Raw genomic sequence first — 40,878 nt, forward strand, 5'->3', positions numbered from 1 at the left:
TTTACAATAGCTACATCCAGAAAGTGGATGTACGTTACCGCATCACCTCAGAAAGCGGGGAGCCTTATTATTACATTTATTTCGATCTCTCGGAATCTCCGTCCATTGCGGCATTCACGGGAAACGAAAAGGCGGAACCAGGGATCTATACGGTGTATTACGGCATGTCTAACGCTGACAGCGAATTCCTGGTGCATAATAACAGCAGGGCACATGGTTTACAAATACTGATCAAACAGGAAGCATTTGACCAATATTTTACACATTCACACGACAGTGCGGAAAACCTGGCAAAGCTCAGGGAAACGCTTAATCCTGAAAAGTTCAAAGGTCATATGCCCATGAGCTCGAAGCTGATCCTTTCGCTGATGAAGCTGCCCCGGCATGTGAACACCGAGGAACTGGATATCTATTATATCCGCGGTTACATTTACAATATCCTCTCGCAGTTCCTGGGTTCTCTGCTGAACCCCTCTCCCGCCGAACATTCCCAGCATCTTGCGGGCATCTGCCGCCTCATTGAAGTGAACGAGGAAATAGCGGACCGGCCGGAGGACGAACAGCCTTCGCTGGACGAGGCCGCGAAACGTTCCTGCATGTGCTCCACCAAATTCAAAAAACTGTTCCGGATCGCTTATAACACCACCTACCACAAGTACCACCAGCGTATCAGGCTGCTGCGCGCAAAGGAACTGTTCCAGTTCTCCAACGCCAGTATTACAACGGTGGTGCGCGAGCTGGGGTATAAGAACGCCGGTCATTTCGCCCGTTTATTCAAAGAACAGTTCAGTATATCGCCGAAAGAATACCAGCGCCAGTTTGACGCTATTGTTTAATGCATTCCTGAAAACCTTGACCGCTTATGCATCCTGTCTACCCCAACGACGTGGTCGAACTGAATATCACCTGCCGCATCGATAACGCGTGGTTATCAGAATTCGGTGAAAATCTGCGAGACGCCTTTGGTACGCATGTGAACATTCAGGATAATACGATGGAACTGCCGCCCGAAGCCGGCCAGGGCATCATCAAACATTTTCACATCCAGGAAGGGATAACGCTCATTTACCTTGCATTCACCCCTGCCTTGAACCTGCTGCTGAAAAAGGTTCCCACCGAAGCCCCGGACTATTATACCATCGGCTACGACGTAAGCCCGGCCGGGCACCAGTTTGTAGTGGGCGGTGAGCTGAGCCGGCTGGATTACCTGCGTAAATATTCCGCCTACTTCCGCACCTCCGATGCACCTATCGAAGTGCTGCTGCCTGCCAGTGAACCCGTGCAGATCGTAACGCTGATGATATCCGGCCAGCGCGTGGGCACGTTGTTCCCGCAGGAATTGCGGCATGTACTGAAGCCGCGGAATAAATCCACGCACGGGTTTTTCCAGGTGAACGAGGAGATACACGAAAGTATCCTGGACATCGGTGAGAACCTGCATAACAACAGCGCGGATTATTTTTTTGTAAGGGGCAGCGTGAACAAACTCCTGGCCCTGTCTCTCCCCATCATTGCGGGGCAGCAGCAAAGCCGCCAGAAACCGGAAGTGGAAAAACTCGTGGCCCTCGTGGAAAAACTGACGGCGGATTATTCGCTCACCGCCCCCATGCTCCGCGACGCCGCCAGGATGACGGGTGTAAGCCCCTCAAAGTTCAAGACCATTTTCAGGAAAATATACAAGACGAGTTATTACCAATACCTGCTCCAGCATAAAATGGAAAAGGCCAAAGAACTGCTCCGGGACGAGCAGCAGACCATCACATCCGTGGCGTACATGCTCGGTTATTCATCCTGTAGTCACTTTACACGGCTGTTCAGGAAAAGTTTTTCCCTTTCCCCGCAGGAATATAAAAACCAGCTGCGCAGCATGGCGTAAAAGAAAATCCATGAGTAGTAGGACATAACACAAAGCCGGCACTGATAAACAATGCCGGCTTTCGTTAATCTGTAGTTCCTACTCATCAGGGAAACCAGTCCCCATACTTTATTATCGACCTGTTACAAAGCTCGGCTTAAAGCTGTATGGCCTGTTGCAGGAAAGGACTTATTCCTGGCGCTGTTCGCTCCTTTTTTACACCCGATCGTGCCAGTAATAAAGCGGATGATGAAAAAATCAGAACAGCGGATTGTCCAAATTTGATATAAAAGGAACCCATTATGAAACATCCCATTTTTGTACTCCTGCTGCTGTGCAGCCTGCCCGTCTTTGCGCAGGACAACTGGCCCAGGCAGATGCCTGTGGCGGGCGGCGGGAAGATCATCATTTACCAGCCACAGCCGGAAAGCCTGGAGGGTGACAAAGTACACGCCCGCGCGGCGGTGTCCGTTACCCAAAACGCTTCCGCGGAACCCGTATTCGGTGTTATCTGGTGCGATGCCTGGCTGGAGACAGATAAAAATTCCCGCACCGCCGCCTTAACCAATATCAAAGTAACCGACGCAAAGTTCCCCGAAGACAAAGCCGATGACGCGCAGATCGCGAAGCTGAAAGCGCTCCTTGAAAAAGAAGTGCCCGGCTGGCATATCGTAATTTCCCTGGATGAGCTTACCACCACGCTGCAGCAGGAAGTGCAGGACAAAGACGCCCCGCTGAACAACGCCCCGCCGGACATCATATACCGCGACGGCCCCAGCCTGCTGGTAGTGCTGGATGGCAGCCCCGTGATCAAAGACGATAAACAGGTAAAAATGAAACGGGTGATGAACAGCCCTTTCCTGATCGTGGAAGACGGGAAAAAATATTATCTCTACGCCGGCAAATACTGGTACGCCTCTTCCGAAGTGCTCAGCGGCTGGACGTACGTATCCTCCCTCCCATCTAAGATCCGGCAGCTGGATGAACAGATGAAAAAACAACAGGCTTCCGCGCAGCAGGGCACCACGGATAAAGATCAGGGCTTCAGCTCCCCGCCCGCCATCATCGTGGCCACTAAACCCACGGAACTGATCCAATCCAAAGGCGCGGCCACTTATGCCGTGGTGCAGGGCACGGACCTCCTGTATTGTAATAATTCCAACGACGATATTTTCCGTGATGTGAACTCCCAGAAAGTGTATGTACTCCTGGGCGGCAGATGGTTCAGCGCCGCATCGCTGAACGGACCCTGGGAATATGTAGCCGCGGACAAGCTGCCCGCGGAGTTTGCAAAGATACCGGAAGGTTCCCCCAAAGACGGGGTGCTCAGCAGCGTGGCCGGCACCGATGCCGCAAAAGAAGCCGTGATGGATGCGCAGATACCGCAAACCGCCAAAGTGGACCGCAAAAAAGCGACCACCACCGTTACGTACGACGGCGCGCCGAAGTTTGAGCCCATAGAAGGCACCAGTCTTTCCGTGGCGGTAAACACCAGCACCACCGTATTAAAGGATGCAACGGGATATTATGCCGTGGAAAACGGCGTGTGGTTCCAGTCCGCGAACCCCACCGGCCCCTGGGCGCCCGCCACGGAGCGCCCGAAGGACGTATCGAAAATACCGCCCAGCAACCAGGCCTATAACGTGAAATACGTATACATCTACGACAGCACGCCGGAATACGTGTATATGGGTTACACGCCCGGTTATACCGGCTGTTATGTATACGGTCCCACGCTGGTGTACGGCACAGGTTATCCCTACGTTCCCTGGATCGGCACGATGTATTATCCCCGCCCTGTAACCTGGGGCTTTGGTATGCATTACAATCCCTGGACAGGTTTTAGTTTCAGTATCGGGTTCAGTACGGGCATTTTCAGCTTCGGTATGACGTTCGGCGGCTTCGGCGGATGGTGGGGGCCGGCATATTACCGCCCGCCTTACAGGCCCTTCTACGGCCCCATGTATGGCCGCGGGCCGGTGGTGATAGACAACCGGCATATCAATAACATCAACATCAATAATAACCTGTATAACCGCCAGAACAATGTAGTGACGCGTGATGTGAACAGGGGCGCCCTTGGAAACCGCGGTGGCGGCGTGCAGAACCCCAACCTGGCCAACCGGCCCGGTGCGGGCGGCGGAGGGATACAGAACCGTCCGGGCGCAGGCGGTGGTGGTGTGCGTAACCCCAACCTCACACGCGAAGCACCCAGGGCCAATGTACCCAACAATGTATTCGGCGATCGTGACGGGAACGTGTTCCAGCGGGATAACAACGGCGGCTGGAACCAGCGGCAGAACCACAGCTGGCAGCCGGCCAGCCAGAACCACCAGGCGCAGATGAACCGGGACTGGCAATCGAGGAATAGATCATTTAACCGCTCACAGACCAGCCGGCAGTTCAACCGCGGCGGCGGTGGCGGCGGAAGGTTCAGGAGATGAGCCTTCCGTGATCCGGATGACCACATTCCCGGTTTTCTGACCCGTTTCAACAAAGCGGTATGCATCCACGATGTTGTCAAAGGGATATTCCCGGTCGATAAGCGGCTTAAATTCTCCGGATTCCGCAAGCCTTTGCAGGAATAATACATCCTCCTTCCGGATCACCGGAAGGGGGAATAACACTCTTTTTTTACCGGTTATTGGGGTGGTAAGTGCAAGAAAGATATTTTCAGACCGTTTACCGAGTTCAGTAGAAATATAGATCCCCTTTTGCTTCAGCAGCGGTTTACATTCCCCGAACGAACGTTTACCCACAGCATCAAAGATGAAGTCGAAACGGTGCGCCGTTTGCGTAAAGTCCTGCGTTTGATAGTCTATAACCTCGTCCGCGCCCAGCGAACTTACGAGGGACAAGTGGGATGTGCCGGCCACGGCTACCACATAAGCGCCGAAATGTTTCAGCAGCTGCACGGCGGCTGAGCCAATGGCGCCCGTCGCGCCATAGACCATTACCTTATCTCCTTTTTTCACACCGGCCGCGCGGATATTGAACAATGCATAGTGGCTGCCTTCGGTCAGCGGGGCGGCACCGGCATAACTCATGCCGGCCGGGATCACGGCCATGGCGCCTGTCTGCGGAATGATCTTATATTCAGCGTGACTGCCAAAAGCGGCATCGTCATACCCGAAAACACGGTCGCCTGCCTTAAAAGCGGACACGGAGGCTCCTGTCTCCATCACTTCCCCGGCAAATTCACAACCCAGGACTTTATTCCGTGGAGCGAACAAACCGCTGAATAATCTTGACACAAAATATTGCGCACTTCTGAAACCGCAGTCCGTACGGTTGACGGTCGTGGCATGGACCTTTACCAATATTTCATTGTGCCGGGGAGAAGGTTTATTGATATTCCGGATAGTCACTACCTCCGGGGGGCCGTAACGGGTATAGATGGCAGCTTTCATGGTATATATTTGGAATTAACCGCTTTCACGTATACACTCCCTGTGAAAATACGGAATCATTTCCGGAAACATACGTTATCATCCTGGTAAAAAAAAACCGGGGAGTTGGTTGACACCACTCCCCGTACATTTAAACCAACTATTCCACGTTGCGTTATTATAGCGTTTATTTTTCCTTTTTGAACTCACCGTCCGTTCCGAACAGCAGGCGTTTTGAATCCTTGCCCTTGGCAATGGTCACCTCCCACTCGGCATTGATAGAATTCGGTTCTATCAGGCGTTTTACCTTATCTTTTTTCACGAGGTAACCTTTGTAGTTTTTTACGATGTACTGCATGGTATTGGTCGGTAATGCCACGTTCTTTGCCACTTCATTGGCGCGGATGAGGTTGCCGTTGCGGTCGTAAAGGGCTTCCAGCTGGATGTTGTCCCCGCTGAGGAAAAGATTGTAATATTCTTCGTCTCCCGTAGGCTGTTGAGACTCTTCAATCTCCCAGTCTTTTTTATACACCTTGGTGGGCAGTTTTACGATGTCTTTGAGGTTTGCGTTGGGGAATTTCTTTTTATAAGCATCCAGCACTTCAGGCGGCAGTTTGTCCGCTTTGATGCGTTCCGCCTTTAACAGCGTTTCTTCCTGGGCTTTAACCTGTGGGGTAAAAAATGCACCTGAGACGAGTAATGCGAAAGCGATTTGTAAGATTTTCATACGGCTAAGATTTAAGGAATTTCAGATGTTACAAATTTGCCGATACTGGCGCGGAAGGGTGATTATAAAAGGGCATTTTTTTGATCGGATCAGGCACAAAAAGAAGTTCCCTGGTAAACACCAGGGAACTGTCAGTCCACATAATAACAGTGATTAAAAGGATATAGTGAAAAATGCTTGTATTGCAGGTTCAAAGTTACCCTGAACCGCTTCAGCATCTTTTCAAAAAAGGATTATTTATTGGATCAATCGGTTGCAAATACAGGATGCCTCATTCCGCGTATTTGCTCAGTCCTTTCCCGAACCGCTCCACAACATCTTTCATTTTGTCTATCGGGATATTGATCTTCTTTACTTTATGTTTCTCCACCACGTACGTCCGGCCGGAAGTGAAGGCGGGGGCCATGGGTACGTACACCACGTTCCATCCGTTGTCTCCCTCCTCTATCAGCAGGCAGGGTTGCCAGCCGCCCTGGATATACACCACGGCGCTGGTATCGGCCGCATCGTCGCCCAGTTTTTCCTGGAACATGGTCTTGATGAAATAATACCCGGGCATGAACCGCAGTACATTGTTCTCGAGCCAGGCCTTTGTTTTGCTAACGGCCGCCACATTTGCGATGAAGCCCGCCAGCAAACAAACGATCAGGAACACCAGCGTAGTAATGGCAATCGCTATCAGGTAACCGCCGGGCCGGTTTATACCCAATGGATGCGAAAACTTCAGGACTATGCCATGCACCAGCATCCACAATTTCCCGATCAGGAACACAACCAGTATCACCGGCAGCAGCAGCAGGAAACCTTTGACGATAGCGGTGCGGATATACAGCCAGGTATTTTTCATGCGTATTTATTTACGGAGCGCCAGCACGTCTTTGTCTTTCCGCTGCCTGGCCGCCCACTGCTCCTGCGTCATTACGCACCTGAAGCCGGTATGGTTCTCGCCGGTATAAGCGTCTGTACGCATACGCGCGGAGGGGCGGTAGCTGCTGCAATAACTTTCATCGCAGAGGAAAGAGCCGCCGCGCACCACTTTTTTGGGTACGTAAGGATCGCCGGGGTCATAGCTTTTTTTAGCGCCGGTGGGATTGATGCACTGGGTGGTCTCCGCATTGGCGGTATAGGAATCGTTCCTGTACCAGTCCGCCGTCCATTCCCAAACGTTGCCGATCATATCCGACAGGCCGTATCCGTTCGGCGGGAAAGAACTGACGGGCGAAGTGCCGTAGTAGCCGTCCAGCACTTTGTTCTCGTAAGGGAAGCCGCCTTGCCAGAGATTGGCCATAAAGCGGTTGCCGGCCGTGACCTCGTCGCCCCAGGCATATTCTTTTTCAGACAGGCCGCCGCGGCAGGCGTATTCCCATTCAGCCTCAGTAGGCAGGCGTTTGCCCGCCCATTCGCAGTAAGCCACCGCATCGTACCAGCTTACCTGTACCACGGGATGATCGTCGTATTCATGGTTATTGGAGATATCCTGTGAAGGCCCCACGGGATGCCGCCAGTCCGCCCCGGGTACGTAACGCCACCACTGGCTCCAGTCGTCCAGCTTTACGGGGCCGGGCGTGGGCGTAAATACCAGTGCGCCGGCCACCAGCAGTGCGTCATCCGGTCGTGGCGTGCCGGGCGGCACCTGTTCTTTCAGCTGTTCCCATTCCGGCTTTTTTTCCGCGGTGGTCACATAACCGGTGCTGCTCACGAATTCGCGGAACTGTGCATTGGTGATCTCCGTGGCGTCTATCCAGAATCCGCCGAGCTGTACTTTGTGCGCGGGGAATTCGTCCTTTCGTGCTTTGTGGCCTACACCACCCATTTTAAAATCTCCGGCGGCCACCCAATGCATGCCCTGCGGCCAGGGTTTGGCGGGCCAGTTGCGCGTGTCCGGCGTGGCGGTGAACTTGTTCCGCCTGTTGGAAACGGGCATGGCCGTGCCATTGGACGTCTGTACTTTTTCGTAAGGAGAAGAAGGGTTGATGCATTGCATTTCATTGCCTGCATCGGTGGAAGCCTGTTTGGAGCTGTTCTGCTGGCACGCGGCGAGCAGCAGCAGGCATGCTGTTTTTAGCGAGGTTTTCATCTTGCTTGCGGATTTCCCTGTAAAGGTGAGCGATTGACGTGGAAGGACCTTGCAGATTGGGTTTGAATAATGTCACATTAGGACATTTAGCACAAAATAGATAAGCGCGCCCATCAGTGCCCAATAGCCTATGTCCGTTATACGTTCCTGTATGATCCGGTTTCTCATGTCTTAAACGGTTTTTAAAGTTGCCGAAAGCGGAAAGGTTAAAAGGTACCCGGTAGAAACCGGGATACTATTCCATACTCGCTAATGCATTATCTTTATAAAACAACCCACATTATATCCATCATTCACGAAAATGCGCTGTAAACAAGCTTCTGTATGAAATTTCCCGATACAAATCTTCATCAATACCTATGATATCTGTTTCATAAAGAGACATTTTTATGTTGTATTAAGTCGAAGTTTTATGAAATAAAAAAACGCGTGAAAGCAGCTTCCACGCGTTTCCTGTATTTCTTTAGCGGTTTGTCAGTTTTTGGAATAGAAACTTACGGTCAGGATGAATGTCGTACTTAATGGTACGCCGTTCCGCATGGCGGGTTTCCAGTCGGGCATGGCGCTTACCAGCCGGATAGCTTCCGCCTGGAATTCCGGTTCGGCAGCGGTGTCCATGACTCTTACGTCTTTTATTTTCCCCTCACCGGTGATCACAAAAGACACCCGCAGGTTTCTCCTGAAGTTTTGCACCCGTGATGCTGTCGGGTATTGTATGTTCCTGTTAAGATAACTCTGCAATGCGCCTTCACCGCCCGGAAACGAGGGCCGTGTAACAGTTTCCTGCGTGGGAACGGTTTCCGGGTTCCTGGCAGCCGTTGTCGTCATTGAATCGAGACGAATGACCGTGGGCGCTATATAAGTACCGGCGGCTTTTTCGATATCAGCCGGGGTATAACCCGCAAATACGGGCTGCGGCCAGCTCTGCATGTATTCCCCTTCCGGCGTGCATTCATAAAATTCAAAGAAAAGGTTGTAATTGGAGGAATACACCCCCAGTACGCCGTCCATGAAATAATAGTCACCACCGCCCGGGTCGCTTACGGTCACTACTTTATTGCCTTTCAGCTGGCCGCGGATCACTTCCTGTGGTTTTTCGTGGTTGCGCACCGACTTGTTTTTTTCCGAACCATAGAGCCTCATTTCAATATCGTTGCCGGTAAGGGTAACAATATAATACCACATGGTGGTAGTGTCCCGGAATTTTTTAACGCCGTAGGTAAAACCCGCCGGGTAACGAGGGTTGATCTTTCCGCCGGTTGTTTTCCGGGTAAACTGGTACATGGCGTATTCCGTCAGTTCTTCCGCTTCCGCGGGTGATACAAAGTTGGAGAGATACATGCGTTCGGCTTCCCTGCTCCCATTCAACCGGAAAGTAGCGTCCAGCATCGCGGCGAAAGCTTTCGGGTCTTTACCGGCCTGTTCCAGCGTTTGCTCCAGGTTGAGGTCTTTCCCCGGCTCCTGTAGCAGGATCGCCAGCTTTTCCCTGGTTTCGGGGGTTTGCCGCACTTTGAGCATGCCCCGGGAAAATCTCGACATTAAAGCGGGTTTGGGCTGCAGCGGCTGGGCCTGGGCATGGATGGCGGCCAATATGGAGAACAAGAGCAGTATCTGCTTCATAGATATAAGAATTCAGCGCTAAACTAAGGAAAAAAACAAAAAGGGCCGGCCTGAACGATCAGGCCGGCCCGGAATGTAATGGGTTGTAATCATTACTTCAGCGAATTCATATCGATCACGAAGCGGTAACGTACGTCGCCTTTCAGCATTCTTTCATACGCCTCGTTCACATAACTGATGTCGATCACTTCCACATCGCTCACGATGTTATGCTCCGCACAGTAATCCAGCATTTCCTGTGTTTCAGGGATGCCGCCGATCATGGAGCCGGCAATGCTCCTGCGGTTGCCGATCAGGCTGAAGCCGTACAGTTCAAGCGGTGTGGGGGGTACGCCTACGCAGATCTGGATACCGTTTGTACGCAACATACCCTGTACCATGTTGTAATCATGCGGGGCAGATACGGTGTCGATGATAAAATCGAAGGTGTTGCTGACGCTTTTTACCTGTTCCGGATCAGAGGTGAGTACAAATTTATGCGCGCCAAGCGCTTTCGCGTCGGTTTCTTTTTTGGGAGAAGTGCTCAGCATGGTCACTTCCGCGCCAAAAGACGCGGCGAACTTCACCGCCATATGGCCCAGCCCGCCAAGACCGATCACGGCTACTTTATGCCCCTTGCCTACTTTCCAGTGGCGCAGCGGGGAGTAAGTGGTGATGCCTGCGCAGAGCAGCGGCGCTACATTGGCGAGCGGCAGCTTGTCGGACACTTTCAGCACATACTTTTCGTCTGTTACGATCATGCTGGAATATCCGCCCTGGGTCACTGTTTTTTTATCCTGTTCGTAGGAATTATACGTGCCTGAAGAACCATTTTCACAGTATTGCTCCTGCCCGTCCTTACAGTTGTCGCAATGGCGGCAGCTGTCTACCAGGCATCCTACGGCGGCAAGGTCACCGACTTTGAACTTCGTAACCTTATCGCCCACTTTGGTCACCCTGCCCACGATCTCGTGGCCGGGCACCATGGGGTAAATGGAATTGCCCCATTCGTCGCGGATCTGGTGAAGATCGCTGTGGCAAACGCCGCAGAAAAGGATATCAAACTGTACGTCAAACGGCCCGGGGTCCCTTCTTTCGAAGGTCCAGGGAGCCACCGGTGCGGTGGGGTTCTGAGCGGCATATGCTTTTACGCTGGTCATACGCAATATTTAAGAAATTAACAAAGCGGTAAAATTATCCGTGAATCTTATATAAATTTTGAAGTAACTATTTATTCATCTTCGAACATCAGCGGGGCGTTTTCTACCGCCGGTTTTTTACGGCGTTTGTCCAGCGTGTAATAAAAGAACAGCCGGATGGTGTGGTTCCTGTTGTAACTCTGCCCGCCCGCATTCTGCTGGAACACCAGCATGTACCCGCAATCGTAGCTCCATCCTTTACCGATATTCTGGCGGATGCCGCCAAAAAGCCTCACCTGGTCAAAGGTATTATAGACGATCGATTTCCCGAACTGTATGAGCACTTCATTGGCAAAACTCAACTGCGGTACCCGGGGTTTGCTGCTCAGCGGCACCCCGATGCTGATCAGGTAACGCAGCCTGTCCGAAAAGGCAAATTTGCCGGTGCTCTGGTCGTTCTCTATCACTTCCCGCCAGCGGTGCTCGTTGCGGAAGCGGTTCAGTATGCCCACTTTCCCGATGGCGGAACTGTAGATCACCTGCTCGTAGAGGCGGTTCTCGTCCGCGAATGTGCTCCAGCCCTCGCGGGTGGGCGCCAGCCACATATGCGCGTAACCCGCTACCAGCGAGAGATTGTCCGTCACCCAATAACTCGCTCCGCCCCTCACGAAATAAAAGCTCGGGTCCGCAAGGTAGTTGTTGCGCCGCACATGTACATCGGCAATGCTTCCCCAGCGGTCGCTCAAACGCATGGTGCTGTTTACGGACACCCATACCTGCTGCTGGTCATTGACCTGCTTTTGAGCGGCCACCCGCAGGCAGCAAATCAATAAAGGAATGAATAAACAATAACGCATAAGCGGAATTCCGGCCACTGGATTAACAACTATAGGGGGTAAATGGTTGTGGCGATCCTTCCACAATAACTATTTCAGTTTGATGATGAGGGTCTTGTTTTCCCCGTTCACTTCAAAGGCCGCTTCCTTAAAATCAGCCGGCCGCATAGCAGGCGTTACGTTGTTGGAGAAGCCGTATTTTTCTTTGGGTTTGCCTACGACGGAAAGGTCCAGGTCTTCGTTCCCGTTCTCGTCCAGGAAAGTGGAAATGGCGTAGGTGCCGCTGGGCACTTTGTCAAAATCCACGGTGATCTCGCTCTGGTCCTTTACCGGCACAATCTTTACCAGCGCCGTTTTCCGTGGTTTCATAAAAGTCTCCTGGTCCGTATACCAGCCGATATACAGTTTGCCTGCTTTATTATCCAGGTTAGTGACTTTTATTTTGTATTGAGCCTGCGCAAAGGCGGATGAGGCTGTGAAAAATAAACAGGCAAAGCTGAGGGTAAAGAGTTTCCGGGTCATGGTTTCTTTTATGGATATACGTCGAAAATATTGTACCAGTTTGTATGGTCTGCGTTTTGTGGGAGGTTCTGTAACTAAAAACCCATTTTATGGCAAAGTATTCAGAAAAAGCGGGTGACAAGGTGGAGCGCGCGATGCATGAAATGAAGGAAGGAAAGTTGAAGATGGGCCGGAGCGGCAAAAAAGTGACCAGCCGTAAACAGGCGATCGCCATCGGCCTCAGCGAAGCCCGTGAAGAAGGCGCCAAGGTGCCCAAAAAAGCGGCTGCCCGGAAAGGAGGTGCTAAAAAGGCGGCGGCAAAAGGAGGAACCAGGAAAAAGACTGCTGGTAAAAAAGCCGCTACCCGCAAAGGCGCCGCAAAAAAAGCGGCCACAAAAGGCAGAACAAGAACAACAGCATTAAAGGCCGCTACCAAAAGCGCCACCCGTAAAACCGCTACCAAAAAAGCAGGTGCTAAAAAGTCAACAGCCAAACGCGCTACGCGTAAAAGAGCGGCACATGCCTGATAAGCCGCCAGGCGATCCATTGCCGGAATACGGCTTATGCCCGGAAATCATCTCCGGCAGTAAAATATACCGCCGCGTACCGCTGAGCAATGTCTGATATCCCGGGCGGCTGTAACGCCCGCCCGGGATATTGACTGTAAAAGGTATCATCCCTTCGGGATAAAACAGATCAGCGGAATGGTGACGATAAACAGGTATACAAACCAGTGATAGGTCTTATCATCATCCTTCGGCGACTTGTACAGCCACAGCCGCAGCGCCACCCACCAATGCCAGAGCACCTCCCCGATCACGATACCGGTGAGCAGTTTGTTGCTGAAGATCTCCTGCACGCCCGTCTGCGTCAGCAAAATGCAGAAATATACCAGCGGTGAGAACAGGAAAAAGTAAACGCTCAGCAGTATTCTCGCAGTGGTGTCACCCACGGCAAGCGGCAGCGTTTTACGGCCCATAATGGCATCGCCCACCTGGTCGCGCATATCCTGCAAAGGCAGGCCCAGACCGGCCCACAGGCTGATCACGATAATGTAGGCCCATACATTCCCGTTCACCGGTTCCACGATATTCCATTCCGCCGCCAGCAGGGTGACCGTACCCAGCGAAATACACACCACGTTTTTGGTGAACCAGTGATTGCTGAAACCCCATTTGCACAGCATCTGCGTGACGATCATCCAGGCGATGGCCAGCCAGAGCAATTGCAGGCATACCGCCACGATGAGGAACAGGATGCTGTATACCACAAACCGTTTCCTGGTTTCGGCTTCCGTCACCAAACCCTGTACCAGCGGCCTGTCTGGCTTGTTGATGCGGTCCTCTTCGATAGAGTTCACCTGGTTGGCGATGCAGAAGGTGAGGATGTACAGGATGGTGTAAAGCAGGGAAAAGACGAAATACAGCGGGAAATCGTCTACCGGTTTGTTGTGGTAAACCCAGGCGCTGGTGAAGGTGATGAGGCAGGGGATCACCGTATCCCAGATGTCGTTGTTGATGAAGCGCCAAATGATGTAGAGCTCCCTTACAGAAGCGGTTACTGCCGATTTACATAGGTAGATCATAAAACTGTTAACTCAGGTGGAGAATAAAAGACTGTCCTCCTCTAAAATTAATCAATTTTAGCAGCAAAAGGGGGTGATTATTGCGCGGGTTGGGCTTATCCGGCTACCTGTTTAAAACGGGCGGGCAGGTATTTTTCCAGCAGTTTGTGAAGATCGGCGTAGAGGAAGGGTTTCACGAGATAGTCATTTGCACCGGCCTGTATCATTTCTTCGCGTGCTTCGTTGAAAGCGTCTCCGGACGCGATGATCACGGGTATATGCCGGAACGCTGGCATGGCGCGCACGCGGGTGAGTACGTCTTTGCCCTGTATACCGGGCAGGTGGGAATCTGTTATCACCAGGTCCGGATGAGTGCCTTCCAGCAGCGTGAGGCCTTCTTCCCCACTGTCTGCCAGGATCGTTTCCGCACCTGCTTCCGACAGGAATTTGCGGATCACATGGCCGCTGAACAGGTCGTCTTCGATGATGAGCACTTTATAACCGCTGAACTCTCCGGCTCTCGGCATAATGCTGCCGGTCTCGGTAAGCTGCGCCACGGCTGGCTTCAGCGGGATGTGGAACCTGAACTGGATCTGCTCTCCCTTGTTTTCCACGACGATCTTGCCGCCCAGCAGCTCCACGAGGTGCCGGGTGATCTGCAACCCAAGGCCGGTGCCTTCCACCTGGCTGTTGCGCTCCGCCTCAAAAGGCTGGAACACTTTGTCCAGCTGCTCGGCCCGCAGATGCCCTTCGTTTTTCACATAACAGTACAGCTGTTGGTCTTTCTGCTGGAAACGCACTTCCACGCTGGATCCGGGCGTGGCGAACTTCACGGCGTTGCTCAGCAGGTTGTTGATGATCTTGGTGATGAAAATATGATCGGTCTGGATGTATTCGGGAATAGTAGGGTCTATGGCCAATTGTATGCGCACCTTGCGGGTGGCGGCCACATACCGGTTGAGGGCCACGCAGCTTTCCACGCTTTCCCGCAGGCTGATGCCTTCCAGTACCGGCTCACCGTATTTGCCTGATTCGATCTTCGCCATGTCCAGCACATTGTTGATGATCTCACGGGAAAGGAAACTGGCGGCGTAGAGATAATTGATGTCCTGCTGCAGCTCCGGATCGTCTATCTGCTGTTTGCGGCTATGCAGCAGTTGCGCGATGCCGAACACGGCGTTCAGCGGGGTCCTGATCTCATGGCTGGTTTCGCGGAGGAACTTGGATTTGGCGGCGTTTGCTTCCTTCAGGGCGCTCAGCAACTGCTGGTTTTCTTTCAGGAACATATCATTCTGCCGGATGATAAAAAACGTTACGTAAGCCATCAGCGCAAGCATACCTATCCAGCAGCCCATCTTCACGATCGGTACGATGCCGGGCACCATGTACATGGGTTGTACTATGTTAAAATAGTCATTGGCCTGAACGGCTACGATCAGGAAAATGGCGCAGGCCATGGAGATCAGCCTTACTTTCAGGTTCTTGAATACGAGGAACGAAGCCCCGATCAGGAAGGTGAACAGGAATGCGGTGATCAGTTCGATAGGCATCGCATTGCCCAGGATGGAGCCGAAATATATACCAAAAGTGCAGTGGATCAGTAATGTGGCCACGCTGGCGGCGTTGTGACGGCGGTAATGGTTGAGGGTGATTACGCCGGCAAAGCAGCACATCTCCAGGATGGAGGGGATCAGTATCAGCAGGCTGTGGGTGTACCAGTAAAGGAACGCACTAACGAGGCCCACCATAAAGGCGGTCAATAAAGATAGCGTGTTGATGATAACGATGGAACGCCTCGCCCTGGAATCTCCCACTTCTGCTGTACCTGCGTTCAGTATCCTTTGTATAAGTTTTTTCATCTTGAGCCGGTTATTCGGGATTGCGGTTTTCACGTCTGGAATACGGGTTACTGGAATCTGGTCCTTTTTGTCAAGCTAATAAAACAGTTGTAGTGGCAATCCGTTACAAGATACGAAACAGGGTTAAAATCATGAAATTAATATCAGAACCGCCCTTCCCCACCCCGGAAATACTATTTTACCCCGGATCAACTCCGCCTCAAGTCCGCATCATCTCCGCTTATCCTTCGACTATCCTTTACTTTCCGCTTATCTTCCCTTCAAACGTGCGATAAGGTAATATTACATCATGAATGAATATTGTTATACCGTAACTAATTAAATATCAATAAATAATGCTTTGTTCTGTTGGCGCGTAAAAATGGATTATTGCATTATTAACAGGTTATTTATCCCAGCCCTCTTTAAAACCTGCCTATTCATTTCCGGAGCAAGCCCTGTTTTAGATCCTTAAAAAAATCCTTTCCCTCTTATGGAATTTTCACCGGGCGTACATCCTTCCCCAAACCGGTATGTATGATCCGACTTTTATTCCTGTCCCTCTTTTTACCCTCCTGCCTTTTTGCCCAGGAATCCAAAGACTACCTTGCCCTGATCCGTGAAGACGCCGCCGTCCATCCCGCTGTGGATTCGGCAAGAGACATGCGGCTGGCCACCCTCCGGCTTTTTAAAAGACATAGCCTCTACTCCGAAGTAAAAGCCGTGCGTATCCGCAACGGCAAACTGGAATTTGTGCGCAACGAGATGCTGCGCCTCACCCTGGGGGGCACCTACAGCGCCGGTTATACCTTCAAACGCGCCGGTGCTTTACCAACCCTCCAGCAGGATTATGCACAAGGCCGCGGCGGACCGGGCGGGCTCACCTGGCGCGGTGCGGAGACCGGCGAGATGTTCAGCTACGGCCCTGCCCTTTCATCGCTCGAATATGATGGAAGTGTCTATCCCTATGATGCGGACGGACGGCTGGTGCCCTCCGGCTCAGGCAACGGCAGACCCGCCAAAGCGTATGGCAACAACCTGCTGCGCAACGGCTCGTTGTTCAACCAGTCCTTCAGCCTCAGCGGCGATCTGAACTCCGTGACCGGGAACATCCTGACCTTCAACGTACGGCTGGGCCACAGCAACGAACAGCTGATCCTGCCGGAAAACCGCAACACCAGCAGGCAGCTGGACGTCAAACTGAACGCGCACATCCGGAGACTGGAGCTGCGCACGGCTTACCTGCTGCACGAAGACAATTTTACCAATTCCTCCCGGAACGGTTTCCTGCAAAGGGTATACAGGAACGCCCTGCTCACCCCCGCCAGCTTTGACAATAACTATGGCAGCATGGCACCCGCTTATGGCGGCAATGCGGACAATCCCCGTTTCCTGCTGGAAAACAACGGGCATTATTTCCGCCGCCAGCAGCAGGGCACGCTGGGATTGCTGCTGCGCACGGGCAGTTTTAACCTCAAAGCGGTACAGTCCTACGAAGACGTCAACGAAAAAGCCAATGAGAGTTACATGCCCGGCACGGCAGGTTTTCCCGCCGGGGCCATTACGCTCCGCGATAAACACGACAGGGCTTATTTCCTGCAAACGGAAGCGAGGTATTACCTACCGCGCAACAACTCTGATTTTAACATGGAAGCCAGCGCCACGTATGTATTTACGGACAACCACAGCACAACAGGCTACCGCCTTGCCGCCATGGAATATGATTACCGGCGCAGTGCGGGAAACCTCACGCTGCAATACGACATCAAATACAACGACGGCAATAAAATACGCGCGGGCCTTGAGTTAGGCGCGTTTTCCTATTTCTCCAATACCACGAAGGACAACAACCTGTTCACCCCTATGCTGAACGGGTATTTTATTTTCAACGACTACAACGAAAGCCGCCTGGAGCTGAAAGCAAACCTCTCCTACCGCCAGACCGCCACGGAACTGCCGGTGAACAATTCCCTCGCGTATGCAAACCTCCTGCGGTATCCCGTGGAGCAGGTCAACCGTTATCTTCCCAATACCGAAGTGGATGGATTTGACGGGCTGAACCTCACCAAAATACGCTCCTGGAGCGCGGGCGCTTCGGTTATGTATAAAAATTACGTACGGTTCACCGCTGACATATTCCGCCAGCAGACCCTGCATGACGTATTCCCCCTGGCGGTGGGCGACCGGCTGGAGCTAAGGAATGCCGGCAGCCATCTCCGCAAAGGCATAGAACTGGAGCTGGAAAAAATGAGTTCGTACCGGAACAATGCATTTAACACCAGTTTCTCCGCTTCCTTCACCACCTGGAAACATACGGTCACGGCCGTTGAAAACGGGTATGACTACACGCCGCTGGCGGGGTTCAGCGATGTGTACAAGGTGATGGCCAAAGACCAGCCATTTGGCGCCATCATGGGCAGCGCCTGGCTGCGCGATGGCTCCGGCCGCGTGGTGATAGACACTGATGGTTTCCCTACGGTGGCTCCCGGGCCGAAAATAATCGGCAATCCCATCCCCGACTTTATCGTCAAACTTGAGGATCATTTCAGTTATAAGAAGATCAGCCTGCGCAGCACCTTCGAATGGCGTAAAGGCGGTGATGTGTGGAACGGCACCGCCGCTGTACTGGATTATTATGGGCGCTCCGCCCAAACAGGCGAACAACGGAATACCAGCGGCTACATTTTCCCCGGCGTGACGGCGGACGGGCATCCGAACACAATCCCGGTAGAATTCTACAACCCGCTGCGGCCGCTGGATCAGAACCGCTGGGTACGTTACGGCTTTGGCGGCGTGGCGGAAGATTATATCGAAAAAGGCGATTGTATCCGGTTGCGGACCGCGGAACTGTCCTACTACTGGAACCTGAAAAAGATCATCAGGAAAATAACACTCAGCGCGTCTGTGGGCAATATCATCCTCTGGAAAACATATTCAGGCTCCGATCCGGACCTCCTGCTGTTCGACCAGCCGAATACCGCCGGGCTGGACTTCTTCCAGCTGCCTTCTCTTCAAACCTATGGTATGCATCTTTCCCTTCAATTCTGAACTTATGAAACACTGCTTATTTTTAATCCTGCTCGCCATTTTTATACAACGCCCGGCTCATGCACAATTGTCGGAGTACAGGGGAATGAAGGAAAAAGTATATGTGCACACCAGCCATGTGTATTACAAACCCGGCGAAACGATGTTCTTTAAAGTATACGTGGTGAAAGCCAATACGCACCGGCCTTCCGGTGTGAGCGGCGTGGTGCATGTGGATATACTGGCGCCATCCGGCAACGTGGTGCAACAGCTGAAACTGGGTGTAAAAGACGGTTACGCTGAAGGTTCCTATGATTTCACGACCACCGCGCCCGGCGGTGTGTACAGGCTGCGGGCCTATACCGCCTGGATGCAGAATGAAAAAGAAAGCCGCTGGTTCACCAAAGAGATCACCCTGCACCGGGTGGTGGCGCCCCGCGTGCTAATGCAGCTGGAGTTTCCGGGAAAAGGATATGGCCCCGGCAGTGAAGTGACGGCGGACTTTACCATGCGTAACCTGGCCGGCAAACCCATCACACAACATCCCACCAAATATACGGTGATGCTGGACGGAACATCCGCCGGCAGCGGAAACTTCAATACAGACAAAGACGGCAAAGCAAAAATAAAGTTCCGCCTGCCTGAAACGCTGGCGTCCGGTAATGGTTTACTGAATGTGACCGTACAATATGACGCATATACCGAATCCATCTCCCGGAGCATTCCCATTGTGCTGAATAAGATAGACCTGCAGTTTATGCCCGAAGGCGGCACCTTTGTGGAAGGTATTACAGGCGTTGTAGCTTTCAGGGCCGTGAATGAATTTGGCAAAGCAGCGGATGTAAAAGGCGTCATTACAGACTCCGGGGTTAATATGGTGGCGGAGTTCAGCAGTTATCACTTTGGGATGGGGAAATTTTCCTTTACACCGCAGCCCGGCCACCAGTATGTGGCGCACATTACTTCCCCCAAAGGGATCGACCAGCGGTATCCCCTGCCGGTGGCCGCAAAAGAAGGGCTGGCCATGCATTTCAGCCGGGACGCTAAAGGCTTGCTGCTTACTTTACATTCCACCCACAGGCAGCGTGTCCGCATAGCGGGTTTCAGCAAGGATGTCTTACATTTTGAACAAACCGTCGATGTGGATGCGGGCAAAACGGATATGCTGGTGGATACTACCGGTTTCCCCGCGGGCATCGCGCGGTTTACGGCATTGAATGCTGCCGGGCTGCCGCTGGCGGAAAGAGTAGTGTTCCTGCAGATGAACAAAAAACTGCGCGTTACGCTTACGCCGGATAAAACATCTTATCTCCCCCGCGAAAAAGTGACCCTGAAAATAAAGACTGAAAATGCCGGTAAACAGCCCATTCCGGCGAACCTCTCCCTCTCCGTGATAGATGACAAACTCTGGACCTTCGCGGACGATAAACAGGATCATATCCTGTCGTGGCTGCTCATGAGCTCCGAGCTGAGCGGCAAGGTGGAGGAACCGCTTTTTTATTTCAAAGACGATGAGCCCAAAGCCCTGCCCGCCCTTGACCTGGTGATGCTCACGCATGGTTACCGTTATTTTGAATACACCAGGGAAGTGGAAGACAGCGGCCGGCTGCGCTACCTGCCGGAACAGTCGAATGTGCTCAACGGTGTGTTGCAGAACACGCTCAAAGAGCCTGTAGCGGGCGGCGTATATCTCGTGAATGCAAGGAATTCCGGCAGGAACGATAAAGTGGCGTATATGGAAACGGGGAAAGACGGCACATTTTATTTCTCCGGTCTTGAGCCGCAACAAACCTACTTTGTGGTGGCGGGCTCTTTTAAAAAAGGGGAAAAGGTACAGGTGAATATCACCAGCAACGGTATCGGAGCCGTGCCTTTGCGAAAGCCCGTTCCGGAAATAACAGCGATCCCTTCCCGAGCCGATACAATAGGCCCCCTGGAGGCAATTGCGGCAGGCACAGCTGTGGTAGAGCCGCCTTCCCCCTTAAACCGGCTGGACGGCCGTTCGCAAAACCTGGAAGAAGTAGTGGTAGTAGCGATGGGCATGCAGCAATCTAAAAGAACGCTGAGCGGCTGCGTATCGATCGTAACAACCACGGACCTGACCACACAATCCACGGTGACGCAGCAACTGGCGGGCCTTATGCCGGGTGTGCAGGTGGTTCAGCAGGCCAATCCCGGCGCTGGAGATAAAATATTGCTCAGGGGGCAGTCCACGTTCTCCGGCAACAACAGCCCGCTGGTGATCCTGGATGGCGTGCCCGTGTCTATGGACAATATGCGGATGGACCCGAATGAAATCAACAACATCACCGTGATGAAGGACCAGGCCGCGGTAGCAATATATGGCTCCCGTGCGGTGAACGGCGTCATCATTATCGAATCTAAAAGATGGATACAGAAATATATCCGGCTGAACCTATACAAGCCTTCGTATTACACCACGCAGGAAATATGGCAGAACCTCCCGGTGTTTGCCCTGGCCAAAAAATTCTATACGCCGGTGTACACTTCCACGGAAGCTGCCGTGAGAGATGATTTCAGGGAAACTATTTACTGGAACCCGGTGTTGCAAACGGACCGGAATGGCGAGGCCACCGTCAGCTTTTATAACTCCGATGCCACCACTACATTCAGGGCTATTGCCGAAGGCATTGGTTATACCGGTGCGCCGGGCCGTGCGGAGCTGACTTACAACGCAGCGCATGCGCTGGCAATGGACGCGAAAATGCCGCCGGCCTTTACCGTGGGCGATAAGGTACTGATGCCGCTGAACCTGAAAAACAACGGCCCTTCGCCGATGACGCTGCATGCGGTGATAATAGCGCCGGCAACGGTACAGGTGACCGGCACCGGGCAGGCGGCCGTGTTAAGGATAGATGACAAATATGGGCTGAACCAGCAGGAGTTTGATCTTACGCTGGAAGCGGGCGGCAGTAAACAGGTATATATCGGCGTGGAGGCATTAAAGGCCCGTAAAGAAACTATGCTCATCCGGGTATCCGGGAATGATATCACTGAGCAGCTGGAAGTGCCGCTGGAAGCGGTGAATAAGGGCTTTCCCATGCACGAAGTATTTGCAGGCAATAAACCTGCGCGGCATACTTTCACCACTTCCAAAGTAATTCCCGGCAGCCTTCAATACAACCTGCGATTGTTCGCGGGCCTCGAAGACCAGCTGCTGGACGGTATTACGTCCATGCTGCGTGAGCCGCATGGTTGTTTTGAACAAACCTCCGCCACCACCTGGCCGAATGTGCTGATCCTGCGCCTGCTCCGCCAGCGCGGTAAAAATAACCGGGAAGTGGAGGATCAGGCATTGAAATACATCAAGGCGGGTTACGAACGCCTGGTATCCTTTGAAACGAAGGAGAACGGTTTTGAATGGTTTGGCCGCACACCGCCGCATGAAGGCCTCACCGCGATGGGCCTGATGGAGTTCACAGATATGAGGGAATTTACGGAGGTGGATCCCCGGATGATGGAGCGCACGCAAAAATGGCTGCTCAGCCGCCGCGACGGTAAAGGCGGGTTTAAGCGCAGCGAGGGAGGAATGGACCAGTTCTCCGGTATGTCCCGGGCGGTAGCTAATTGTTATATCGTGTACGCGCTCACACAGGCCGGTATAGGAGCCGGGATTGAAAAGGAATACCAGTACGCCCTTGCGCAGGCCCTTGAGAACAAAGACGGGTATTTAATTGGCCTGATGGCCATTGCGGCGGACAACATGAAACGGGAGGCAGACTTCCACCAATTGCTGGCCCTGCTGAACGAGGGAAAACTTACCGCAAAAACCTCCGTTGTCAGTTCCCGTTATGCCTCGCTTGAGGTGGAAGTTACCGCGCTGCATATCCTTGCGCTGGCCCGCGAAAAAGCCCCGCGGCTTGACAAAATGGCTATCCTGCTGGGAAAGGTCATCAAAAATAAATCTCATTACGGCTACGGCTCTACGCAAGGCACCGTATTGGCTTTGCAGGCCATGGCAGCATACTCCGCGAGATCCGGGGAGGTTGCGGCCAATGTACACACTTCCTTTATGCTGAACGGGAAAACCATACAACCCGGCGTGATAAAACCGGAACAGGCGACCGAAACGCCGCAGGCTTTTGATGTGAGTTACAGCAACGGCAAAGAGGGGGTGTATTATTCCATGGAAGTGGCTTATAACACCTTCACTCCTCCTGACAGCCCTAAAGCGGAACTGGAGCTGGAAACGCGTTTGCAGCAAAACGTGGTGAAAATGGGTGAAACGGTCAGGCTGAATATTTCCCTGGCGAACAAACGCCCGGCACTGCAACCAATGGCCGTGGCCAAGATCGGTATACCTGCCGGCCTGTCCATACAGCCATGGCAGCTGAAACAATTATCGGAGGAAAAGAAAATAGCCTATTACGAGCTTTTTGACAATTACCTGGTGATCTACTGGATGGGCTTTGCGCCGGGTGAAACCAAAACTCTCGAGCTGGATCTGAAGGCGGACATACCCGGGCAGTACCGTGGTAAAGCCGCCACGGCTTATCTCTACTATATGCCCGAACATAAACACTGGAATGAAGGGCTGGAAGTACGGGTAGATGTACCGTAAAACGCTGTGACATTTTTTTACCAGGTAGATAATAAGGGGCTGGAATATTTCAGCCCTTTTCTTTTACGGGCCAAGGTCTCTATTTCGTCGATTTCAGTTTCCTCACCACCCAGGGCAAGGTAAGCCCCTGTCCTACTATTGTGAACAATACGGCGACGGTGGCAATAAAGATGATCTCGCTCCTCATCGGGAAGGGCTCTCCCGTTTTGATGTTTTTGGGAAGACCGATCGCGATTGCCAGCGATACGATACCCCGCATGCCGGACCAGCTGATGATCATACATTCCTCGAAGGTCAGCAGCGCGGCTTCGGATATCTTTCCTTTTTTGGCGGAGAACGCTCGTTGCAGGTTGATCTTTTGCAGGAATACCCTTGCCATACGGAGGAGCAATGCCGCGATCGTGATCAGGAAAGCGTAGAGGACATAATTCCATACCTGGCTTTTGTCGATCGCTTTTATCACGATGGGAAATTCCAGCCCGATCAGGATGAAGATAAGACCATTGAGGATGAAGATGATCATATCCCAGATGGTTTTGGACTCGTAACGGATATGTTCGGGGAAACGCTGGCTGCTCAGCCTGGAGATGCTAAGGCCCAGTATTACCACCGCTATTACGCCGGATACATGTAATTCCTCCGCCAGCAGGTAGGTCACAAATGGCGCCAGTACCATAAAACTCAGCACTGCCAGGTTGTTGTTCCTCACCGCGCGTAATATAAATGCCAGTACCTTGCCCATTATCAGCCCTACCAAAGCGCCGCCGGCCAGCAGCGCGAGAAATATCAGCGAGGCTTTCCACAGTACAAACGCAGTGCCTGTGACGGCAGCTATCGCAAAGCGGTAAGCTACCAGCGCGGAAGCGTCATTCACGAGGCTTTCCCCTTCGATGATGGTAACGGTGTTGTGCGAGAGCCCCAGCCCTTTTGTGATACTGATGGCGGCAACGGCATCCGTAGCCGAAAGAATGGCGCCCAGCACAAAGGCAAGCGGCCAGGTCATGCCCGGTATAAAATAATACGCGAATACCGCGATGCCGCAAGCCGTTACAAACACAAGGCCGATGGCCAGGGTAGAGATGGTGTTGATGTTTGTTTTGAATGTCTTGAAGTTGATATTAAACGCCGCATCGTACAGCAAGGGAGGAAGAAAGATCAGCAGGATGATCTCGGGATTCAGTTCAATAAGCGGTAACCCGGGCACGAACCCGATCGCGATACCGGCAACGATCAGCAGGATGGGCGCGGCCATTTTTATCCTGTCCGCTACTACGGAAAGGCCGATCATCATTGCAAGGATAAATAATACGATACTGTAATTATTCATATCGCCGCGTTTTAATGAAAAAACCCGCCAAACTTTTGTCTGGCGGGCTTATGTTCTTTTGTGACCTTGTCAGGATTCAAACCTGAAACCTTCTGATCCGTAGTCAGATGCTCTATTCAGTTGAGCTACAAAGCCATTGTTTTGAACGGGTAGCAAAAGTATGAATATTTTTTAAAAAACAATGAACCTGCTGAAAATTATTTTCATCATCCGCTGTAATACATCGTCATGAACTATCCCATCTTGATCACCCTGTCCGAGATCACGGGCGTGGTGGCGTATCCTTTCCAGTCTTCCAGTTCCGCGGCGCTCAGCTGCGTCATGTGTTCGGACTGCCGGCCTTTGATGTGCATCGTGCCTTTGCTGTCCAGGCTTACGAGGGCATACAGCGCGTCTTTCGGCTGATTGAAGGAATAACCGTCTTTCAGGTGATTGAACTGGTAAGACATGCTGTTGATCTGCACGTAATGGATATTGTTGTACGTGTTCATATAGTCTTCGTGGTGATGCCCGCTGAATACGGCGCGTACTTTTTGCCAGCCGGCTTTTTTGTTGGCGTTTTCGAACAGCAGGCGGAGATAAATACCCTCTTTTACGCCGTCCGAATCATTGTCGATGCCCTGGTGGCAGAAGATCAATACGGGATTGCCGGTGGTGTCTATTTCTTTTTCCAGCCAGTCGCATTGCGCGCGCAGTACGGAACGCGGATAACCTTTGCTGTTGTCGCCCGGCGGCCTTTCATTGCCGTTCAGCACAATGCAGCGGTAGCCGTTGACGTCAAACGAATAATACTTTCCTTTGGCATTCCAGAATTCGATCACCTGCTCGTGGGTGAACCCGCCATCGTTGTCATGATTGCCGATCACGTGGTATTTCGGGCCTTCAAAGCGGTTCCAGGTATCCATCAGCGGGCGGTTTACGGGTTTGGGAAAACAAAAATCACCCATCTGGATGATGAAGTCCGGCTTTTGGCGGTTCATTTCATCGATGAATGATTCCAGGCGCTGCGCGCCGTCTTTGATCAGATCGTGATGAAGGTCTGCCATGATGCCGAATCTCAGTACCTGCCGGGGTTTTTCCGCTGCTTCCGCCGCCGCGGGAATACTATTGATGCTAAGGCCCGCACCGCCTAAAAGAACGGCCATTTGCCGGATAAATCTTCTGCGCATGGTTGTTTTGAATTTGAAGGTCAAATTAGGGAATATTGTTTATATATTCTAAACAAAAGATAGAGTTAACTAAACAGTAATATGAGTGGAAAAGGCGGATACCGGCATAAAAGAGCCGTTTTGTTGCCGGGGGCGGATATAAAACAAAAAACCCGGCAAACGATTCGTATGCCGGGTTGCTCATTCGTAGAAGACTTGCTTTGTGACTCTGTCAGGATTCAAACCTGAAACCTTCTGATCCGTAGTCAGATGCTCTATTCAGTTGAGCTACAGAGCCGTTGTTCTTATGTTGAACGGGATGCAAATGTATGGAGAATTTTTATTTCCGCAAACCTTTCACTGCTTTTTTTCTGCATCCGCATTTTTCCATTTACTTTTGAAGTAACATTTAAAACGCTGAAACCCGTGAAAATACAGCTCTGGAGCATCGGAAAAGAGAATGATGCGTATATCAACGAAGGCATAAAAATATTTCAGAAAAGATTACAGCATTATACTGATTTTGATATAAAACTGATCCCTACCGTGAAGCAGGCGGCCAGTCTTTCCATACCCGAGCTGAAGAAGGCGGAAGGTAAGCTGATCCTGGATTTGCTGCAGCCGGCGGATTATCTCCTGGCGCTGGATGAAAGAGGCAAAAGCATGACCACCCTGCAGCTCTCAGACTTCCTGCAGCAGCGCGAAAACGCAGGCACCCGCCAGCTGATCGTGCTCATCGGCGGAGCCTTCGGGATAGACCCCGCTGTGCTGCAGCGGGCGCAGACCACCCTGTCCCTTTCCGCGCTTACTTTTCCGCACCAGATCGTGCGCCTGATCGTTACTGAGCAACTTTACCGGGCCTATACCGTGCTCAACAACAAAAAATATCACCACCAATGATTATTTTTACAACTTAACAGAAGAATTTTATGACCCTTACTATAGCGATTATTATTGTCACCTGCCTGGTATCCATCACCTCCTTCAATAAACCCGATCAAATAGACAAGCTGAGTTTCTGGCCTTACAGGGTGTCTCACAACAACCAGTATTACCGGTATATCACTTCCGGGTTCGTACATGCGGACTGGAACCACCTGTTCTTCAACATGCTGACGCTGTATTTTTTCGGCAGTGTGGCGGAAAGTAATATGCAGATGTTCCTGGGCGGCAAGGTGTATTACGTCATATTATACGTGCTCGGCCTGGTGCTGCCGGACGTTTCCACTTATTTCAAATACAAGGACATTTACGGCTACCGTTCTATCGGGGCCAGTGGCGCGGTGTCCGCCATATTGTTCTCTTCCATATTTTTTGAACCCTGGAACACGATCCTGGTCTTTTTTATTCCCATCTGGGCGATCGTATACGGCGGGTTGTTCCTCGGGTATTCCGTGTATATGTCCAAACGCGGCGGGGATGGCATCAACCATGACGCGCACTTCTGGGGCGCCGTGCTGGGGCTTGTTTTCCCGATCGTGATGCGGCCGGAGCTCGCCAAACTGTTCCTGGAGCAGTTGCTCAGGCCTTTTAACTAAACTTTTTCCGTCATCGTAATGCGCAGTACCTGCCGTGTTTTTTCCGTTACACGGAAGCGGTTGTCTATCCGCATGCCCGCCACCCACACGATCTTTTTGCCGGATTCCAATACCCATACCTTTTCTTTCTGCGGCAGGGACAGTTTCTGATCAATAAAAAAGCGGCTGAGTTTCTTTTTGCGGATCATGCCGAGCGGGTAAAAATAATCGCCCTGTTTCCATTTCCGCAGCATCAGCGGGTATTGCAGCGTAGCCGCGTCTATGCAGGCCGTTGCGGGATCGGCGCTGATGGCATGTTCATTGTTCTCCGTCTGCCTGAAGCGGAATTCAGCGCCGGGTAATTGCAGCAGTTCCTGTTCTTTTTCTATGATAAAATAGCTGGCTTCTTCCGTATTCAGCGGGGTGATGATGAACCACTTCCGGTCGCGCACAATCCGGTGTGTGGCGGTGGTGATGTATTTGCCGGGCTCCGCGTCCAGCAGGCCGGTCACCTGCAATGCCTGCGCGGGGCTGCAATGGAAGGGTTTCAGCAGTTCGTATGCGATGGTGGCCAGTGGCGTTGCCTGGCTGAAGCGGATCAGCGGGATAAAGAACTCCTGCCCTTTCTGTATGAGCAGTTTCTTTTTATATACATCCAGCGCCTGTTGATAGAGCTCTTCCGCTTCGCGGAAACGTTGGATGGAAGCGCCTGTCTGCCTTACCACATCGGGAAAAATTTCCTGAAGCGGCGGAAGGACGTTGTGACGGAAAAAATTTCGTGTATACTTGTCAGTTGTATTGGAGCTGTCTTCTACAAACGTAAGCCCTTCCACGGCCGCGTACGCCGCGACATCTTCCCGCGTGGCGAACAGCAAAGGCCTTGCAATATGGCCCTGCAACGGCAGGATGCCATGCAGGCCGGCCATGCCGGTACCTTTGGAGAGGTTCATCCAGAGTGTTTCCACATTGTCCTGCATATGATGCGCGGTGACGATAACAGCCAGTCTCCGCGCGGTCCTTTGTTCTTCCAGCCAGGCATACCGCAGTTCACGGGCGGCTACCTGGGTGGAGAGTTTGTGTTCAGCAGCGTATGCGGCGGTATCAAAGGATGTGACATGCACGGGGATATTATATTTTTCACCGAGCGAACGCACAAAAGTTTCGTCGCGGTCGCTCTCCGCTCCTCTCAGTTTAAAATTACAATGCGCTATTTCAAGCCTCCAGCCCGCTTTTACGAGCAAATCGCAAAGCACGCTGGAATCCAGCCCGCCGCTGACGGCCAGCAGCAGCCCGTCTCCTTCGTTAAAAATCCTTTCCTGCCTGATAAATTCCTGTAATTGTTGGATCATCTTATTGTATTGTATTTACAGGTCTTCGCGCGCGGCCTGCAATTCGTTGTATGCATGCATCTCTTTTACTTCGCGGGCCACGTCCATTCCCTTTTCATAGGCGGCAATGGCGGCATCCTGGTCTCCCAGCCTTTCCAGCAGTTTGCCCAGGTGATAATAGGAACCTACGTATGCAGGATCGTTGGCCAGCAGCGTTTCAAATACCTCGCGGGCGCTTTGGTCGTCGTTGATCTTGATATATTCCAGCGCCAGCGCGTGCCGCAGGAAACTATCCGCGGGGCTGTCCGCCAGGTATGCCTTCAATTGGGTAATTCTGTCCATTTTGCAAAGATGCTATTTTTAAAAGCCATCGCGCGTTACTGATTGCCGGAACCCTAAATCCCATATATTTGTAAACACTGTATTTTTTAATAAAAAACCAGTATACGGATATGAAGATATTAGTATGTATCAGTAAAACGCCCGACACCACTGCAAAAATAGCTTTCACAGACAACAACACGAAATTCAGTGAAGCGGGTGTACAGTTCATCATTAACCCATACGACGAATGGTATGCGCTGGTGAGAGCCCTGGAGCTGAAAGAGACGTTGAATGCAACCGTGCACCTGATCACCGTGGGCGGGGCTGATACCGAGCCGGTGATCCGCAAGGCGCTGGCGCTGGGCGGCGATGAAGCTTTCAGGGTGGATGCGGATAGCCATGACAGTTATTTTATCGCATCACAGATCGCGGCGCATGCAAAACAGGAGAATTACGACATCATTTTTACCGGTAAAGAGACCATTGATTATAACGGATCGTCCATAGGCGGCATGGTGGCCGAACTGGTGGGCATTCCCTTTGTGTCCATCGCGTCAAAGCTGGATGTGAACGGCACTACCGCCACGCTCGTACGCGAGATCGAAGGCGGCGAGGAAACCGTTGAAGTAAACCTTCCCGTGGCGGTATCCGCCCAGAAAGGCATGGCCGAAGCCCGCATTCCGAATATGCGTGGCATCATGGCGGCCCGTACCAAACCATTGAAAGTAATAACACCCGCGGCTACGGACACGCTCACCAGCGTGGTATCTTTCGAGCTGCCGCCCGCAAAGGCAGGCGTGAAGCTGATTTCGCCGGACAACGTGGAGGAGCTGGTAAAGCTGCTGCATGAAGAAGCCAAAGTGATCTAACTCTTTCATTCCTTAAATCCGAACTAATGTCTGTTTTAATATTTGCTGATCAATTCCAGGGAACTATCAAAAAATCTGCGCTGGAGGCCGTTCAATACGGTTCCAAAGTAGCGGAGCAGCTGGGTACGCAGGCTACCGCCGTGGTACTTGGCGAAGTAAGCGCCGACGAACTGGCTTCCCTGGGCCGTTATGGCGCAGCCAAGGTGCTGCATGTGGCCGATGCCCGTCTGAATGAGCTGGAAACCGGCGCAGCCGTTAAGATCGTTGCCGAAGCGGCGGCGAAGGAAAACGCGGATGTGATCGTGTTTTCACACAACTTCTCCGGTAAAGCCATTGCGCCGCAGCTCTCCGCCCGCCTCAAGGCAGGCCTGGTAGCGGGCGCCATCTCCCTGCCTGATACTTCAGCGGGTTTCGTGGTGAAAAAGAACGTATTCTCTGGCAAGGCATTTGCCAATGTGAATATCACTTCCGCTAAAAAGATCGTGTCTGTACTGCCCAATACATTTAACGTGGAAGAAGGCAGTGGAACCGCTACAGTAGAGGATTTTGCGCCTGCTCTCAGTGATGCGGACTTTAAAGTGAAAGTGGTAAAGGTGGAAACCGTAAGCGGCGAAGTGCCCCTTACCGAAGCGGAAATTGTAGTAAGCGGCGGCCGTGGCCTGAAAGGCCCGGAACACTGGGGTATCCTGGAAGACCTGGCGCATGCGTTGGGCGCGGCTACAGCCTGTAGCCGTCCTGTGGCGGATGCACACTGGCGCCCGCATCATGAGCACGTTGGGCAGACGGGTTTTACCGTAAGGCCGAACCTCTATATCGCCATCGGTATTTCAGGAGCTATCCAGCACCTGGCCGGCGTGAACGGCAGTAAGGTGATCGTGGTGATCAACAAGGATGCGGAAGCGCCCTTCTTTAAGGCGGCGGACTACGGGATCGTGGGAGATGCCTTTGAAGTGGTGCCAAAGCTGACCGAAGCTGTAAAGAAATATAAAGGGAAATAATTATAATGGGTTGGCTGCCGGGGGATAACGGCCGGAGTTTTGTGGTAATAAACTACCGGACAGCGTTAATCTTCGGCAGCCAACGCTTTTTAGATATCGAATATTTTTCTAACTTCACGTCTTACACAGTATAAACGTGAGCGCTTACGCGTTAATGACAGTATGAGAAAAATAGAATTGGAAATAGTTGCTTTGTCGCATAGCATTACACAAACCCATTCGTATGCCGTGGTGTTGGGCGAGGTGAACGGATTAAGGCGTCTGCCGATCGTGATTGGCGGGTTTGAAGCGCAGGCCATAGCAGTGGCGCTGGAAAAAATGCAGCCCAGCAGGCCGTTGACCCACGATCTCATGAAGAATTTCATGAATGCATTCAATGTTGAGTTACACGAAGTAATTATCAGTAATTTACAGGAGGGCATTTTTTATTCCAAGCTCATTTGTTCCAATAACGACGATACGATCGAGATAGACTCCCGTACATCCGATGCTTTGGCGCTGGCGGTACGGTTTGGCTGCCCTATTTACACGTACGAGAATATCCTTAACAGTGCGGGCATCCTGCTGGATGACCCGGCCGGTAAAAAGACGACCAAAGCCTCTGGCACCCCTAGTATTTCAGAGCATGAGAAGGGCGCCGAAGACGATCTCAAGGCCCTCAACCTGGAGGAGCTGAACACACTTTTGCAGGAAGTGCTGGAGCAGGAAGATTATATCCGTGCCATCGCCATCCGTGACGAGATCAACAGCCGTAAAAGTAAATAGTACATAGTGATCCTTTTCCCCAACTGTAAAATCAATCTTGGTTTACATATCCTGCACAAGCGGGAAGACGGTTTTCATGACCTGGAAACGGTATTTTACCCCCTGCCCCTGCAGGATGCGCTGGAAGTGATCACGGCGGAGGAAAGCATTTTTTCGCACAGCGGCATCGAAATTCCCGGAGACGTTACCGACAATCTTTGTAACAAGGCTTATTCCCTGCTGAAGGCGGACTATCCTCAACTGCCGCCGGTACATATTCACCTGCATAAAAATATTCCCATCGGCGCAGGCCTGGGCGGTGGCTCGGCTGACGGTGCCTACGCGCTTAAGTTACTGAATATCAAATACAACCTGGACATACCCGAAGAAAAGCTGGAGGCTTATGCCGCCCGGCTCGGCAGTGATTGCCCCTTTTTCATACGGAACCAGTCTTGTTTTGCCACGGGCCGGGGGGAGATCCTGGAGCCCTGGACAGTGGATCTGTCTGGTTATTCTTTCCTGCTGGTGCATCCGGGTATTCACGTGAATACGGGCTGGGCTTTCGGGCAGCTGACACCTGGACTACCGGAAACGGGTCTGAAGGAGGTGAACTGGAAAGATGTAAGCAGCTGGAAGGGTGCTTTGACCAATGATTTTGAAGGGCCGGTGTTCAGGGAATACCCGGCTATCAGGAATATAAAAGAGAAAATGTACCGTGCGGGGGCAATTTACGCCACGATGAGCGGCAGCGGTTCGGCTGTGGTCGGGATATTCCCGAAAGAACAATGGCCGGAGGCGGTATGGGAGCCGCATTACAGGGTGTTTCAACTTTAGAAGCCGGAGAAAAGCCTGACATTTTTACTTAAAAGAACGATCAGAATGGCAGCGGGTGGGGTTAACTATGCTTTTGATATGCTTTTGGTATGCTCTTGATATGCTTTTGATATGCTTCAGCTATACTGAGCCCGCAACCTTCTCGCGGCAATGTGGCCCCATTGATTTTGTGTTAAAATTGCCAAATACCTCCGTCCCCCTGGTATCGCCATCCAGGTTATTTTGTGTCAGCGATGCTAAATATTGATTGCCAATGGATAGTGAGATATAAACGTTTAGGGTACAGGGCATAAAAAAACCGGTCGCTATTGGCGACCGGTTTACTTATTTAGAGAGAATAAGTGCTTATTTTACAGAAGCGATCAGGCTTTTGAAAGTTTCAGGTTCGTTCATTGCCAGGTCAGCCAGTACTTTTCTGTTCAGGCCGATGTGTTTTTCTGACAATTTATGAATGAACTGGGAGTAAGTCATTCCCTCAGCGCGGGCCGCAGCGTTAATACGGGCGATCCACAGTGTGCGGTATTCTCTTTTCTTCAGTTTGCGACCTACATAGCTATAGGTAAGCCCTTTCTCCAGAACGTTCTTCGCTACGGTATACACGTTTTTACGTTTACCATAGAAGCCTTTGGCTTGTTTTAAGATCTTTTTCCTTCTGGCTCTGGACGCAACTGCGTTTACTGAACGAGGCATGTTATGCTTTTTAAAACTTGTTTAATAAATTAATTCAATTAGCGAAGTACGAGCATACGCTTCACCAGGTTCAGATTGGCTTCAGCCACCAGGCTACTTCCTCTCAGAGAACGTTTTCTTTTGTTGGACTTTTTAGTCAACAAGTGACTTTTATAAGCCTTCGGGCGTTTGATAGCGCCGCTGCCGGTCACCGTAAACGTCTTCTTCGCACGGCTATGAGTCTTTACTTTAGGCATCTTACTACGAATTTGGTCTGCAAAGGTAGGTAATTATTTTATAAATAACATATTCTATCAAAAAAAATTGAAACCTCTCCCGAAACCCTAAAAAAAAGTTAACAAATTTTCCACGGGATTAAAGGATTGACATTCAAATCTCTCATACAATATAAACACCATATAAGTGTTTTTTTACCCGTGCAAGAGAAATTCATATTTTTGAATTGTCTATATTATCATTAATTTTAATTTCAGATTAGTTTAAATTTGTCCGTACCACCTATTGAAAAGACCGAATACCGAATAACCGAAGCCTATGAAAACGATCCTTTACACCTATGTATCTGTGCGCGCCAACATGCGCATCTTATTGTCACAAACAATTTCCAGTAAAACGGTTCCTCCGGCCATCCGAAGGAAATAACCGCCGCTTGCAGCCTATCACCTGCAACGGATCCTTATTTCACTTAATTGTTTGCTACAATGAGAAGAATTTTACTCCTTATACTGTTATTGTTTACCGGCCTTACGGGATTTGCCCAGAATGGAACGCGGATAACTTCTGACCGGTACACGCCTTTCCTGACAGCTCCCCAAAGGGTTTGTGATGAAGCTTATGCTTCTATGCACGCATGGATACAGGATATAGATGACGATGACCATGACAAATATGCCGTGGACAGTGTTCGGTGGACAGTCGATATGCCGGTTAGCCCCGATTTTGTTTACAGCCGGCCAAGAGGCGCAAGCCCATTGGTACGGTGGATCGCCAATAACAGCGAATCCATTACATTTAATGTAACAGAAATCGGCACCTACCGGGTCACTGCCCGGATTTATATCAGGGTTCGTGTCAGCGGAAACTGGGAAAACCGGTGGACGGAGGTTACCAAAACGTTTGTTTCAGAGGATTGTTCCATGGATGCGTGTGAAGGTACCTTTACCCCGTCTACCAATTTCAAGGAAACTTTCGGCAACTTCACAAATGGTGGTGCAGCAAGAGCCCTGCCCGCGCCAGCTACCATCGATTATATCTTTGATGGTAACGGCGAATTGACAGACAACCATTATGCTATTCACTATAGCGCGAGATTAGGCGGTAAAGACGAATGGGGCGATATATTTGACCATACCAACGACGGATTTGGCGGCATGCTCATCGCCAACTCTTCAGAGCAGCCCAGGTCCTTCTATAAAAGAGAAGTAAACAACCTCTGCCCAGGTGCTAAATATAATTTTTCCGCCTGGTTCATCAACCTTAACTCTCTTGGCGTATTAAATAACGTCTGCGAAAACTGGAATGGCCAGTATCAATACGCGGGTGTTACTTTTATTGTAAAAAATAAAGCCAACGGCGACATCATCGGCCAGTTCAATACCAACGACGTGTCCATGGACCTCTCTATCAATAACGGGGGGAACCAGCGAATGACCGGATGGCAAAAATTCGGAGGCACAGTAACTTTAGGCCCCGGTGAGACCAACGTAATTGTGGAGATCAGGAATAACAATCCCGGCGGTTGCGGTAACGACATTGCGGTGGATGATATCGAGTTTGTATTCTGTGCTCCCAAGATCTATTCCTATATCGATGGTTTGGGTGTGGAAGAAGACCAGGTGTGCCCCGGCGCTGAACTGAACCTGACATCCGTTATTCAGCCCGCCAACTACTTTACCAACCCGGTTTACCGCTGGGAATACAGCAAGAACGGCGCGCCTTACGTGACCATCACAGAGCCCGGTTATACCGGCGTAAATACACCGGTGTTGCATATTGGCCCAGGTGTATTACAGGAACGGGATGTGATCAGGTACCAGCTGATGGTCGTGGAATCGGGTAACGATGCAACAACGTGTTACACTCCATCCAACCGGGTTATCATTTCCGTGGCGGAGCTCCCAAATATCAATGCTACCAGGGACTCCCTGTGTAGAGGCGAGTCCACAATTCTAACGGCGACCCCCCTGGAGTCTCCGGGCGTCGTCGGTTATGAAACCTTCACGTGGACGGGACCGGACATACAACCCTGGCCCGGGCCCGGCCTGCAGCCAAAGAACCAGATCCTTATCAGGCCTTCCGTTACGAGCCAGTATAACGTAACGGGTAGTATACAATATGGTGCGTATGTAAACGGACAGCCCCGCATATGTACCAAAAAAGACAGTATCGTCATTACCGTGGACCAACCACCTGTGGTGGCATTGGGCCCGGATCAGCTGCTTTGCGTGAACACGCCGGTAACGCTGGATGCGGGAGCGTCCAATGCCGCTTTTGCCATTACCTGGCAGCCGGGCAACCAGCATACGCAGGCCATTAATATAACCGCTCCTTCCTCCGCCACTACGCATGAATACAGCGTAAGCGTGAAAAATGGCCAGTGTACGGTGAGGGATACCGTGAGGATCACCGGCGCGCTGGTAACACCCGCAGGTATAGACGGGAACACCAACTATTGCTCGGATGTGGTGCTCACCAATATCACCCTGAAACCTACCACTGCCATCGATCCTTCGTCTGTGCCCGCGCAGATTGTAACATGGTCTTTTGTAGGCCCGAACCACGGCGCCACTTTGGTGACAACCAACCCGACAGGCGCGCCGAACAACCGTTCGCTGCGCACCATGCCGTTCAACATCCCGGTAACCGTAAGGTTGAGCATCCAGGTGAGCGGCACCAGCTGTATCAGCACGGCTGAAAAGACATTTATCGTTGAAACTTCCACCAATGCCGCCGCAAGAGACCTGGCGCAGTGTACCAACGTATTTACGCTGGATGCTGACCCGGTAAAAGATACGAGCATGACCGGCACATGGACGGTGATTTCAGGGGACGTAACTATCGCTCCCGCCGATATCCATAACCCGAACGCCGTAGCTACCGTGAACAACGGTCCTCAAACCGCCATGCTCCGCTGGACGGTAGTGAAAAACAGGCCGGGATCGACCTGTCCGCCCAGTTTTGCGGAGATCTCGCTGGATTATGCCGAGCCTCCCACCATTACGGTAGCTCCGAACATCGCAGAGTGCAGGGACGGCTCCGGCCAGTTTGACCTGCCATGGACCTCCACCAATGATCCTGAACAATATGACCTGGAAGCAGTAGGCGCCAACCCGATGCCGGGCTTCGTTGATATCATCGACGAGCCGCTGTATGCAACAGACGGTACCCTGAGCATCCCCTACCCTGCAGGCGTTGCGCCCGGCGTGTACACTTTCCGCATCCGTGCTGAAAAGATGACCGTAACGGGTGATATATGTTTTACCGAATCACTGTTTACGGTAACGATCAATACACCTTCCACCGCGCCCACCATCAGCCTGCCCACACCTAATATATGTGTTGGTTCATCGGCCACGCTTACGCTCCAGGGCGGATCGCTCGGCTCAAACAGCGTGTGGGTATGGTACAGAGGAAACTGTACGACCGGTACCGAAATAGCAAGAGGCGTCACTTCCATCACCGTAAACCCCACCACTACCACTACTTACTCTGTGAGAGCGGAAGGGCCGATGGTGTGCAGCAATTCAACCTGCGTGTCTGCCACGGTGACCGTTTACCAGATGCCCGCCGCTGCCAATGCCGGCCCCGACCAGGAACATTGCGACAACGCAACCTTTAATATGAATGCCGATGCGCCAAGCATCGCCGGTGCGCAAGGCACCTGGACCGTAGTGCCCGCGGGCATTGCGATCAGCGACATCCATAACAGGAACGCGGTTGTAACTGTGCCCGCCGGTAACTCAGCCACCTTAACATGGACCATCACCAACGGCCCCTGTACTTCCACACCGGATGTAGTAGTGCTGACCAACAGGAGCAATATCGGCAACAACGTGATCCAGCGGGACCAGGTGATTTGCCCGAACGGGCAGCCCAACCAGCTGACCGGCGTAGGTGTGCCCAACGGCGGCAGCGGTACTTATACCTATGAGTGGGAATACAGCACCACCAGTGCCACTACAGGTTTTGCACCGGTTCCTTCCGCAACCGGCAGCATCTTCCAGCCCCCTGTATTGACGCAGACAACCTGGTACCGCAGGATCGTAAGATCCGGCACCCAGTGCGCGAACACCAGCAATGTTATACAGATCACCGTTTCCACCGCTCCGCCGGTGGTAGTGACCACACCTGCCCCGGTAAGCACAGCATGTGTTTCCGGCGCGGATTATACCACCCAGTTTGGCACGCCGACCTTCAGCCACCCGCTGGGCCTGGCACTGTCCATCACCCACAGGGATTCCACCGCTGCGCAGACATGCGGCATTACGATCACCCGCATCTGGACAGCTACCGATCCTTGCGGCAGAACGGCTACGACGCAGCAGACGATCACGGTAACGGACGTTACCGCACCGGTGTTTGCCACAGCGGCTCCCGCGGACGTTACGGTGGAATGTAGCAGTATACCTTCCTTTGACGATATTGCGGTAACTGATGAATGCAGTGCCGTAGATTATGATAAAGACGAGCAGATTTCTGCCCCCGCTCCTGGCGCCTGTGCAAATGATTATACAATTGTACGCACCTGGACGGCCAGAGATGCTTGTGGAAATGAAACGGTTTTAACACAGACCATCACCGTTCGCGATACACGCCCGCCGGTATTTACTACCCCTGCTCCGGCGAACATCACGGTAGAATGTGATGAGATCCCGGTTATGGATGTTCTGACTGCTACCGACAACTGTAATGGTGCAGTGACCATCACGACCCGTCAGGATACTGTTCGTGCTGCTGGTGCTTGCCTCAATAACTACCAACTCCGCCGTGTGTGGATTGCTACCGATGTATGTGGCAACGAAGACTCGGTGATACAGATTATTACCGTAAACGACGTTACGCCGCCAGTATTCACGACTCCGGCTCCGGCGAACATCACGGTAGAATGTGATGAGATCCCGGTTATGGATGTTCTGACTGCTACCGACAACTGTAATGGTGCGGTGACCATCACGACCCGCCAGGATACCATTCGTGCTACCGCTGCCTGCCTCAATAATTACCAGCTCCGCAGGGTATGGATCGCCACCGATGTATGTGGCAACGAAGACTCGGTGATACAGATTATCACTGTAAACGATGTTACACCACCGGTATTCACTACCCCGGCTCCTGCTGCGATCACGGTAGAATGTGACGAGATCCCGGTTATGGATGTCCTGACTGCTACCGATAACTGTAATGGTGCGGTGACCATCACGACCCGCCAGGATACCATTCGTGCTGTAAATGCTTGCCTGAATAACTACCAACTCCGCCGTGTATGGATTGCGACCGATGTATGTGGCAACGAAGACTCGGTGATACAGATTATCACTGTAAACGACGTTACACCGCCGGTATTCACGACTCCTGCTCCGGCTGCTATCACCGTAGAATGTGATGCCATCCCAACCCAGGATGTCCTGACTGCTACCGACAACTGTAATGGGGCGGTGACCATCACGACCCGCCAGGATACCATTCGTGCTGTAAATGCTTGCCTGAATAACTACCAGCTCCGCAGAGTATGGATCGCCACCGATGTATGTGGCAACGAAGACTCGGTGATACAGATTATCACTGTAAACGACGTTACGCCACCGGTATTCACCACCCCGGCTCCGGCGAACATCACGGTAGAATGTGATGAGATCCCGGTTATGGATGTTCTGACTGCTACCGACAACTGTAATGGTGCTGTGACCATCACGACCCGCCAGGATACCATTCGTGCTGTAAATGCTTGCCTGAATAACTACCAACTCCGCCGTGTATGGATTGCGACCGATGTATGTGGCAACGAAGATTCGGTGATACAGATTATCACTGTAAACGACGTTACACCGCCGGTATTCACTACCCCTGCCCCGGCTGATATCACCGTAGAATGTGATGAGATCCCGGTTATGGATGTTCTGACTGCTACCGACAACTGTAATGGTGCGGTGACCATCATGACCCGCCAGGATACCATTCGTGCTACCGCTGCCTGCCTCAATAATTACCAACTCCGCCGTGTATGGATTGCGACCGATGTATGTGGCAACGAAGACTCGGTGATACAGATTATCACTGTAAACGACGTTACGCCACCGGTATTCACGACCCCGGCTCCGGCTGCTATCACCGTAGAATGTGATGCCATCCCGGTTATGGATGTTCTGACTGCTACCGATAACTGTAATGGGGCGGTGACCATCACGACCCGCCAGGATACTATTCGTGCTGCTGGTGCTTGCCTGAATAACTACCAGCTCCGCAGGGTATGGATTGCGACCGATGTATGTGGTAACGAAGACTCGGTGATACAGATTATTACCGTAAACGACGTTACTCCGCCAGTATTCACGACTCCTGCTCCGGCTGCTATCACCGTAGAATGTGATGCCATCCCAACCCAGGATGTCCTGACTGCTACCGACAACTGTAATGGGGCGGTGACCATCACGACCAGACAGGATACGATCCGCACTACTGCTGCATGTTTGAATAACTACCAGCTCCGCAGGGTATGGATTGCTACGGATGTATGTGGTAACGAAGATTCGGTGATACAGATTATCACTGTAAACGACGTTACGCCACCGGTATTCACGACCCCGGCTCCGGCTGCTATCACCGTAGAATGTGACGAGATCCCGGTTATGGATGTTCTGACTGCCACCGATAACTGTAATGGGGCGGTGACCATCACTACCAGACAGGATACGGTTCGTGCTACTGGTGCATGTCTGAATAACTACCAGCTCCGCCGTGTGTGGATTGCTACCGATGTATGTGGTAACCGCGATTCGGTGATACAGATTATCACTGTAAACGACGTTACGCCGCCAGTATTCACCACCCCGGCTCCGGCTGCAATCACGGTAGAATGTGATGAGATCCCGGTTATGGATGTTCTGACTGCTACCGACAACTGTAATGGAGCAGTGACGATCACGACCCGTCAGGATACCATTCGCGCTGCCGCTGCCTGCCTCAATAATTACCAACTCCGCAGAGTATGGATCGCCACCGATGTATGTGGCAACGAAGACTCGGTGATACAGATTATCACTGTAAACGACGTTACACCACCAGTATTCACCACCCCGGTTCCTGCTACTATCACCGTAGAATGTGATGAGATCCCGGTTATGGATGTTCTGATTGCCACCGATAACTGTAATGGGGCGGTGACCATCACTACCAGACAGGATACGGTTCGTGCTACTGGTGCATGTCTGAATAACTACCAGCTCCGCCGTGTGTGGATTGCTACCGATGTATGTGGTAACGAAGACTCGGTGATACAGATTATCACTGTAAACGACGTTACGCCGCCAGTATTCACCACCCCGGCTCCTGCTGCGATCACGGTAGAATGTGACGAGATCCCGGTTATGGATGTTCTGACTGCTACCGATAACTGTAATGGGGCGGTGACCATCACGACCCGCCAGGACACCGTTCGTGCTACTGCTGCCTGCCTCAATAATTACCAGCTCCGCCGTGTATGGATTGCGACCGATGTATGTGGTAACGAAGACTCGGTGATACAGATTATTACCGTAAACGACGTTACTCCGCCAGTATTCACGACTCCTGCTCCGGCTGCTATCACGGTAGAATGTGATGAGATCCCGGTTATGGATGTCCTGACTGCTACCGACAACTGTAATGGTGCTGTGACCATCACGACCCGCCAGGATACCATTCGTGCTGTAAATGCTTGCCTGAATAACTACCAACTCCGCCGTGTATGGATTGCGACCGATGTATGTG

At 51.9% G+C, this 40,878-nt stretch carries 29 protein-coding genes and 2 tRNA genes (1 of these 31 cut by a window edge); 13 read left to right on the forward strand and 18 right to left on the reverse strand.

Annotated features, from left to right (window positions below):
- The 3 genes from EG028_RS18920 to EG028_RS18930 form a co-directional block, all read left to right on the forward strand.
- A protein-coding gene (locus EG028_RS18920) for a helix-turn-helix domain-containing protein (protein ID WP_120515895.1) crosses the window boundary here: on the forward strand, positions 1-836 show its 3' portion. The gene continues 184 nt to the left of window position 1, outside the view; 836 of the gene's 1,020 nt are visible here — the last part of the coding sequence; its start codon lies beyond the left edge, outside the window; the stop codon is at positions 834-836.
- Positions 837-862: 26 nt separating this feature from the next.
- Positions 863-1,876: a helix-turn-helix domain-containing protein gene (locus EG028_RS18925; RefSeq protein WP_120515896.1), complete on the forward strand. Its 1,014-nt coding sequence runs from the start codon at positions 863-865 to the stop codon at positions 1,874-1,876.
- 281 nt (positions 1,877-2,157) lie between these two features.
- Positions 2,158-4,299: a carbohydrate-binding family V/XII gene (locus tag EG028_RS18930; protein WP_120515897.1), complete on the forward strand. Its 2,142-nt coding sequence runs from the start codon at positions 2,158-2,160 to the stop codon at positions 4,297-4,299.
- Here the strand turns inward: EG028_RS18930 and EG028_RS18935 are convergent.
- From EG028_RS18935 to EG028_RS18970, 8 genes are all read right to left on the reverse strand, one after another.
- Positions 4,240-5,265, reverse strand: coding sequence for an NAD(P)-dependent alcohol dehydrogenase (locus EG028_RS18935; protein ID WP_120515898.1), 1,026 nt, complete (start codon positions 5,263-5,265; stop codon positions 4,240-4,242). The two genes, EG028_RS18930 and EG028_RS18935, sit on opposite strands and share 60 nt — an antisense overlap.
- Positions 5,266-5,431: 166 nt before the next feature.
- Complete coding sequence (locus EG028_RS18940) at positions 5,432-5,971, reverse strand: hypothetical protein (RefSeq protein ID WP_120515899.1); 540 nt, start codon at positions 5,969-5,971, stop codon at positions 5,432-5,434.
- 271 nt (positions 5,972-6,242) lie between these two features.
- Positions 6,243-6,818 carry a DUF502 domain-containing protein gene (locus tag EG028_RS18945; RefSeq protein ID WP_120515900.1) on the reverse strand — a complete coding sequence of 192 codons (576 nt, stop codon included), beginning with the start codon at positions 6,816-6,818 and terminating at the stop codon, positions 6,243-6,245.
- Between the two features lie 6 nt (positions 6,819-6,824).
- The gene (locus EG028_RS18950) at positions 6,825-8,048 is read right to left on the reverse strand and encodes a formylglycine-generating enzyme family protein (RefSeq protein ID WP_206614411.1); all 1,224 of its coding nucleotides are present in this window, start codon (positions 8,046-8,048) and stop codon (positions 6,825-6,827) included.
- Positions 8,049-8,522: 474 nt separating this feature from the next.
- Entirely contained in the window at positions 8,523-9,668 is a 1,146-nt protein-coding gene (locus EG028_RS18955; RefSeq protein ID WP_120515901.1) for an energy transducer TonB, read from the reverse strand.
- 92 nt (positions 9,669-9,760) lie between these two features.
- Positions 9,761-10,807, reverse strand: a complete 1,047-nt coding sequence (locus tag EG028_RS18960; RefSeq protein ID WP_120515902.1) for an NAD(P)-dependent alcohol dehydrogenase — start codon at positions 10,805-10,807, stop codon at positions 9,761-9,763.
- A gap of 71 nt (positions 10,808-10,878) precedes the next feature.
- Complete coding sequence (locus EG028_RS18965) at positions 10,879-11,643, reverse strand: DUF2490 domain-containing protein (RefSeq protein ID WP_120515903.1); 765 nt, start codon at positions 11,641-11,643, stop codon at positions 10,879-10,881.
- 69 nt (positions 11,644-11,712) lie between these two features.
- Complete coding sequence (locus EG028_RS18970) at positions 11,713-12,144, reverse strand: DUF2141 domain-containing protein (RefSeq protein WP_120515904.1); 432 nt, start codon at positions 12,142-12,144, stop codon at positions 11,713-11,715.
- 89 nt (positions 12,145-12,233) lie between these two features.
- Between EG028_RS18970 and EG028_RS18975 the strand changes: the two genes are divergently transcribed.
- Positions 12,234-12,650 carry a DUF6496 domain-containing protein gene (locus EG028_RS18975; RefSeq protein WP_120515905.1) on the forward strand — a complete coding sequence of 139 codons (417 nt, stop codon included), beginning with the start codon at positions 12,234-12,236 and terminating at the stop codon, positions 12,648-12,650.
- Positions 12,651-12,796: 146 nt separating this feature from the next.
- Here EG028_RS18975 and EG028_RS18980 read toward each other — a convergent pair whose 3' ends face one another.
- Both EG028_RS18980 and EG028_RS18985 read right to left on the reverse strand, forming a co-directional pair.
- Positions 12,797-13,708: a UbiA family prenyltransferase gene (locus EG028_RS18980; protein WP_120515906.1), complete on the reverse strand. Its 912-nt coding sequence runs from the start codon at positions 13,706-13,708 to the stop codon at positions 12,797-12,799.
- 95 nt (positions 13,709-13,803) lie between these two features.
- Positions 13,804-15,546 (reverse strand): response regulator, encoded by a 1,743-nt coding sequence (locus EG028_RS18985; RefSeq protein ID WP_123864717.1) that lies wholly within the window; start codon positions 15,544-15,546, stop codon positions 13,804-13,806.
- A gap of 516 nt (positions 15,547-16,062) precedes the next feature.
- Here EG028_RS18985 and EG028_RS18990 point away from each other — a divergent pair.
- The gene (locus EG028_RS18990; protein ID WP_120515908.1) at positions 16,063-18,573 is read left to right on the forward strand and encodes a TonB-dependent receptor; all 2,511 of its coding nucleotides are present in this window, start codon (positions 16,063-16,065) and stop codon (positions 18,571-18,573) included.
- Between the two features lie 4 nt (positions 18,574-18,577).
- Positions 18,578-23,134 (forward strand): TonB-dependent receptor plug domain-containing protein, encoded by a 4,557-nt coding sequence (locus EG028_RS18995; RefSeq protein ID WP_162946368.1) that lies wholly within the window; start codon positions 18,578-18,580, stop codon positions 23,132-23,134.
- A 79-nt stretch (positions 23,135-23,213) separates the two neighbouring features.
- On the opposite strand, the gene EG028_RS19000 is transcribed toward EG028_RS18995, so the two are convergent.
- The 4 genes from EG028_RS19000 to EG028_RS19015 form a co-directional block, all read right to left on the reverse strand.
- The gene (locus EG028_RS19000) at positions 23,214-24,461 is read right to left on the reverse strand and encodes a Na+/H+ antiporter (protein WP_120515910.1); all 1,248 of its coding nucleotides are present in this window, start codon (positions 24,459-24,461) and stop codon (positions 23,214-23,216) included.
- Between the two features lie 61 nt (positions 24,462-24,522).
- Positions 24,523-24,596 (reverse strand) — tRNA-Arg (locus tag EG028_RS19005).
- Between the two features lie 98 nt (positions 24,597-24,694).
- Positions 24,695-25,630 carry a metallophosphoesterase family protein gene (locus tag EG028_RS19010; protein ID WP_123864718.1) on the reverse strand — a complete coding sequence of 312 codons (936 nt, stop codon included), beginning with the start codon at positions 25,628-25,630 and terminating at the stop codon, positions 24,695-24,697.
- 203 nt (positions 25,631-25,833) lie between these two features.
- Positions 25,834-25,907: transfer RNA gene (locus tag EG028_RS19015), tRNA-Arg, on the reverse strand.
- 128 nt (positions 25,908-26,035) lie between these two features.
- Here EG028_RS19015 and EG028_RS19020 point away from each other — a divergent pair.
- Both EG028_RS19020 and EG028_RS19025 read left to right on the forward strand, forming a co-directional pair.
- Positions 26,036-26,509: a 23S rRNA (pseudouridine(1915)-N(3))-methyltransferase RlmH gene (locus EG028_RS19020; RefSeq protein WP_120516027.1), complete on the forward strand. Its 474-nt coding sequence runs from the start codon at positions 26,036-26,038 to the stop codon at positions 26,507-26,509.
- A gap of 29 nt (positions 26,510-26,538) precedes the next feature.
- On the forward strand, positions 26,539-27,147 hold the full coding sequence (locus EG028_RS19025; RefSeq protein WP_120515912.1) for a rhomboid family intramembrane serine protease: 609 nt from the start codon (positions 26,539-26,541) through the stop codon (positions 27,145-27,147).
- Here the strand turns inward: EG028_RS19025 and tilS are convergent.
- Positions 27,144-28,475: a tRNA lysidine(34) synthetase TilS gene (gene tilS, locus EG028_RS19030; RefSeq protein ID WP_120515913.1), complete on the reverse strand. Its 1,332-nt coding sequence runs from the start codon at positions 28,473-28,475 to the stop codon at positions 27,144-27,146. The two genes, EG028_RS19025 and tilS, sit on opposite strands and share 4 nt — an antisense overlap.
- 15 nt (positions 28,476-28,490) lie before the next feature.
- Positions 28,491-28,796 (reverse strand): tetratricopeptide repeat protein, encoded by a 306-nt coding sequence (locus tag EG028_RS19035; RefSeq protein WP_120515914.1) that lies wholly within the window; start codon positions 28,794-28,796, stop codon positions 28,491-28,493.
- Between the two features lie 110 nt (positions 28,797-28,906).
- Here EG028_RS19035 and EG028_RS19040 point away from each other — a divergent pair, with 110 nt between their 5' ends.
- From EG028_RS19040 to ispE, 4 genes are all read left to right on the forward strand, one after another.
- Positions 28,907-29,647 carry an electron transfer flavoprotein subunit beta/FixA family protein gene (locus tag EG028_RS19040; RefSeq protein ID WP_120515915.1) on the forward strand — a complete coding sequence of 247 codons (741 nt, stop codon included), beginning with the start codon at positions 28,907-28,909 and terminating at the stop codon, positions 29,645-29,647.
- Between the two features lie 26 nt (positions 29,648-29,673).
- Positions 29,674-30,645: an electron transfer flavoprotein subunit alpha/FixB family protein gene (locus EG028_RS19045; RefSeq protein WP_120515916.1), complete on the forward strand. Its 972-nt coding sequence runs from the start codon at positions 29,674-29,676 to the stop codon at positions 30,643-30,645.
- 162 nt (positions 30,646-30,807) lie between these two features.
- On the forward strand, positions 30,808-31,410 hold the full coding sequence (locus EG028_RS19050; protein ID WP_120515917.1) for a bifunctional nuclease family protein: 603 nt from the start codon (positions 30,808-30,810) through the stop codon (positions 31,408-31,410).
- A gap of 6 nt (positions 31,411-31,416) precedes the next feature.
- Positions 31,417-32,223 (forward strand): 4-(cytidine 5'-diphospho)-2-C-methyl-D-erythritol kinase, encoded by an 807-nt coding sequence (gene ispE / locus EG028_RS19055; protein ID WP_120515918.1) that lies wholly within the window; start codon positions 31,417-31,419, stop codon positions 32,221-32,223.
- 345 nt (positions 32,224-32,568) lie between these two features.
- Here the strand turns inward: ispE and rplT are convergent, their stop codons facing one another.
- Complete coding sequence (gene rplT / locus EG028_RS19060; protein WP_120515919.1) at positions 32,569-32,913, reverse strand: 50S ribosomal protein L20; 345 nt, start codon at positions 32,911-32,913, stop codon at positions 32,569-32,571.
- A 38-nt stretch (positions 32,914-32,951) separates the two neighbouring features.
- Positions 32,952-33,149, reverse strand: a complete 198-nt coding sequence (gene rpmI, locus EG028_RS19065; protein ID WP_120515920.1) for a 50S ribosomal protein L35 — start codon at positions 33,147-33,149, stop codon at positions 32,952-32,954.
- 465 nt (positions 33,150-33,614) lie between these two features.
- Here rpmI and EG028_RS19070 point away from each other — a divergent pair.
- Positions 33,615-40,878 (forward strand): Ig-like domain-containing protein (locus EG028_RS19070; protein WP_123864719.1); only part of this gene is annotated, 7,264 nt, incomplete at its 3' end.

Source organism: Chitinophaga barathri, assembly GCF_003807585.1.
Taxonomy (GTDB): Bacteria; Bacteroidota; Bacteroidia; order Chitinophagales; family Chitinophagaceae; genus Chitinophaga; species Chitinophaga barathri.

Excerpts from the sequence above, each read along its gene's own strand:
- EG028_RS18925 (WP_120515896.1), top strand. The coding sequence starts at position 863 with ATGCATCCTGTCTACCCCAACGACGTGGTCGAACTGAATATCACCTGC.
- EG028_RS18930 (WP_120515897.1), top strand. The coding sequence starts at position 2,158 with ATGAAACATCCCATTTTTGTACTCCTGCTGCTGTGCAGCCTGCCCGTC.
- EG028_RS18935 (WP_120515898.1), bottom strand. The coding sequence starts at position 5,265 with ATGAAAGCTGCCATCTATACCCGTTACGGCCCCCCGGAGGTAGTGACT.
- EG028_RS18940 (WP_120515899.1), bottom strand. The coding sequence starts at position 5,971 with ATGAAAATCTTACAAATCGCTTTCGCATTACTCGTCTCAGGTGCATTT.
- EG028_RS18945 (WP_120515900.1), bottom strand. The coding sequence starts at position 6,818 with ATGAAAAATACCTGGCTGTATATCCGCACCGCTATCGTCAAAGGTTTC.
- EG028_RS18950 (WP_206614411.1), bottom strand. The coding sequence starts at position 8,048 with ATGAAAACCTCGCTAAAAACAGCATGCCTGCTGCTGCTCGCCGCGTGC.
- EG028_RS18955 (WP_120515901.1), bottom strand. The coding sequence starts at position 9,668 with ATGAAGCAGATACTGCTCTTGTTCTCCATATTGGCCGCCATCCATGCC.
- EG028_RS18960 (WP_120515902.1), bottom strand. The coding sequence starts at position 10,807 with ATGACCAGCGTAAAAGCATATGCCGCTCAGAACCCCACCGCACCGGTG.
- EG028_RS18965 (WP_120515903.1), bottom strand. The coding sequence starts at position 11,643 with ATGCGTTATTGTTTATTCATTCCTTTATTGATTTGCTGCCTGCGGGTG.
- EG028_RS18970 (WP_120515904.1), bottom strand. The coding sequence starts at position 12,144 with ATGACCCGGAAACTCTTTACCCTCAGCTTTGCCTGTTTATTTTTCACA.
- EG028_RS18975 (WP_120515905.1), top strand. The coding sequence starts at position 12,234 with ATGGCAAAGTATTCAGAAAAAGCGGGTGACAAGGTGGAGCGCGCGATG.
- EG028_RS18980 (WP_120515906.1), bottom strand. The coding sequence starts at position 13,708 with ATGATCTACCTATGTAAATCGGCAGTAACCGCTTCTGTAAGGGAGCTC.
- EG028_RS18985 (WP_123864717.1), bottom strand. The coding sequence starts at position 15,546 with ATGAAAAAACTTATACAAAGGATACTGAACGCAGGTACAGCAGAAGTG.
- EG028_RS18990 (WP_120515908.1), top strand. The coding sequence starts at position 16,063 with ATGATCCGACTTTTATTCCTGTCCCTCTTTTTACCCTCCTGCCTTTTT.
- EG028_RS18995 (WP_162946368.1), top strand. The coding sequence starts at position 18,578 with ATGAAACACTGCTTATTTTTAATCCTGCTCGCCATTTTTATACAACGC.
- EG028_RS19000 (WP_120515910.1), bottom strand. The coding sequence starts at position 24,461 with ATGAATAATTACAGTATCGTATTATTTATCCTTGCAATGATGATCGGC.
- EG028_RS19010 (WP_123864718.1), bottom strand. The coding sequence starts at position 25,630 with ATGCGCAGAAGATTTATCCGGCAAATGGCCGTTCTTTTAGGCGGTGCG.
- EG028_RS19025 (WP_120515912.1), top strand. The coding sequence starts at position 26,539 with ATGACCCTTACTATAGCGATTATTATTGTCACCTGCCTGGTATCCATC.
- tilS (WP_120515913.1), bottom strand. The coding sequence starts at position 28,475 with ATGATCCAACAATTACAGGAATTTATCAGGCAGGAAAGGATTTTTAAC.
- EG028_RS19035 (WP_120515914.1), bottom strand. The coding sequence starts at position 28,796 with ATGGACAGAATTACCCAATTGAAGGCATACCTGGCGGACAGCCCCGCG.
- EG028_RS19040 (WP_120515915.1), top strand. The coding sequence starts at position 28,907 with ATGAAGATATTAGTATGTATCAGTAAAACGCCCGACACCACTGCAAAA.
- EG028_RS19045 (WP_120515916.1), top strand. The coding sequence starts at position 29,674 with ATGTCTGTTTTAATATTTGCTGATCAATTCCAGGGAACTATCAAAAAA.
- EG028_RS19050 (WP_120515917.1), top strand. The coding sequence starts at position 30,808 with ATGAGAAAAATAGAATTGGAAATAGTTGCTTTGTCGCATAGCATTACA.
- rplT (WP_120515919.1), bottom strand. The coding sequence starts at position 32,913 with ATGCCTCGTTCAGTAAACGCAGTTGCGTCCAGAGCCAGAAGGAAAAAG.
- rpmI (WP_120515920.1), bottom strand. The coding sequence starts at position 33,149 with ATGCCTAAAGTAAAGACTCATAGCCGTGCGAAGAAGACGTTTACGGTG.